Source organism: Kitasatospora sp. A2-31 (assembly GCF_022288725.1).
Classification (GTDB): Bacteria; Actinomycetota; Actinomycetes; order Streptomycetales; family Streptomycetaceae; genus Kitasatospora.
This window is the reverse complement of the sequence record NZ_JAKNTA010000022.1, coordinates 1-57,671: the sequence shown is the minus strand read 5'-3', so window position 1 is coordinate 57,671 and position 57,671 is coordinate 1. Positions and strand designations below refer to the sequence as shown.

The window sequence follows — 57,671 nt, the reverse complement described above, 5'->3', positions numbered from 1 at the left end:
GCCACGTCCACCGGTTCGCCGGCCGCGACCGGCTCGGCGGCCCCGTCCGTCAGCCCGGAGGTCAAGGCCCAGGCCCAGGCGCTCTCCGACCTGCTGGGCACCGCCAACGACAGCCGCCAGGCGGTGATCGGCGCGGTGGGCGCGGTGCAGAGGTGCGACAAGCTGCCGGAGTCCCAGCAGGCGTTGACCGACGCCGCGGGCAAGCGCCGGGAGCTGCAGACCAAGCTGGCCGCCCTGAAGACGGACAAGCTGCCGAGCGGCCCGCAGCTGGTCGAGCAGCTCAATGCGGCCTGGCAGGCCTCGGCGACCGCCGACGACGAGTACGCGGCCTGGGCCGGCGACATGCAGGGCGGCTGCGACCCCAAGAAGACCGACAACCAGCACTACAAGAACGCGGTGCAGGCCAGCGGCTCGGCCACCACCGCGAAGAAGCAGGCCTCCGGCCTCTGGAACACGATCGCCGGCCAGACCGGCCTGCCGAACCGCGGCGACGGCGACCTCTGAGCCGCCGCCCGGAAGGCCGGGAACGCCGGGGCGGGACGCCCGGGGCGCAACGCCGAGGCCGGCCGCCCGGCCGGGGAACGCCGGGGGGCCGGACCGGTGACCCGGGCCGACCCCTCCGGCGACGGCGTCAGGCCGGCGGCCTGGCGCCGGTGAGCACCCAGCGCACGTCGACGAAGCCTGGCTGCTGGAGGGCGAGCCGACCGCCCTTGACCACCTGGTACGTGACCCAGGTGTTCACCAGCCGGGGCGACTCGGTGCTCGGCAGCATGTTGGTGGTGCCCCAGTTCAGCGGCGGGGTCAGGCCCACGTCCACCTGCTCGCCGCCGTCCAGCAGCGCGGTGATCGTCTTGGCGGTGACCGGCCGCCCGGCCGCGCTCAGCCGGTCGGAGATCTGCCGGAACACCTCGTACCCGACCCAGGTGGTCTGCACCCCGGGGTCGGCCACGTCGATGGCCTTGCCGCCGGCGGCGTCGCTGCGGACCACCGCGCGGAGCGAGTCCCAGATCCTGGCGGACTCCGGCGGGAACCAGCCGGTCACGTAGGCGCCGGCGAGGGGACCGCCGTCGCCCCCCGTCGAGTCGACCACCGACTGCTGCACGCTGCCGATCACCGAGGCGATCCTGGTGTTCTTCGGCCCCACCCGGCGGAAGGAGTCCAACAGGTTGCCGGTCGGCTCGGCGGCCAGGGCGGAGGTCATGCAGGTGCCCGCCTCGTCCTTGCCGACCGCCTTGCGGATCACCGCCGAGTAGTCGGAGGACTGCTCCGGTGCCTTCACGTCGAGCAGCTTGATCCCGGCCGGCTTGAGCGCGTTGGCCAGGTAGCCGAGCAGGTTGTCCCCGGCCGGGGTGTCCGGCCGGACCAGCGAGACGCTCTTGCAGCCGGCCTCCACCAGCTGGCGGCCGCTGCCCCCGATCAGCGCCGGCATGCCGCCGGCCACCGGGTACGAGAGCGGGCTGCTGAACTCGGGCTGGGAGATCCCGTAGCCGCCGATCAGCGGGATGCCGGCCCGCTCGAGGAGCGGCATGAACCGGTCGCCGTACTGGCTGTACGACCCGATCACGGCGACCACCTTGGCGTCCACCGCCTGCTGGGCGCAGGCCGTGGCCCCGGCCGCGGTGTTGTGCTCGTTGCAGGTGAGCACCCGGATGGTGCGGCCGTTGAGGCCGCCCTTGGTGTTGATGTCCTTGCCGATCGCCTCGGCGAGAGCGGTCATGCCGGGCCGGTCGGCGCTGCCCGTGCCGGACGGTGCCCAGGTCATGACGGTGAGGTCACCGCTCTTGGTGGCGGCATCGGCCGGTCCGCCGCACGCGGAGGCCGAGAAGAGGGTCGGGAACAGGGCCGCGGCGGCGGCGACTGCGGCGATCGGGCGGCGACGCTGCCGCTCGGTGATCGTGCTGTGATCCTGGGACGGGCCCCTTCGGCTGCTCATCGGTCTTCCCTCCTGAGGCTGCTGCGGCGCACCGGGAACAGCCAAGCCCCGGTGCCGCAAGCCGAGAGGACCGCTCGGCGAACGGTTCACCAACGGAAGTCGAAATCCAGGGTCGGACGCGTGTAGATGCGGAGTGGAGCACGAACGGTGGGGGAACGTACGATCGTCAGCCATGTCCGCCAGCACAGATTCTTCGTATCGGTCTGCCCGAAACCCTTCTCGTCCGGGCCACCGCTCCAGCACGATGGGCGGCATGCCGCTCAACGACCTGCCCTGGTGGCGCTGGCGAGCCCGTCTCCGCTCGGCGCTCCACATGCTGTCCGACCCCGGGTTCCAGCAGGAGACCTGGTTGTCCGGCCGTGCGGGCTTCGGCGACGTGACCGACGCCGTCTACCGCCTGGTGGAGGACACCTGGCTGGACCGCTGGTCGGCCGAGAAGTACGTCGGGACGATCTTCCGCGACTCGGCCGAGGCCGCGGTGGTGGACGTCGCGGTGCTCCGGGTGGTCCGGATCCTGCACGAGGTCGGTGCCGACGCCCCGGCCTCCGCCTACCTCGGACACCACGGCTGGCCGGAGGCGGTCCGGGCCGCCCGCGAGGCGCACGTCAAGCTCGCGACCAACGACGGTGAGGACCCGGACGCCCCGCCGCGCTCGCTGGACGTGCTGCGGATCCTGACCTCGTCCTGACGTCCCGCGGTGAGCCGGGCCGTCCCGCAGTACGGGCAGCGGGGCGGCTGCCGTCCAGGATGTGACACGCTGGACCACTCACCGACGGCACGACCTCAGGACGGGATACCCCCCACGTGGAACAGCAGACGGCCAGCGCCCAGTACGTCCTCACGCTGTCCTGCCCCGACAAGCAGGGCATCGTCCACGCGGTCTCCAGCTACCTCTTCATGACCGGCTGCAACATCATCGACAGCCAGCAGTTCGGTGACCGGGACAGCGGGCTGTTCTTCATGCGGGTGCACTTCTCCGCCGTCGAGGAGATCACCGCCGACAAGCTGCGGGCCAGCTTCGCCGCGATCGGGGCCTCGTTCGGGATGGACTGGCAGATCCACCCGACCGCGGAGCGGATGCGGATCGTCCTGATGGTCAGCAAGTTCGGGCACTGCCTGAACGACCTGCTGTTCCGCACCCGGATCGGTGCGCTGCCGGTGGAGATCGCCGCGGTGGTCTCCAACCACACCGACTTCCGGGACCTCACCGAGGGCTACGGGATCCCGTTCCACCACATCCCGGTCACCCGGGACACCAAGGCCGAGGCCGAGCAGCAGCTGCTGGACCTGGTCGCCAAGGAGAACGTCGAGCTGGTCGTGCTGGCCCGCTACATGCAGGTGCTCTCGGACGAGCTCTGCACGGCGCTGTCCGGCCGGGTGATCAACATCCACCACTCCTTCCTGCCGAGCTTCAAGGGCGCCAAGCCGTACCACCAGGCGCACGCCCGCGGCGTGAAGCTGATCGGCGCCACGGCGCACTACGTCACCGCCGACCTGGACGAGGGCCCGATCATCGAGCAGGAGGTGGCCCGGGTGACCCACGACGTCACCCCGGACCAGCTGGTCGCGCTCGGCCGGGACGTCGAGTGCCAGGCGCTGGCCCGCGCGGTGAAGTGGCACAGCGAGCACCGCGTGCTGCTCAACGGCAGCCGCACGGTCGTCTTCGCCTGACGCCTGACGGCCGGTGGTGGGGCCTGGGCTTGAGGCCCCGGCCCCGGCCGCGGGCGCCGCGCTACGGGCGCGACAGCAGCGGCATGGCGTGGAGCACCTCGCGGATCGCGGCCCGGTCACCGTGCTCGCCCACCGGCAGCCGGTCCGGATCGCGGTGCGCGGCGGCCAGCTGGCAGAACTCCAGCCCGTCCAGCACCATCGAGGCCACCGGCTCGCCGCCCGGCGGCCCGCCGTCCGGGCCGTCCAGCGGTACCAGCCACTCGCCGGCCGCCGGCCCGTCGATCACCAGCCGGAGCTGCCGCCCGGTCCGGCGGCCGCCGTCCGGCGCGCCCGCGGGCGCCCCGGCGTGCTCGGGGCGGGCGGCGCGCAGCCCCGCCAGCGCGAGCGGCAGCATCCGGACCGCCAGGTCGACCATCTGCCGCAGGTGCTGCGGGGCCGGCGGGTCGTACGGGTACGCCACGGCGCGGGCCACGTCCTCGCCGTGGACGAAGGTCTCGAAGGCCCGGTCGACGAAGGCGTCGCGCAGCGGGACGGTCGCGAAGCCGTAGTCGACCGGCGTGCTGCCGTGCGGGGCCAGCGCGGCGGTGCGGACCAGCTCGTGGCAGTGCCGGCGCCACCGGGCGCGGACCCGCTGCGGCGGCTGCCCGGCCTGTTCGGCGGCGAGCCGGGCGGTCCGCCGGGTGATGGCGTCCCACGGCCGGCCGTCGTCCCCCGGCCCGCCCTGGGCGGGCACCCGCGGCGGGTCGGGGCGATGCTCCTGCGGCGGCACCCGGCGCCCGCCGACCGGCGCGGGGCCGCCCGGGACGGGGTCGGGCATGCCGAGGGCGACCGCCAGGAAGCCGTCCACGGCGGCGAGGTGGCAGAGCACCTCGGCCGGGCGCAGGTACTCGGTGCCGCCGTGCCAGGGGAGTTCGGCCACCTCCTGCCACTCCTCCGGGCCCAGGTCGCGCAGCAGCGCGTCCAGCTTCGCCGTCTCCGCCGCGTACGGCGCGCCCCAGGCCGGGACGGGCAGTTCGGCGGGGCGCCGGGCCAGGCACCAGTCGAGCACCTGCTGGCGGAGCGGGCCGGGCTGGTCGAGCGGTTCGTCGACGGCGAGCCAGCCGGCCGCCTCGCGCAGCCGCGCGGCCTCGTCGGCGCACTCGGGACAGGCCCGCAGGTGGCGCTCCAGTTCGGCGGCCTCGTGCGGCGGGCAGGCGCCGAGGGCCCAGGCGCCGAGCAGCGAGCGCAGGGCCTCGTGCTGCTCCTCGGTGGTCGTCACGTGCCCCCGTCCCCGTCCCCGTTCCCGTGCCGGTGTCCGCAGCCGCCCTGCCGCCGGTCGTCGCCGCCCGGGCGGGCCCGTCGCTGGCGGGCGCGCTCCGCGGCGAGTTCGGTGGCCAGCAGCTCCAGGCCGAGCCGCATCCGCTGCTTGGCGGTCTGTTCGCTGATGCCGAGCCGGCGGGCCGTCTCCTGGTAGGTGCGGCCGTCGTAGTACGTCACCGTGATGGTCTCACGCAGGGTCTGCGGCAGGGAGTCGACGGCGACCTGGATCCGGGCGGCGGTGGCGACGGTGCGGATCTCCTCCTCGACCCGGTCGTGGGTGCCGGGCTGGCCGGCCGGGCGGGCGTCGTCCCCGGCGTCGGTGCCGTGGCCGTGGCCGTTCCGACCGCCGCCGCGGTCGTCGTAGTCGCCGTGGCCGCCGTGGCCGCCGTGGCCGCCGTGGCCGTCGTAGCCGTCGTAGCCGTCGTGACCGGAGTGACCGCCGTGGCCGGGCAACGCCTCGGCCGCACGCCGGACCCGGAGCCGCTCCACGGCGCGGCGGTGGGTCAGGGCGCCGATCCAGGAGCGGAGCGAACCCTCGGCGGGGTCGAAGTCCTCGGGGTGCTCCCAGACGTGGGCGAATATCTCCCGGGTGAGCTGGGCGGCGGCGGCCTGGTCGGCCAGTATCCGCCCGGCCAGCCCGTGCACCATCGGCGCGAGCTGGTCGTAGAGCTCGCCCAGGGCCGTCTCCTCACCGCGGGCGAGGCGGCGCTGGAGCTGCTCGTCCCACCGCGGGGCGCCGCCGGGGGTGGCCACCGTCAACCACCCTCCCGCCCTGGGGTTCCGCCGCGTACCGCCGCTGTTCCGCGGCCTCGTCCCACGGTATCCTCCGCCCTTCGGCGGGCGGGCGGGATTCCGCGAAAGAAGCAGAACACCGGGGTTTCGGATCGTCACATCGTGGGATCTGCCGAGGCTCCGGCTGTTCGACGGGGCGTGGACATATGTCGCACGGGTGGTTCACGAGTGGCGGGCCCGGTCCATGGGGCGTCCGACGGTAGGTTCGCCCTGCGTGTCCGGCCGGTCGGCCCGGTCGGACGAGCGCCGGTGCGAGGCTCGCGATAGTGAACGGGACAGTATGCCCTGCCCTGTCCCCCGATCGCTGGAATATGCCCGAAGCGCTTGCTGCGGTCCTCCCGCCGACTCATCCTGAGGCGTATTCGTGTCGCGGCCGGTGAGCGACGGACGAGTTGGCGCGGGCCGGACGTGCCGGGTGCGACGTGCGCAGGCCCGGAGGCGGTGGCCCGGAGCGCGCCCGGGCCGGTCGGACGGCCGATCCCGATCGAGGCGGCGGCCGAACTGCGAGTGCGGGTGGTGGAGCGGTGCAGGTTCTACAGGTACAGCTGGCGGTGCAGGCGGACCCCGCCGAGGTCGGCCGGGCCCGTCGGTGGGTGCGCTCGCGACTGCTCAACCACGGTGTGGACCCGGACGCTCCGATCGCCGAGACGGTGGTGCTGGTGGTCTCCGAGCTGGTGACCAACGCCGTGGTGCACACCGGCAGTCCGGCCGTCCTGCGGCTCTGCTTCCCGATGGACGGCGCCGCCCGGGAGGCCGCTCACGCCCCGGTCGGGGACACCGGCGGGGTGCGCGAGTCGGCGACGGTCGGTCCGCTGCGGGTCGAGGTCGCCGACGCCAGCCAGGCGGCCCCCGCCCCCCGGCACGCCGGCCCGGACACCGACGCCACCAGCGGTCGAGGCCTGGAACTCGTCGAGCTGCTCTGCGACCGCTGGGGCTGGTACCCGGACGGCTCGGGCAAGCGGGTCTGGTGCGAGATCGGCGCGGACGCCCCGCCGGTGGACCCGCTGGCCGCCGTGGACTGGGCCGCGCTGGCGCAGTGACGGTCCGACAGGCGCGGCCCGTCCGCCGCCGACCCGTCGGCGATCATCGGGCCGAAACCTGACGCAACCATTCCGAATTTCGGACAACCCATTGACGTGATGTATCCGACTGATCACGCTTGGGAGCAGCTCTTCGTTGCGAGGGGACGCCGAGGGAACACCCGAACGCCGCTGCGGTGCTGCTGTCCAGGGGGACCATGTCAGCAGGGGGGCCGTGCGCTGCCGATCGCGTGGTGGCTCCTTGGCGAGTGCGGAGGGCGGTCGTGCGGGTTCAGGGCCCGTGCGCTGCGATTGGATGGCGGCCGGCCGTGCCGTGCTCGGGGTGCGTGCGGCCCGCCGCCATCCGATCCGTCCGGTCCGCCCGTTCCGTAGGGCCTGGTCCGGTCGACGGGGGACTCACTTTCGCGCCATTTCCGGAGGGATCGCGTCCGTGCGTCGGCCGCCGTCGGGTTCGGTGCGCGTCCGTGCGCCGGCCGCCGTCGGGACGGCAGGTGCGCGAGCAGCCGCCGTCAGGTCCGCCCGCCGGGGCGTCAGCCGACCCGTTCGGCCGTCCGGAACGTCCGCCGGTACGCGCTCGGCGCTACGTCCAGCCGGCCGCGCAGCTGTAGCCGGAGCGAGGCGGCGGTGCCGAAGCCGGACTCCCGGGCCACCTGGTCGACCGTCAGATCGGTGCTTTCCAGCAGCTGACGGGCCCGCTCGGTGCGCTGCACCGTGAGCCACTGGCCGGGGCTGGCGCCCGTCTCGTCCCGGAAACGTCGGGTGAAGGTGCGCACGCTCATGCCGGCCCGGTCGGCGAGCTGCCGCAGCGACAGCGGCTCCGCGAGGTGCTCCAGCGCCCAGGCGCGGACGGCGGCCGTGCCGCTGCCGGGCTCGGCACTCGGGCGGGGGAGCTCGACGTACTGCTTCTGGCCGCCCTCGCGCCACGGCGGCACCAGGCAGTGGCGGGCCACCGTGTTGGCCACCGCGCTGCCGTGGTCGCGGCGGACGATGTGCAGGCAGAGGTCGACACCGGCCGCCACCCCGCCGGAGGTGAGCACGTCGCCGTCGTCCGTGAACAGCACGTCCGGGTCGAGCCGGACGGCCGGGAAGAGCGCCGCGAAGCGCTCGGTGTAGCGCCAGTGGGTGGTGGCCGGACGGCCGTCCAGCAGGCCGGCGGCGGCCAGCACGAAGGAGCCGGTGCAGATCGACACCAGCCGGGTGCCGGGCCGGATCCTGGCCAGTGCGGCGCCGAGCTCGGGGGTGAGCCGGGCGTCCGCCTGCATCGGCCCCGGGTCCTTGGAGGCCGGGACGACCACGGTGTCGGCCCACTCCAGGAGTTCGGGCCCGTGGTCGACGGCGATCCGGAAGTCGGTGCTGGTGTCGACCGGCCGGCCGTCCAGCGTGCAGGTGGCCACCTGGTAGAGCGGGACGCCCGCGGAGTCCCTGGCCGACTCGAAGATCCTTGCCGGGATGCCCAGTTCGAAGGCGATCACCCCGTTGAGCGCCAGCACCGCGACCTTGTGGGCCACCTCGCTCCCCCTTCGCCCGCCGTCGTCGTGTCGGCCCCCAGCGTACGCCGGACCGGTGGCCCGATTCTTACGAAAGCTGGCAGTCAGGCCACTCGCCCCGGGTTCCGGCCCTTCGGGAGACTCGGCCGCGTGAACGAACGGAACGCCCCCACCCTCGACGACGCCCCCACCCTCGACGGCGCCACCGCTCCCGCCACCGCCGGCCCGCGCCGGCCCAGGGTCCACTACGCCTGGGTGGTGGCGGCCGTGTCCCTGCTGGTGCTGCTCGGCTCGGCCGGCTTCCGCTCCACGCCCGGCCTGATGATGGACGCGCTGCACAACGAGTTCGGCTGGTCGATGGCGACGATCTCCAGCGCCACCTCGGTCAACCTCGCCCTCTACGGCCTCACCGCCCCCTTCGCCGCCGCCCTGATGGACCGCTTCGGCGTGCGGCTGGTGGTGGTCTGCGCGCTGCTCACCATCTCCGTCGGCGCCGGCCTGACCATGTTGATGCGCGAACCCTGGCAACTGGTCCTCTGCTGGGGCGTGCTGGTGGGCCTCGGCAGCGGCTCGATGGCCGGCGCCTTCGCCACCACCGTCACCGGCCGCTGGTTCCGGGCCCGGCAGGGCCTGGTCACCGGCGTGCTCACCGCGGCCGGTGCCGCCGGCAACCTGGTCTTCCTGCCGGTCGGCGCCTGGCTGGTGGAGCAGCACGGCTGGCGCTCCGCGGTCGTGGTGGTCTCGCTGGCCGCCTCCGCGGTCGCCGTCCCGGTGCTGCTGCTGATGCGCGAGCGCCCCGCCGACCTCGGCCTGCTCCCGTACGGCGCCACCGAGGCTCCGCCCGCCCCGGCGCCCACCGGCGGCGCGCTGGCCCGCTCGCTGCGGGTGCTCCGCGACTCGGCCCGCAGCAGGGCGTTCTGGCTGCTGGCCGGTTCCTTCGCGATCTGCGGCGCGACCACGGCCGGCCTGGTCGGCACCCACTTCATCCCGGCCGCCCACGACCACGGCCTGCCGGTCACCACCGCGGCGAGCCTGCTCGCGCTGATCGGCGTCTTCGACGTGGTGGGCACGATCGCCAGTGGCTGGTTCACCGACCGCTTCGACTCCCGGCTGCTGCTGGTCGTCTACTACGCGCTGCGCGGCCTCTCGCTGCTCCTGCTCCCGCAGCTCTTCGCGGGCTCGCTGGAGCCGCCGATCCTGGCCTTCGTGATCTTCTACGGCCTGGACTGGGTGGCCACCGTGCCGCCGACCGTCGCCCTCTGCCGCCGCCACTTCGGCGAGGACGCGCCGATCGTCTTCGGCTGGGTGCTGGCCTGCCACCAGGTCGGCGCCGCGGTGGTGGCCGGACTGGCCGGGCTGGTCCGGGACGCGTTCGGCGACTACGACCTCGCCTGGTACGCGGCCGGCGCCCTCTGCGCGGTGGCCGTCCTGCTCTGCCTGGCCCTGGGCGCGAACCGCGAGGACCGGCCCGACCGCACCGTTGCGGCCCTGTCCTAGAGATCGTCCTCCAGCGCCGTCGAACCGCGTCGTGGAAGGCCGGCCGTCGTCGCGGGGTGTGAGGGGGCGCGGATAGGCTCGGCGGCCATGGCACTCACCTTCACGCTCGATCCCGACCTCGACGCCGAACTGCGACAGGACCTCGTCCGGCTGTGGACCGACGCCACCAACGCGGGCGGCGCCGTCGGCTTCGTGGCCCCGGTGACGGAGGACGAGGTCTGGGTCACCGCGGAGAAGCAGTTCGCGGCCGTCGCGCCGTCCGGGCCGGACCGGTTGCTGGTCGCGCACGAGGCGGAGACCGGGAGGCCGGCCGGGATGCTCTTCTTCGAGTCGATGCGGTTCGCGCCGATGGACCACTGGCGGCTGATCAGCCGGGTGATGGTCCACCCCGAGCTGCAGGGGCGGGGCTACGGGGCGGAGCTGATGGCCGAGGCGGAACGGCTCGCCCGGGGCTGGGGGCTGGCCGGCCTGCGGCTCTACGTCCGCGGCGGCCTCGGCCTGGAGCAGTTCTACGGGCGCTGCGGCTACGTCGAGGTCGGACGGGCGCCGGGCACCATCCGGGTCGCCCCCGGGGACGACCGCGACGACGTCACCATGTGGCTCGACCTGCGCTGACCGGGCGGCCGGTGCCGGCGCCCCCGGCCGGATGCGCCGGCGGGCCCCCGGGCGCGGCCGGCGGCGGCGCCCGGGACGCGGGGGCGCGGGGGACGGGCCACCCGTTCCCCGCGCGGGGCGTCGGGCATGCTTCACTGGGAGACCGGCCCAGCCCCCGCGCAGAGAAGGACGTGTCCCCGGTGAGCAGCAATGTGAGCAACAAGTCGCACGCCACGCTCCGTTACACCTCCCTGCGGGTCAGCATCTTCCTGGGCTGCCTGCTGGTCGCCCTGCTGCTCGGCCACTTCCAGCTGATCCCGGTCCGGGGCGAGCTCGGCGTGGTCTTCCTCTTCCTGCTGGCCGCGGTGGTCTCGGCACCGCTCAGCTACGTCCTGCTGAGCAAGCAGCGCGACGAGATGTCGGCCCAGATCTCCGGCAAGGTCGACCGCCTGCGCAACCGCACGGCGGACCGGATCGCGGCGCAGAACGCCGAGGAGGACGCCGCCGACGACGCCGCCCGCGCAGCCGCCGCGAAGAGCTGAGCCGCGCCGCCGCCGTGCCCGCACCCGAACCCGCCGCCGACACCCCGGGCTCCGACACGCCGGGCTCCGGCACGCCGCGTTCCGGGGCTCCGCGTTCCGGGGCTCCGCACGCCGACACCTCGAACGCCGGGGGCGCGGGCGCGGGGACTCCCGCCGGTGCCACCCCGCGCGCGTCGCGTGCCTCCGCCCCGCCCGGGGAGCCGGGCGAACCGGCGAGCGGCACCTGGCCGGCGCCCGTCCGCCGCCCCACCGGGCGCGACGTCGCCCGGCTCGCCGGGGTCTCGCAGGCCACCGTCTCCCTGGTGTTCTCCGGCTCCGAGGCCGGCCGCAGGGTCTCCGACGCCACCCGGGAACGCGTACGGGAGGCCGCCCGCAGCCTCGGCTACCGGCCGCAGGCGGCCGGCCGGCAGCTGCGCCTGGGCCGCAGCGGCATGATCCTGCTGGCGGTGCCGAACATCCTCGGGCCGTTCTTCGGCCGGGTGCTGGAGGGCGTCCACGAGGAGGCCGGCAAGCACGGCCTCGCGGTGGTGGTCAGCTCGGGCTGGGGGAGCGCCACGCTGGCCGAGGCCGCCACCACCAGCCGGTTCGACGGTCTGCTGATCTGCTCACCGGACGACAGCCAGCTCGGCGAGCTGCCCGCCGACACCCCTGCGGTCTTCCTGGACGCCGATCCGGGCACCGACCGGGCCCGCCCGACCATCGAGCTGGACGTGGCCGGCGGCATGCGGGCCGCCGTCGAACACCTGGCCGCGCTCGGCCACCGCCGGATCGGCCGGCTGCGCTCCACCCACTCCGCGTACACCTTCCGGGTCCGGCAGGCGGCGTTCGAGCAGGCGGCCGAGGCACTCGGCCTGGACGTGGTCGAGTTCGGGGTCAGCCTCAACGAGGGACAGCCGGCCGCCCACGGCGTCGCCCACCGGCTGCTGGAGCACCCCGACCGTCCGCGCGCGGTGATCTGCGACGACGACGTGGTCGCCTCCGGGGTCTACCAGGCGGCCGTCGAACTCGGGCTGCGCGTTCCCGCCGACCTCTCGGTGGTCGGCATCGACAACGTCCCGGTCGCCGCGCTGCTCGCCCCGCCGCTCACCACCGTCGACCTCCCCGGCGAGGAGCTGGGCCGGGCCGGCGTCGCGGCCCTCGCCGACCTGCTCCGGGGCGAGCCGGTCGCGCCGGTGCCGCCGCTGGCCACCTCGCTGGTCGTGCGCTCCTCGACCGCGGCGGCCTGAGCCCGGGATCACCGGGAGCACCGCCGGCCCGGGAGCACCCGCCGGCCCGGGAGCACCGCTGGCCCGGGGAGCCCGGGAGCACGGCCGGTGGCGGGTGAACGACTGCCGGCGGGCAAGTGACTGCCGCCTGCGGGCAAGCGACTGCGCCCGTCGGCCAGACCACCCGGTCCGACGGGCGCAGTCACGTCTGCGGGGAGCTGCCCCGGTCTCAGCCTGCCGGCACCGGCGCGGCTGGCGCGGCCGCGGCGGCCGAGACGTGGGCCGGGGCGGGCCGGAACCAGCGGCGCGCGCCGAACAGCAGCAGCCCGCCCAGCCCGATGCCGCCGGCCGCGCAGAGCGCCACCGCGGTCAGCGAGCCCTCGGCGAGGTTGCCGGAGACGGCGTAGCCGAGCGAGTTGCCGGTCGCGAACAGCGTCACCAGCCAGGCGAACGCCTCCGTCACGGTGCCGACCGGCGCCAGCTCGGCGACCAGGACGAACGCGGCCGCCAGCAGCGGCGCCAGCACGATCCCGGAGAGGAACGCCAGCCCCGCCATCGCGAGCGGACCGGGCAGCAGCACCAGCGGGAGGTAGGAGACGGCCATCCCGAGCGCCATGACCCACGTCCGGGTCGCGGTACTGCTGCGCCACTTCACCACGCCGTAGGCCAGCGCGCCGAGCAGGCCGCCGAGCGCCGCCAGCGCCAGCAGCGACCCGGCCCCGCCGGGCAGGGCGCCCTCGTGGGCCTCGGCGTAGGCGATGAACAGCACGTTCTGGGCGCCGACCGCCCAGCCCGCGCCGGCCAGGCCGATCAGCAGCAGGACCAGGCCGGGGGAGCGGAGCGGTCCGAGCAGGCCCGAGGAGTGCGCGCGCGGGGGTGCCTGCCAGGCGCGGGCCGGCGCGGCGGTGGCCACGATCAGGGCCCCGGCCAGCCCCAGGGCGGCGGCCACCCAGAGCGCCGCGACCGGGCTGACGGCGCCCGCGATGCCGGCCACCGCGAGCGGGCCGGCCACGTAGAGGGTCTGCTGAGAGGCGGAGTCGAAGGCGTACGCGGTGTCGAGCTGCTCGTCCTCGACGACGTCCGGCCACAGCGAGCGGAGGCAGGGTTCGAGCGGCGGCATGGCCAGGCCGGCGACGGCGGCGCCGAGCGGTGCGGCGACGGCCGAGCCGGGCGCGAGCGCCAGCAGCGCGTAGCCGCCGCCGGCGACCACGGCGGAGGCGAGCAGCACCCGCGGCTGCCCCGTGCGGTCCACGATCCGCCCCAGCACCGGGCCGCCGACGGCGGCCGAGATCGCGTAGGCCGCGGTGGCCAGCCCGATCCGGCTGTACGGCGCACCGGCCTCGCGCAGGGCCAGCGCGATCACCAGGGCGGTCATGCCGGCCGGGAGGCGGCCGAGCAGGGTGCCGAAGAGGAGGCGGCTGACGTGCGGGGCTCGGAGCAGGGCGAGATAGCCCATGGACGGTTCTCCGTTGCGGGCAGGGACGGGCGGGGGGTGCTCTCCAAGTTATACGTATAACCAGCGACGGTCAATCGAGGCCCCTTCCCGATCTGATGGGGCGTCAGCCTCGTTCGTGTCCGGATTTGATCGGTGTGCACCCACATCTCAAACAACAACTTTGAACATCTCAAACCTTTACTGCTAACGTGTCGGCCATGACCACCTCAGGAGCACTCCGGATGCACGGCCTGGGCCCGACGCCCACCGCCGCCCGCCCGTGCTGCCTGCCCGGTGCTGTGGACAGCCCGCGCCGTTGTCGCGCCATGAGCTGTATGCGGGCGGCACGCCCCTGACCGGGGCCCGGCTCCTCCCTGCCCGGCCCGCGCGCCGTGCCGCCTTCCCCGCCCCACCCCACCGTCAGCAACGCCCTCCCCCGGAGCCGCACTGCCATGCCCACAGCGCCCGAGGCGACCCCGTCGCCGTCCGTGCTCGCCCGAATCCGCAAGACCCCGTTCTGGGTCCAGATCGTCGCCGGCCTCGTGCTCGGTGCCGGTCTCGGCTACCTGGCCCGGACCGCCGAGATCTCCTGGCTGGCCACCACCCTGGAGACCATCGGCAAGATCTTCGTCCAGCTGCTGAAGCTGGCCGTCCCGCCGCTGGTGTTCACCGCGATCGTGGTGTCCGTGGCCAACCTGCGGAACGTGACCAACGCGGCCCGGCTGGCCGTCCGCACCCTGCTCTGGTTCGCGATCACCTCGCTGATCGCGGTCGGGATCGGTCTGGGCCTCGGGCTGCTGACCAACCCGGGTGAGGGCACCGACCTCAAGACCGAGGGCCTCAAGGCGCCGAAGTCCACCGGCAGCTGGATCGACTTCCTGACCGGCATCTTCCCGACCAACATCGTCACGGCCTTCACCGAGGTCGAGGTGCTCCAGATCGTCTTCCTGGCGATCGTGACCGGCGCGGCGATCCTCAAGCTCGGCAGCAAGGCCGAGCCGGTCCTGAAGCTGAGCGAGTCCGTGCTGGAGCTGGTCCAGACCGCGCTGTGGTGGGTCATCCGCCTCTCGCCGCTCGGCACCCTCGGCCTGATCGGCAAGTCCGTCGCCAAGTACGGCTGGGACCTGCTGGCGCCCTTCGCGACCCTGACCGTCGACATCTACGTCGGCTGCGCGCTGGTGCTGTTCGGCGTCTACTCCCTGCTCCTGAGGTTCGCCGCGGGCCTCAACCCGCTGAACTTCTTCAAGGGCGCCTGGCCCGCCATCCAGCTGGCCTTCGTCTCCCGCTCCTCGGTCGGCACCCTGCCGGTCACCCGCCGCGTCACCGAGCGCCTCGGCGTTCCGAGCGAGTACGCCTCGTTCGCCGTGCCGTTCGGCGCGACGACCAAGATGGACGGCTGCGCCGCGATCTACCCCTCGCTCGCCGCGATCTTCGTCGCCCAGGTCTACGGCATCGACCTCGGTGTCAAGGACTACCTGCTGATCGCCTTCGTCTCGGTCATCGGCTCTGCGGCGACGGCCGGTCTGACCGGTGCGATCGTGATGCTGACGCTGACCCTGTCGACGCTCGGCCTGCCGCTGGAGGGCGTCGGCCTGCTGCTCGCCATCGACCCGATCCTCGACATGATGCGCACCGCGACCAACGTCGCCGGCCAGGCCGTCGTGCCGATCCTGGTCGCCGCCCGCGAGAAGACCCTCGACCTGGTCGCATACGGCAACCCGACGGGCGAGCTGCTCGACGGCTCGGCCCCGATCCCGGCGCAGGCGTCGGGCAAGGAGGCGGCTCCGGCCGCCGCCTGACCCGGGTTCACGGAGCCCGCCCCCGCGCCCGACCGGCGCCGGGGGCGGGCTTCTGCGTTGCCCCCCGCCGCGCCCGCGGCGGGGTGTGCGGCGGCATGGTGCGGCGGTGGAGGCCGGTGGAGGCGGAGGGCCGCGTGCGTGGTGCGGGAGTGCAGGGCGGGGACGGGTGGCGCGGGCGGTTCGGATGCGCAGTGCCGGTGGGCGGAACGCGTCGCGGACACGCCGCCGAAGTGGGCGGAGCACGGTTCGGGCAGGTGGCGGGCGGTTATATATGACATACCGTCAGATAGCCGGACCGCAAGGTCGCTATCTCGGCGTTCCCCCACGCGCCCCCCACGCCGATCGGTGCACCATGCGACGCATCTCCTCCTGTACGCGATTCCTCGTCGCCGGACTGGGCGGCTGCCTGCTGGCCGCCTGCGCGACACCCGCCCCTGCGTCCGCCGACTCCTCCGCCCCCACGGCCACCCCGACACCCGCCGCGACCTCCACCGGCGCGTCCACATCCCCGTCCATCACGTCCCCGTCCATCACGTCCCCGTCCCCGTCCGGCGCGGCCCCGTCGCCGTCCGCCCCGTCGTCGTCCGCTGCGGTGCCCGGTCCTGCGTCGGCATCGGCGGCGCCGCTGGAACAGCGGGTCGATTCGCTGCTGGGGCAGTTGACGACCAACGAGAAGGCCACTCTGCTGCAAGGGATCTGGGCCCCGCAGGACGTGCACTCGGTCGGCTACGTCCAGGGCGTGCCCCGGCTGGGCATCCCGCCCCTCCTGCTGACAGACGGGCCCGCTGGCGTCCGGGACGGGCAGCCGGCCACCGCGATGCCGGCCCCGGTCGCGCTGGCCGCCGCCTTCGACCCGGACCTCGCGACCGGCTACGGCTCGGTGCTGGGCCGGGAGGCCAAGGCCCGCGGCTACCACGTGCTCTACGCGCCGATGGTCAACATCGTCCGGGTGCCGCAGGGCGGACGGAACTTCGAGACGCTGGGCGAGGACCCGTTCCTCGCCGGGCGGCTCGCCGCCGCCGAGGTGCGCGGCATCCAGGCGCAGGGCGTCGCGGCGCAGGTCAAGCACTACGCGGCGAACAACCAGGAGGACAACCGCCAGTCGTACAGCTCCGAGGTGGACGAGCGGACGCTGCAGGAGATCGAGCTGCCGGCGTTCCGGGCGGCCGTCCAGGACGGCCGGGCCTGGTCGGCGATGTGCGGCTACAACCCGGTCGACGGGATCTGGGCCTGCGAGCACTTCCCGCTGCTGCGGGACGTGCTGAAGGGCCGGTGGGGCTTCGACGGCGCGGTCGGCTCCGACTACCCGGCGACCCATTCCGCCGTGAACGCCGCCGCGGCCGGGCTGGACCAGGAGTTCGGCGGCTCCACGTACTTCTCGGAGCTGGCGGGTGCGGTGGCCGACGGGCGGCTCGCACCGGCGGTCCTGGACGACCAGGTGCGCCGGGTACTGCGGCTCATGGTCCGAAGCGGCGCCCTGGACGGCGGCGGGACGGCCGAGGCCGACCCGGGAGCCGGCGCCCGGGCCGCCCGCGCGGCCGCCGTCGCCGGCACGGTGCTGCTGAAGAACGAGCGCGCCGCGCTGCCGCTGGACGCCGCCCGGCTGAAGTCGATCGCCGTGATCGGCCCCTGGGCCGACCGGGCCTACACCGGCGGCTACGGTTCCTCGCACGTCACCCCGTACCCCGAGTACACCGTCTCGCCGCTCGGCGGGATCACCGCGCGGGCCGGGTCGGGCGTCTCCGTCCGTCACCACACCGGTGCCGACGCCGAGGCCGCCGCCGCCGTGGCCGCCGCCGCGGACGTCGCGGTGGTCGTGGTCGGCGACGAGGAGCGCGAGGGCGAGGACCGTCCGTCGCTGGACCTGGCGCCGGCCGACGACGCGCTGATCCGAGCCGTCGCCCGGGCCAATCCGCGGACCGTCGTGGTGCTCGACACCGGCGGCCCCGTGGTGATGCCGTGGCTGGACTCCGTCCCGGCCGTGCTGGAGGCCTGGTACCCCGGCGAACAGAGCGGCACCGCGCTCGCCGACGTGCTGTTCGGTGACGCCGACCCCGGCGGCCGCCTCCCGGTGACCTTCCCGGTCTCGGCGGCGGCGACGCCGATCCGCGGCGCCGACCAGTACCCCGGCACCGACGGCGCCTACCACTACACCGAGCGGCTGGAGGTGGGCTACCGCTGGTACGACCGGGCCGGGGTGGCGCCGCTGTTCCCCTTCGGCCACGGCCTCTCGTACACCTCCTTCGACTACAGCGGGCTCACCGTGACCGGGCCGGACGCCGCCGGACTGGTCCAGGTCGGCTTCGACGTCGCGAACCGCGGAAGTCGGACCGGCACCGAGGTGCCCCAGCTGTACGTCGGCTTCCCGTCCGCGGCCGGCGAGCCCCCGCAGCAGCTCAAGGCGTTCGGCAAGCTCACCCTCGCCCCCGGCCGCTCCCAGCACGTGACGCTGCGGCTCGACCGCTCCTCCTTCGCCACCTGGGACGCGCAGGTCCACGGCTGGCAGGTGCCCGGCGGGCGGTACGGCATCACGGTCGGGTCGTCCTCCCGGACGCCACGGCTCGGCGGCGCCGTCGAGGTGGCGGGCTCGGCCGCCGTCTCCACCTGGTCGGGTCGGATCACCGGTTCCGACGGCTCCTGCCTGGACGCCGGCGCCGCCGCGGCCAACGCCGACGAGGCGGTGCGGACGTCCGGCTGCGAGGGCACGGCGGTCCAGGAGGCGACGGTCGGCTCGGACGGCTCGATCGGGATGGCGGGCGGCTGCCTGCAGCCGGTCGGAACGGCCGACGGCGCAGACGTCCGACTGCTGCCCTGCACCGGCGCCGCGGCCCAGGGCTGGACGGTCCGGCCGGACACCACGATCCTGCACCGGGCCTCGGGCCGCTGCCTGCAGCCGTCGGTCGGCCGGCTGCGCCTGCGGGACTGCGGCTCCGCCGCCGAGCAGCGCTGGCACACCCCCCGGCCGAGCGGCCCGGTCACCGGACTGGCCGGGAAGTGCGTGGACGTCAACCGGGCGGCGACGGTCGACGGCACCGCCGTCCAGCTGTACCACTGCAACTCCACCGGGGCCCAGGACTGGACCGTCCAGCAGGACGACACACTGCGGGCCTTCGGCAAGTGCCTGGACGTGACGAACGGTTGGACGGACGGCGGCACCCCGGTCCAGCTCTACGCCTGCAACGGCACCGGCGCCCAGCGCTGGCAGCCCCGAGCGGACGGCACGCTGGTCAACCCGGTCTCCGGCCGCTGCCTGGACGTCCAGTACGGGAGTACCGCCGACTTCAGCCGTCTGATCATCTGGGACTGCCACGCAGGTGCGAACCAGCGCTGGACGCTCCCGGCCTGACCCGGCTCCGGCGCGGGCCGGGCTGCGGCCCGGCCTGGCCGTGGCCCGGGCCGGGCGCGACGCGGCCTGATCCCGGCCGGTGGCCCGGCCCGGGCGCAGAAGCAAAAGGCAGGGGGCCCACCGAACGGCGGGCCCCCTTGGGTACTGCTCTTGTGCTCATGGTGACGGCCGCAGGGCCGCCGGCGGACCCGAGAGGGTCCCGAGCGATCAGGTCATCAGAGGATGATCAGATAGCGGTGACGTTCTCCGCCTGCGGGCCCTTCGGACCCTGGGTGACGTCGAAGGTGACCGCCTGGTTCTCCTCCAGCGAGCGGAAACCGTTCGCGTTGATGGCGGAGTAGTGGACGAAGACGTCGGGGCCGCCGCCCTCCTGGGCGATGAAGCCGAAGCCCTTCTCAGCGTTGAACCACTTGACGGTTCCCTGAGCCATGCCGTTCTCCTTGCGAGGGACGTGTTGGGGGCCACACCGTGTGGCGCCCGGTCCGCTGCGCTGATCGCCCTGCCTCCGGACGGGTCCGGAGTTTTTCGATATTGCTGAAAAACTACAAAAAGCCTGCGGTTACATGCTCCGCAGGCTTCAAGTACTGCAAGGGGAATCAAACTGCAACTGAGGGCAACGCTAGCATGCGGTCGCTGTGACGACCAGGGGTGACTTGCGGGGCGGACAGCGCGTGTCGTATGGCCCGTGGGCGTGTCGTACGGGCCGGTGAGGGGTGTCCGGATCAGCGGGCATACGCTGCGGGGGTGGTGCGCACGAACAGCGAGGGAGCGGCGCAGTGTCGGTACCGGATGCGGAAACGCAGGAGCCCGCGGGGAACACCCCGGTCAGGCCGCGGGTAGGGCATATTCAGTTCCTGAACTGCGTCCCCCTCTACTGGGGCCTGGCCAGGACCGGCAATCTGCTCGATCTCGATCTCACCAAGGACACTCCCGAGAAGCTGAGTGACCAACTGGTCGGCGGTTCTCTCGACATCGGTCCGATCACCTGTGTGGAGTACCTGCGGCACGCGGACGAACTGTTGGTCCTGCCGGACATCGCGGTCGGCAGCGACGGCCCGGTGATGTCCTGCGTGATCGTCAGCAAGCTTCCGCTGTCCGAGCTGGACGGCCGCCGGGTCGCCCTCGGCTCGACCAGCCGGACCTCCGTCCGGCTGGCGCGCCTGCTGCTGGAGGAGCGCGAGGGCGTCCGACCGGAGTACTTCAGCTGCCCGCCCGACCTGGACGCGATGCTCGCCGAGGCCGACGCCGCCGTGCTGATCGGCGACCCGGCGCTGCGCGCCTACCTCGGGCAGGCGGCCGCGCAGGGCCTCGCGGTGCACGACCTGGGCGCGATGTGGAAGGAGTGGACCGGGCTGCCGTTCGTCTTCGCCGTCTGGGCCGCCCGCCGCGACTTCGCCGAGCGCCGCCCGGCCCTGACCGCAGCGGTGCACCGGGCCTTCCTGGAGTCCCGTGACCTCTCGTTGGTGGAGGCCCGGGAGGTGGCTGCACAGGCCGCCCGCTGGGAGGCGTTCGACGCCGGGGTGCTGGAACGGTACTTCAGCGAGGCGCTGGACTTCTCGCTCGGCGAGCGGCAACTGGCGGGCATGACCGAGTTCGCCCGCCGGGTCGCGCACGACAGCGGCTTCGCGCCGGACGTCCGGATCCGGCTGCTGGAGCCGGTGGTGGCACCGGCGCTGGAGCCGGCGTCCGTCGTGGTCTGAGGCGGGGGAGTGGCCTGAGAAAGTGTTGGGTAACTGGGTGATCACTCGCTCGTGAGGTCGTCGGCGAGGCGGCGGGCTGCTTCGATCTCGATGGGGCCGTGGGGTTCGATCGTCTCGTCGGCGAGGCGGGCGGCCATGAGGCGGATCATCGCGACCTTGATCATCGCTTCGGCGTGCGCGGTCTTGCGCTCGTAGTCCCGTGCCAACCGTCTGCACCGTCCCAGCCAGGAGAATGTCCGCTCGACCACCCACCTGCGGGGCAGCACCTGGAAGCCTTTCACATCCGCATTCCGGGGCACCGCGACGATCTCCAGGTTCTCCCGCTCCGCCGCCCAGCCGACGAGCCCCGCATCGATCGCGTTGACGTAGCCCCCGTCCACCCACCTCAGTCCGACCTGCGGAAACGCATCGCGGACACCGGCGAGGACCAGCTTCGCCCCGGCGCGCTCCTGCACCGAGGCCGAGTGCACGACCGCCCGCAGCACGAGGCCGCAGGTGTCCACCAGAAGGTGCCGCTTGCGGCCCCGGACGCGCTTGCCCGCGTCGTAGCCGATGGCCTCGCCGCCCTGGTGACTGCGCACGGACTGTGAGTCCAGCACCGCCGCCGACGGCTGCGGATCTCGGCCGTCCGCCACCCGGAGCCGCTCGCGCAGCGCATCGTGGACCCGGTCCCAGGTCCCGTCCGCCGTCCAGGCGCGGAACCACCGGTAGGCCGCATCCCACGGCGCGAGATCGTGGGGCAGCAGCCGCCACGCACAGCCCGTGACCAGCACGTACAAGACGCTGTCCACGACGAGTCGACGAGGGAACTTCAACGGACGGCCACCCCGGCGCGGATCCCGCCCGGGCAGCAGCGGCTCGATCACCGCCCACTGAGCGTCCGTCAACGACGAGTCATAGGACGGCTTGCAGGAACAGGCACACATGGTGATGATCTTCGCGGACCCGTCACCCACGAAGATCACCGCCAGCGCATCACGCCATGCAGTTGATCAATTACCCAACACCTTCTGAGGCGGCGGACCGGTTCGGGCCGGGACCGGGCGGCGCGCGGACCGGTTCGGGCCGGTCCGGTCTGCCCGGTCCGGTCTGCCGGGTCCGTTCCGGCCGGGGGCTGCCCGGTCCGGTCCGTTCCGGCCGGTCCGTTCCGGCCGGTCCGTTCGGCCCGGGGCTGGGCCGGGTGGCCGACCCCGCCGGGGAAGTGCCGCAGGTTGTGACGCTCCGACGCCTCCCCGCCCGGTAGCGTCTGCTCGCGGTCCGCTCGTGGACCGTTCGGGCCGGCGGGTCGAGGGGAGCGTGCGGGAATGCAGGCACTGGGGGCGGACGACCCGCGCCAGGTGGGCGGCTACCGGTTGCTGCGGCGCCTCGGCGCCGGCGGGATGGGTCGGGTCTACCTCGGCCGGACGGCCGGCGGTCGAACGGTGGCCGTCAAGGTGGTCCGCGGCGAACTGGCCGAGGACGCCGAGTTCCGCGCCCGGTTCCGGCAGGAGGTCGCGGCGGCCCGCCGGGTCGGCGGTACCTGGACCGCGCCGGTGCTGGACGCGGACACCGAGGGCGAGCACCCCTGGGTCGCCACCGGCTACGTCGCCGGCCCCGCACTGGGCAACGCCGTCCGCGACTTCGGGCCGCTGCCCGAGCCCGCCGTCCGGACCCTCGGCGTCGGCCTGGCCGAGGCGCTCGGCCACGTGCACGGACTGGGACTGGTGCACCGCGACGTCAAGCCGTCCAACGTGCTGCTCACCCTCGACGGGCCGCGTCTGATCGACTTCGGCATCGCCCGCGCGCTCGACGCGACCAGCGGGCTCACCCAGTCCGGCTACGTCGTCGGCTCGCCCGGCTTCATGTCGCCGGAACAGGCGAACGGCCTGCCCGCCGGGCCGGCGAGCGACGTGTTCTCGCTCGGCGCGGTCCTCGCCTTCGCCGCCACCGGGGTGCACCCCTTCGGCGAGGGGGTGAGCGTCGCGGTGCTGCTCTACCGGGTGCTGCACGAGGAACCCGACCTCTCCGGACTGCCCGGGCCGCTCCACCCGGTGGTCCTGGCGTGCCTGGCCAAGGATCCTGCGGCCCGCCCCACTCCGCAGCAGCTCCGGGAGCGGTTGGACGCCGACGGCGCGGCTGCCCGTCGGCTCGGGCGCGGCGGGTGGCTGCCGCCCGAGCTGGCGGCGGCGGTCGGGCGCAGTGCCGTCGAACTGCTGGACCTGGAGGGGGAGCAGGGCGCGGGGCCCGGTGAGGCGGGTGCCGGCGGTGCCGGGAGTGCCGGCGGCGTCGGGGGTGGCGGCGTCGGTGGTGGCGGTGGCGTCGGTGGTGGCGCGGGGGTGGGATCGGGACCTGTGCCGGGGGCGGGGTCATGGCCAGTGCCGGGGTCGGGGTCGGGGTCGTGGCCGGGGGCAGGGCCGGCGTCGTCGCCGGGGCCCGGGTCGGGGCTCCGGTCGGGGCCGGCGGACGGCTGGGCGGTGCGGACGCCCACGTTCGGGGACGGCGTGCCGGCGGTCGGGGACGGGGGTCCCGGGGGCAGGTCGACCGAGGGCCGGATGGTCTCGACGCCTGAACAGGATCGGCGGGGCGGGCGGGGCGCGACCGTGGTCGCCGCGGCGGTGGTCGCCGTACTGCTCCTCGCCGGTGGGGGCTACGGCCTCTACCAGTGGCTGGGGAAGCCAGATCCGGGGAGCACGGATGCCGTCACGACCGCCTCCACGTCGGCCTCCCCGGCCGGCACCACCGAGCCCCCGCCGTCACCCCGCGCGGACGCGCCGACGCCGATCGCATCCGGCGCCACCGGCGTCGCGACGACGCCCGCCACCACCGCCCCGAGTGCCGTCCCGGCCGCGTTCCTCGGCACCTGGCGCGGCGACATGACCACCGCCAGGGGCCTGCCCGCCGGCGCGACCACCCTGACGATTCTCCCGGCCGGGATCGGGCAGGACGCCGTCACCAGCCGGAACGAGCTCACCGGCCTGATCGCGGTGAGCTGCGACGGCGTCTGGCGCCTCGACTCGGTGTCACCGGACAAGCTGGTCTTCACCTCCCGGCTCGTCCGCTCCTCCTTCCCCGGGGCCTGCAGCAGCGGGTCCAGCTCGGAGACGCTCACCCTGCAGAAGGACGGAACGATCCGCTTCACCTCCGTCGACCCCGCCGCCGGCAACCCCTCCGGAACCATGCGAAAGGTGCCGTGAGGCCTGGCGCGGGCCCCGCAGGAGGCTGGCGTAGGCTGGTTCGGCCGTACCAGGAACCACAAGACCGTCGTGCGAACGCGGTACCGAGAGAGAGTAGGCCGACAGGTGTCCGAGCTCGCAGCGACCACCCTCGATGCGCCCAGCAGCGACCTGCAGGCCGTGCTCGACCGGGCCGCGGCCGGCGGCCGGATCACCCCGGAGGAGGCGCTGGAGCTGTACCGCTCGGCGCCGCTGCACGCGCTCGGCTCGGCCGCCGACGCCGTGCGCCGCCGCCGCTACGCCGGTACCGAGCACATCGCGACGTACATCATCGAGCGCAACATCAACTACACCAACGTGTGTGTGACGGCGTGCAAGTTCTGCGCCTTCTACGTGCCGCCGAAGAGCGACAAGGGCTGGTCCCGCGACCTCGACGAGATCCTGCGCCGCTGCGCGGAGACGGTCGAGCTGGGCGGCACCCAGGTGATGTTCCAGGGCGGCCACCACCCGGACTACGGCGTCGAGTACTACGAGCGCGCCTTCTCGGCCATCAAGACGGAGTTCCCGCAGTTGGTGATCCACTCGCTGGGCGCGTCCGAGGTCGAGCACATGTCGCGGATCTCGGGCGTGTCGATCGAGGAGGCCATCACCCGGATCCACCGGGCCGGTCTGGACTCCTTCGCGGGCGCCGGCGCCGAGCTGCTGCCGGAGCGTCCGCGCAAGGCCATCGCGCCGCTCAAGGAGTCCGGTGAACGCTGGCTGGAGATCATGGAGGCGGCGCACGGCCTGGGCGTGGAGTCCACCTCCACCATGCTGATGGGCACGGGGGAGACCAACGCCGAGCGGATCGAGCACCTGCGGATGATCCGCGACGTGCAGGACCGCACCGGCGGCTTCCGGGCCTTCATCCCGTACACCTACCAGCCGCAGAACAACCACCTGAAGGGGTCGACGCAGGCGACCGTCTTCGAGTACCTGCGGATGATCGCGATCGCCCGCCTCTTCCTCGACAACGTCGCCCACATCCAGGGCTCCTGGCTGACCACCGGCAAGGAGGCCGGCCAGCTGTCGCTGCACTACGGCGCGGACGACCTCGGCTCGGTGATGCTGGAGGAGAACGTGGTCTCCGCGGCCGGCGCCAAGCACCGCTCCAACCTCACCGAGCTGATCCACCTGATCCGGGCCGCAGACCGCGTCCCGGCCCAGCGTTCGACCACCTACGAGCACCTGCGGGTGCTGGACGACCCGGCCAACGACCCGGTCGACCCGCGGATCGCCTCGCACATCGCCTCCACCGCGATCGAGGGCGGCACCGCGCACCCCGAGCTGAAGATCCTCGACAACCGCTGAGCGCCCCTTGGTCATGACCCTGCACCGGGCGGCCCTCGTGCTGCCCGATCCGGCCGACCCCACCGCCCCGTCCGTCGCCGACGGGGCGGTGCTGGTGCAGGACGGCCGGATCGCGGCCCTGGGCCCCCGCGAGGAACTCGTGGCCGCGCACCCCGGGGCCCGGCTGCGCGACTGGGGCGCGGCGGTCCTCGCACCCGGCCTGCGCAATCCGTACGGGCACCGGCTGCTGGAACACGCGTACCACCCGGACCCGCGTGAGGGGGTGGGGGACGCACCGGTGCCCGGGGCCCTCTCCGGCTCGACCGACGAGACGCGCTGCGGTGCGAGTGCCCGGCGCGGGCTGCAGCGCATGCTCGGGTGCGGCGTGACGGCGGTGACCGGGCCGTTCGAGCGCGCCTCGGTGCGCACGGCGGTGACCCGCTCGGGGCTGACCGCGCTGGCGGCGCCGCCCGGTGCGGCGGAGGCCGAGGGTCCGTTGGATCCGCTCGCCGTCCTTCCGCTCGCCGAGGCGGCGTACGGGCGGCTGGCGGTCGGCGGCCGGGCGGACTTCGCGGTGTTCGCTGACTTCACGGGCGTTGCGGGCGTCGCGGGCGTCGCGGGCGTTGCGGAGGACTCCGGGGGCGTTGCGGACTCCGCGCATGTTCGGGACTCCGTGGATGTTCCGGGTTCAGCGGGCTCCGCGGGCTCCGCGGACTTCCCGGCGCCCGGGGCTGGAGCCGCCGTGGTCGAGCCCGGCGCCGGTCGGGTCGGTGTCGGCGAGCCCCGCGCCGGTGAGCCCCGCGCCGGTGGGGCTGCCGTGGCCGGGACCGTGGTCGTGCGTCCCGGGAGTTGTCTGGCCACCGTGCTCGCCGGACGGTTGGTGTATCGGCGGCGCTGACGCCCCGGCTACCCGCGGGTAGCCGCATTCCCGTGCGGCGCTTGGGACTTCCTTCGTGTGCACCCACAAATCCCTTCGTGTGCAGCCGAACTCCCTTGTCCGCCGTCCCGTCTGATTCCCCCTTCGCCGTGACCTGAGGGCCCGCCAGCGGATACGATCCCGGACAGCTCACTCCGTACCCTCACCACACTCCGCCCGTCACCGCGGGCGACGGGGCCTCGTCCCAGGCTCCGAAGGCAAGCCAGGACAGGAACCATGCGATCCGCGACCGTCCCCCCGCCGCGCGCTCCGCGGTTGGGCCGTGGCTGGTACCTCACCGCCGTACTCAGCGCCGTGCTGGCCGTCGGCATGTGCCTGCTCGGTTGGCGTCAGGCCGATCAGGCCGACCGGATCGGCGCGCACCCGGTGAGAGTCGAGGGCATCGTCACCCAGCTGAACACCGGAGGCGGTTCGTACTCCACCGTCAGCTACCGGGTCTCCGGCCAGCCGCACACCGCCGCCGCGCTGCCGCTGGCGGACGGCACCAAGGTCGGGGACGCGGTCTGCCTGGAGCACGCCGCGGACGACGCCGGCGCGGTCCGGATCTGCGGTGACACCTACCCGCAGCCGGTCGGCGTCGGGCTGGCCCGGTTCAGCGTGCCGGTGGCGGTGATCCTCTTCCTGGCCTGCGTGCTGCGGATCCGCCGGCACCGCAGGGAGGTCGCCGTGCGGGCGGGCAGGGGCAGGTTCGCCAGCACCGTCGCGCTCGCGGCGGGTGCGCTGCCCGACGGGATGCCGGCGATAACCCAGGGCAAGCGCTCGCGCCGGAAGCGCCGGGCCGGTGGGCGGCGCGCGCTGCACTGAGCGCGCCTGTGGCAAGAGCGTGCCCGCACCGAGCGGGCGCCTGCGGGGGCGGGGCCCGCGGGTCGCGGCCGCCGGGCCGCGGGGGCAGGGCGGGGCGTCGGATCACAGCTGCGGAGGCGGCGCGCTGCGGACCGATCGGTCCCGACCGGTGTGCCCCCTTGCCCGGGCGGTGGGGGGCAGGGTGAACAATGGGGTGGTGACCCGAGCCTCTCTGGACAAGCAGCCGCACGAAGTCGCCGCCATGTTCGACGACGTCGCGGCCAAGTACGACCGCACCAACGACGTGATCTCCCTCGGCCAGGCCCGCGCCTGGCGCCGGGCGGTGGCCGACGCGGTGGCCGCCGGGCCGGGCGACCTGGTGCTCGACCTCGGAGCCGGCACCGGCACCTCCTCGCTGCCCTTCGTCGAGGCCGGCGCCAAGGTCGTCCCGTGCGATTTCTCGGTCGGCATGCTGGCCGAGGGCAAGAGCCGCCACCCCGAGCTGGCGCTCACCGCCGGGGACGCCACCAGGCTGCCGTTCGCCGACGGCACCTTCGACTCGGTGACGATCTCCTTCGCGCTGCGCAACGTCCACGAGACAGACACGGCGCTGCGCGAGATGTACCGGGTGACCAAGCCCGGCGGCAAGCTGGTGATCTGCGAGTTCTCGACGCCGACCTGGACGCCGTTCCGGACCGTCTACACCGAGTACCTGATGCGGGCGCTGCCGCCGGTCGCCACCGCGGTCAGCAGCAACCCGGAGGCCTACGTCTACCTCGCCGAGTCGATCCGGGCCTGGCCCGACCAGCCCGCGCTGGCCGCGAAGCTCCAGGAGGCCGGCTGGTCGAAGGTCGCCTGGCGCAACCTCACCGGCGGGATCGTCGCCATGCACCGGGCGTACAAGGTCGGTTGAGGCCTGCCGCTCGGATCCCGTCCGAGCGGGTGGCGCGCGGGGACGAGTCCTTTGCGGAAACCGTCGCGGGGCCTTTGCGGGACCCTTCGCAGGGCCTTGGCGGGGACCCGTGTCGGGTTCTGCGCCGGCTCCTCCGGCCGGGCCGTGCGTCGAGCCCTTCGCCGGGCCCCGCTTCGGGCTGCCGGCGGTCCTGCGGACGGCGGAACGTGCTGCCGCCCTCGGGTCCGGTTCCGGGGGCGGCAACTAGACTGCCGAGGTCAACGCCTCCGTCCCCCAGACGCAGCTCCAGGAGAGTGCCCACCGTGTCCGAGACCGCAGCCGATCTGACGAAGCCGGGCAGCCCCGTGGAGAGCACCGCCGATGTCATCGTGGTCGGCGCGGGCCCGGCCGGCTCCACTACCGCGTACTACCTGGCCCAGGCGGGTCTGGACGTCCTGCTGTTGGAGAAGACCTCGTTCCCGCGGGAGAAGGTGTGCGGTGACGGTCTGACGCCGCGCGCCACCAAGCAGCTGGTCGACATGGGCATCGACGTGTCGACCGAGAACGGCTGGCTCCACAACAAGGGCCTGCGGATCATCGGCGGTGGCGTCCGCCTGGAGCTGGACTGGCCGGAGCTGTCCGCCTTCCCCGACTACGGCCTGGTGCGCAAGCGCGCCGACTTCGACGAGCTGCTCGCCCGTCAGGCCGAGAAGGCCGGCGCCCGGCTCTACGAGCGGTGCAACGTCAGCGGCCCGGTGCTGGACGACCGGACCGGCCGGATCATCGGCGTCACCGCCCGACTCGGCGAGGAGAAGCGGGAGGTGACGTTCCGCGCCCCGCTGGTGGTCGCCGCCGACGGCAACTCCACCCGGCTCTCGCTCGCCATGGGCCTGCACCGGCGCGAGGACCGCCCGATGGGCGTCGCCTACCGGACGTACTTCACCTCGCCGCGCCACGACGACGACTACCTGGAGTCCTGGCTGGAGCTGTGGGACACCCGCGGCGGCCAGCGCAAGCTCCTGCCGGGCTACGGCTGGGTCTTCGGCATGGGCGACGGCACGTCCAACGTCGGCCTCGGCATCCTCAACTCCTCGCCGGCGTTCGGTGAGCTGGACTGGCGCGAGGTCCTCAAGGCCTGGTGCGCCAGCATGCCGGAGGAGTGGGGGTACACCCCCGAGAACATGACCGACCCGATCCGCGGCGCTGCTCTGCCGATGGCCTTCAACCGACAGCCGCACTACACCCGCGGTCTCCTGCTGGTCGGTGACGCGGGCGGCATGGTCAACCCGTTCAACGGCGAGGGCATCGCCTATGCGATGGAATCCGGCCAGATCGCGGCCGGGGTCATCGTGCAGGCCAACGCCCGGGTGACGGAGGCCGGTCGCGAGCGCGCCCTCCAGGCCTACCCGCGCATCCTCAAGGACGTCTACGGCGGCTACTACACGCTCGGCCGCGCCTTCGTGAAGCTCATCGGCAACCCGAAGGTCATGCAGCTCGCCACCCAGCGCGGTCTGACCCACCCGATCCTGATGAAGTTCGTCCTCAAGATGCTCGCCAACCTGACGGACCCGCAGGGTGGCGACGCCATGGACCGCATCATCAACGGCCTCGCCAAGGTCGCGCCGAACGCCTGACGGAGCTGGAGCGGGCGGGTGGGTGGGCGGGCAGTGCCCGGGCGGTTCCGGCTCGGGTGGTGCCGGGACCGTCAGGTGCCGGCCGGGCCCGGCTGGTCCTTCCGGTTCTCCTGGTCCGCCTGGCCCGCCTGGTTCTCCTGGCCCGCCTGGTCCGTCCGGCTGGGCTGGTCGGGCGGGGTGGTACGGCTGGCGGCGGAGCGCTGCTCCACGTAGGCGAGGCGGTCGGCGAAGACCCGGGCGGCGTCCGGGGTGAGCGTGCGGAGAGCGACCAGTGCCGAGAAGACCACGTCGCAGAGCTCGTGCTGGACGTCCTCCCAGGTGTGGGTGACGCCCTTGCGGGGGTTCTGCCCCGTGGCCCCGATCACCGCGGCGCCGACCTCGCCGACCTCCTCGGAGAGCTTCAGGATGCGGAGCATGCGCTCCTCCCCGGGCGGGAGCCGGCTCTCGTCGTCCAGCCAGGCGACCACGTGGTCGACGCTCTCCCAGATCCTGCTGTCCATGTGTGCGGCTCCCGTACGGCTTCGCTGACGCAGACCACCGTACGGGAGTCGGCGTGCGGGCTCAGCGGGAGCTGATCTTCACGTTGCGGATGTTCACCGGGAGCGTGGGGAATCCGTCGCCGGGGTTGTTCTGGTCGTCCTCGCCACCGGCGGCGATCTTCTGCAGGACGTCCAGACCCGCGGTGACCCGCCCGAACGGCGTGTAGGCGGGGGAGAGCTTGGTGTCCTTCCAGACGAAGAAGAACTGGCTGCCGTTGGTGTTCGGCCCCGCGTTGGCCATGGCCACGGTGCCGGCGGGATAGGTGGCGCCGGTCAGGTTCTCGTCCGGGAAGGAGTAGCCGGGGCCGCCGCTGCCGGTCCCGGTGGGGTCGCCGCACTGCAGGACGAAGATCCGCTGGGTGGTGAGGCGGTGGCAGTGGCTGCGGTCGAAGTAGTCGTGCTCGGCCAGGAACCGGAACGAGAACGTGGTGCAGGGTGCTTCGGCGGTCAGCGCCTGGAAGGTGATCGCACCCTGGCTGGTCTTCAGGGTCGCGCTGTACGGCTTGGCCGCCTTCTTCGCGTCGAAGACGGGGATGCCCTTGAAGTTGTCGGCCGGCACCGCGGGCGTGTAGGTGCAGGTGGCGGAGGCGGCCGCGCCGGAGACGGCGGACGGCGGTGTATCCGCAACGGCCGTACCAGTGCTCGCGACGAGCGGCAGGGTGGTGGCAGCGGCGAGCAATGCCCAGTGCTTGCGCTTCACGTGACTGGCCTTCCGGGGGGTGGTGGTCGGCTTGCTTGTCATGGCGACATCATCCATGTCCTCGCGTGGATGCGGTAGACGTCCGGGGCGTGCGTTGCGCGGCGGGCGCCGTGGGGCGGCGCACTGCCGCGGCGGTGGGTGCTGGGCGCAGGACGGTGGGTGCTGGACGGGGGTGGCGGGTGTGCCGGCCGGCCGCTGGGGGGTGGCCGGTGGGTGTGGTGGGTGGATCAGCCGGCCTCGGGGGTGAAGAGTCCGGCGCGGGCGGCGAGGGCCGCGGCGTCCGCGGCCCGCTCCGCGGTGCGGGCGTCGAGCGGCTCGCCACTGACGAACAGGCGGTAGTAGAGCGGCGCGGTCGCGGCTCGGACCACCTCCGCGCCGTCGGTGCCCGCAGGCAGCTCGCCGCGTTCGATCGCGCGCTCGGCGACGGCGGCGGCCTGTCGGTGGCGGGCGGTGAAGAAGGCGCGAAGGGCGGCCGCCCCGGCGTCGGAGCGCTGGGCGGCGGCGATGAGTGCGGTCGGTGTCGGGCCCAGCTCCGGATCGGTGAACACGTCGAAGACCTCGCGGGTGATCAGGCGGAGGTCGCCGGTCAGGTCGCCGGTGTCGGGGAGCGGCCACGGCTGGTCGGCGGAGGCGGTCAGCGCCTCCGCGACCAGGCCGTCGACCCCGCCCCAGCGGCGGTACAGAGTGGCCTTGTGCACGCCGGAGCGGGTGGCGACGGCGTCGACCGTCAGTCCGTCGTACCCCTTCTCGGTGACTTCGGCGAGCGTCGCGGTGACGACCTCCGCGCGCACGCGGGCGCTGCGCCCGCCGGGGCGGGGGGAGGGGGTGCGGGACTCCTTGCTCAAAGTCGACTCCAGTCGCGTTAAGGCTTGCCGTGTGGGCCCTGCCGTGTCACTCTCATCTTAATGCGACTTGGGTCGCGTTTCGTCTCTTGCGCTGGCCTCTCAAGGAGTTCCATGACCGCCGCCACCGTCCCCGACCCCACCGTCCTGCACCCCCTCGCAGGGCATGACCGCGTCGTCCTGTTGCGTCCGCTGGTCACCGATCCGCGCATCCAGGTCGGCGAGTACACCTACTTCGACGACCCGGACGGTGCCACCCGCTTCGAGGAGCGCAACGTCCTCTACGCCTACGGGCCCGAGCGGTTGATGATCGGCAAGTACTGCGCCCTCGCCACCGGGACCCGCTTCCTCATGGCCGGCGCCGCCCACCCGACCGTCGGGGTGTCCACCTTTCCTTTCACCATGTTCGGCGGTACATGGACCGACCGGACCCTCGACATCGTCACCGGGCTCCCGACCAGGGGCGACACCGTCGTCGGCAACGACGTCTGGTTCGGGTACGGCGCCACGGTGCTGCCCGGAGTGCGGATCGGGGACGGGGCGATCGTTGCGGCCGGTGCCGTGGTCACCGCCGACGTCGAGCCCTACACCGTCGTCGGGGGCAACCCGGCCCGCCCGATCCGCCGCCGCTTCGACGACGCCGACATCGACCGGCTGCTGCGCGCGGCCTGGTGGGACTGGCCGGTCGATCTGGTCACCGAGCACGTCCGCGCCATCATGTCCGGCACCCCTGCCGACATCGAGGCCATCGCCGCGGCCAACGGGCTACTGGCCCCGTGACCGTGCCGAACCCCGGCCCCCGGCGCTCCGGCTCCTTGCTCCGCCGACCGAAAGCCGTTGATCCCGGCCGGGCCGGTGCGCAATGATGACGGGCCCCTTGGAAGGCCGTTGTGGTGCCCTGAGCCGGCCGGCCTGTGGTGGCCCGAGATCCGTCCGACGTCGTACGGGAGTCTCCTCGTCGGTTCCGTTCGCTCCGGAGGGGTCCTGTTCATGCGCGGTTCGTCGTCCTTCCTTCGTGATCTGCCCGTCTTGCTGGTGGCCGTGGTCTGGGGGTCGAGCTTCCTGGCCGTACAGCAGGTGGCCGAGCCGGGGACGGTGGTGGCGATGCTGGGGCTGCGGTTCGGGCTGGTGCTGCCACTGTTGGGCGTCGTCGCCTGGCCGGTGCTGCGCAGGATGGGCCGGGCCGAGTGGCTGGGCGGCGGGCTCCTGGGGTTGATCCTCGGCGGGGTCTTCCTGCTGGAGACGTACGGTGCGGTGCACACCTCCGCCACCAACGCGGGCCTGATCATCAGCCTCACCATGGTGTTCACTCCTCTCGCGGAGAGCGCCCTCGCGCGGACGCCGTTGCCGCGGGCGTTCCTCGCCGCGGCGGGACTGGCGGTGGTCGGCGTGGCCCTGCTCACCGGGGACGGCGGGCTGAAGGCCCCGACGGCGGGGGATCTGCTGGTACTCGGTGCCGCGGTCGTGCGGACCGTGAACGTGCTGGCGATGTCCCGGATGAGGGTGATCAAGGAGACCGATCCACTGGCCCTCACCTGGGTCCAATTGTCCTCTTCCACGGCCGTGTTCGCCGTGGTCGCGCCGTTCGTCGGGCCGCTGCCGTGGACGGTGGCCGCCTCGTACGGGCCGGCCCAGTGGGCCTGGCTGCTGCATCTCGCCCTGCTCTGCACGTTGTTCGCCTTCTTCGTGCAGATGTGGGCCGTCCGCAGCACCTCACCCTCCCGAGTGAGCCTGCTGCTCGGCACCGAACCGCTCTGGGCCGCTGTCTTCGGCATCACCCTCGCCGGTAACCGTCTCGGCCCGGTCGGGCTGCTCGGCGGTGCGCTGGTGCTCGTCGCCACCGAGTGGGGTCGTCGTACCGCCGCCGTGCCGGGCCGGGGCGGGGCGCAAACGGTGGACGGCGAGCGGGCGGTGGACACGGAGCCCGCAGCGACCGGGTGAGGTGCAGCGGGAGCCCGAGAGGTCGTCATCGGCGTCCCAGCGCCCGGCGGGCGTAGGAGAACGTCACCGCGCCGACCAGGGGGCCCCAGGCGACCAGCGGGAGGTAGGAGAGGGTCATGACGACGCCGCCGAAGCCGTGGGGGGCGTCCGGGCTGCTCATGTTGGCCGCCCAGCCGCCGAAGAGAGCGGTCGCACCGAGCCAGGTCAGGACGGCCGAGCCGAGGGCGGCCGGGACGACCGCGGCGAGTGGGCGGACCTTTCGGCCGCCCAACAGCGGGATCCAGCGCGGCACCACCTCGCCCCAGGGCCGGACCAGACCGAGGGTGAGGAAGGCCAGGAACTCGGCCAGACCGCTCAGCACCAGGACGTAGACGGTGCCCCAGCCCGGGGTGTGGCGCTCGAAGGCCGCGGCCGTCTCGCCGCTGAAGCCGACCGGGATGCCCAGCCCCAGGGCGATCCGCCACAGCCCGGACGGCACGGTCGTCCAGACGGTGGCCTTGGCGGCGAGCTCGGCCCAGCGCGGTGCGGGGGCGGAGGTGCGGGCAGGTGCTCCGGCCACCGGGCCGGTGCCGGCGGTGCGGGCCCCGGCCCCGGTCGGGGCGCGGCGGGCGGTCGTGGTCATGGCGGTCTGCTCCCTTCCGGACGGCCCCGGTGGCCGGTCCGACGGGATGAGCCTGCCGCTGGGGCGGCGGCCCCCGGCAGTGCCGATCGGCAGGTTCTTCGGGGCTCGGAACAGGACGCAGGAATGTGCCGATCGGCAGAGGCGTGGGCCAGCGAGACCTTCGTATGGTTGCGACACGAAGGGAGGCGACGATGAGTCAGATGCTCGCGCTGGCGGTTCCGCTGGTGCTGCTGGTCGGGTGGTCGATGCGCGCCCGGTACGGGGTGGTGGCCGTCGCCGGGGCCGCGGGGCAGGTGTCGGTGGCTGTCACCGCCGGCGTCTGGGCGGCCGGCCGCTGGCCGGAGGAGGACCGCTGGACGGGCGCGGTCGGGCTGGCCGAGATCGCCTGCCTGCTCCTGCTGCTGGTGCTCACGCTCCGCACCGAGAGCGGCCGGCGCTCGGCCGTCGTGGCCTACACGATCGGCGGTGCGGTGGCGCTCTGGCCCTCCCGGTTCGAGGCGATCTCGGGGCCCACGTCCTGGCTGACGCTCTTCGGGTTCGGCTCGGCCCTGGCGCTGCCGACGGTGCTGGTCGGGCTCTACCTGCGGGGGATGGACGACGACCGGCGGCGCTCGGTGGCGGCGGGCCGTCGCGCCCAGCGGCTCGAACTCGCCCACGACCTGCATGACTTCGTGGCGCACGACGTCAGCGCAATGGTGGCTCAGGCACAGGCGGGGATGGTCCTCGCGGCCTCCGATCCAGTGCGGGCGGCGGCACTCTTCGAGCGGATAGAGCGGGCCGGGCAGCAGGCGCTGACCTCGCTCGACCGGACCGTCCGCCTGCTGCGCAGCGACGAGGCGGACCTGCCCGAGCGGGGCCCGCGGCCCGGCCTGGCCGAACTCTCCTCGCTGACGGAGAGGTTCGCGGAGTCCGGTGGAGCCGTCGTGCGGCTGGACGCCCCGGCGGACCAGGACATCCCTCGCGAGGTCGCGGCGACGGCGTACCGGATCGTGGTCGAGGCGCTGACCAACGTCCGTCGGCATGCACCCACGGCGCGCGAGGTCGATGTCCGGGTGCGACGCGAGGGACGGTGGCTGGAGGTGCTGGTGCGGGACGACGGAGGCGGGCCCCTGCCCTCCGCCCCACGCACGGGCGATCCGCGGCGGGGCGGCAGCGGGCTGGCCGGGCTGGGGGCCAGGGTCGAGGCGCTGGGCGGGACGCTCCGGTCAGGACGGGCGCAGGCCGGCGGATGGCAGGTGAAGGCGACGATGCCCTTGGAAGGGCGATGAGCACGGGAGGGACGGCGATGAGCATCCGGGTCCTGCTCGCCGACGACGACGAGGCGATCCGCAGCGCGTACGGGATCATCCTGGACGCCGAGCCGGACATCGAGGTGGTGGGTGAGGCCGCGGACGGTGCCGCCGCTGTGGAGGCGGCCCATCGGCTCCGGCCGGACGTGATCCTCGCCGACATCCGCATGCCCAGAATGGACGGACTGGAGCTGACCCGGCAGCTGAGTGGGGAGTTCCGGGTGGTCGTGGTGACCACCTTCGACCTGGACGAGTACGTCCACACGGCGATCCGGTCCGGTGCGGCCGGCTTCCTGCTGAAGCGCTCGGGGCCGACGCTCCTGGCGGAGGCGGTTCGGGCGGCGGTCGCAGGTGACGCGCTGGTCAGCCCGCAGATCACCGTCAGGCTGTTGCGGGAGCTCTCCGGGCGGGACCGGAGCGAAGAACGGAGTCGGGAACAGCATCAGTCGTTGCCGAACGATCGGAGGCAGGACGGCGACGGCAAGGGGCACGCCGGACGGAGCCGGCGTAGCGAGCAGGGCCGGATCGGATGGCCGCGACCGTTGTTCGTCGAGGAGCTCACCGCCCGCGAGACGGAGGTCGCTCAGCTGGTTGCCGATGGTGCGACCAATGCAGAGATCGGTGCGCAGCTCTTCATCACCGCCGGGACGGTGAAGAACCACCTCGCCGCGATCCAGCGCAAGATCGGCGCCCGGAACCGGGTCGGCATCGCGGCCTGGGTCTGGGAGACCGGAGCCTGAGCGCCGCGGGGCTTGTGAACGAAGGGTCAAGCGAGCGTTCGCCGGCCCGCCACCCCTGCGAGTGAGCCGCTATAACACGTCAACATGACGCCCGGAAATTTGCGCGGAGCAAGGCATAGTTGATATAGGAGCGCGGCCCTGACCAGCCGGTTCGCAGATGAATGCGACTGGTTGCGACCATTTGACTCCTTTGCGTTGACAAATCTGGGCATGTTCACCTTCGTCACCATTCAAGAGGTGGCGTAGATCACAAAGTTCCCCTTGAACTGCGTGTCGCAGATCACAAGCCGACAGGCATAGGATGCGCTCGTTCCAGGCTTTGTGAACTGCCTCACATGAGGTGGATCTCGGGAACTGGAACACGGGTTCACCGCAGCGTGACCCGTCGGTTCCGATCTGCAGTCAAGGACGACTGGACGGAGGGAGCGGGGGCTATGAATGCCTACGCGCCGATCCTCGTACTCGGTGCCATCGCGGCGGCGTTCGCGGTCGGCTCCGTCGTGATGGCCTCACTGACCGGCCCCAAGCGCTACAACCGGGCCAAGCTGGAGGCGTACGAGTGCGGCATCGAGCCGACCCCGCAGCCCGTGGGCGGCGGTCGGTTCCCGATCAAGTACTACCTGACGGCGATGCTCTTCATCGTCTTCGACATCGAGATCGTCTTCCTCTACCCGTGGGCGGTGAGCTTCGACGCCCTGGGGATCTTCGGGCTGATCGAGATGCTCCTGTTCATCGCCACCGTCTTCGTCGCGTACGCCTACGTGTGGCGCCGCGGCGGCCTGGAGTGGGACTGAGTGCCGCGCGGCCACCGACCCGCCGCCGACCTGCCGCCGACCTTGTGAACGGGTGGACAAGCCCGAACGGCCGTAGCAAAAACAGGACTTGAGGGCATTGAGAGGGATCTGATGGGAATCGAGGAGAAGCTGCCGAGCGGCTTTCTGCTCACCAGCGTGGAGACGGCCGCCGGCTGGGTGCGCAAGGCGTCCGTCTTCCCGGCCACCTTCGGGCTGGCCTGCTGCGCGATCGAGATGATGACCACCGGGGCCGGCCGCTACGACCTGGCCCGGTTCGGCATGGAGGTCTTCCGGGGGTCCCCCCGGCAGGCCGATCTGATGATCGTGGCGGGCCGGGTCAGCCAGAAGATGGCCCCGGTGCTGCGCCAGGTGTACGACCAGATGCCCAACCCGAAGTGGGTCATCTCGATGGGCGTCTGCGCCTCGTCGGGCGGGATGTTCAACAACTACGCAATCGTCCAGGGCGTGGACCACATCGTCCCGGTGGACATCTACCTGCCCGGTTGTCCGCCCCGGCCGGAGATGCTGATGGACGCCATCCTGAAGCTGCACGACAAGATCCAGCACGAGCCCCTCGGCGTGAACCGCCGCCGGGCCGAGGAGTTGGGCGAGGCGCTGGCGCTGAAGGCCACCCCGGTGAGCGAGATGCGGGGGCAACTGCGATGAACGACCAGGTACCCGAGACCCGCCGTGAGCAGCCGCACCGCGAGATCCCCGTCGAGGTGGTCGGCCGGCGCCAGGGCATGTTCGGTGCCCAGGGCAGCGGTGACACCTCCGGCTTCGGTGGTCTCGCCGCCCCGATCGTCCTGCCGCCGGCCAGCCCGCGGCCCTACGGCGGCTGGTTCGACGAGGTCGCCGACGAGCTGGAGGGCGCCCTTGAGGAGCAGGGACTCGACCCGGCGGACGTGATCGAGAAGACCGTCGTCGACCGCTCCGAGCTCACCTTCCACATCGCTCGCGAGCACCTGCTGAAGACCGTCCGCACCCTGCGCGACGACCCGGCGCTCCGCTTCGAGCTCTGCCTCGGCGTGAGCGGCGTGCACTACCCGGGCGACCAGGGGCGCGAGCTGCACGCGGTCTACCACCTGCGCTCGATCACCCACGGCCGGCTGATCCGGCTGGAGGTGACGGCGCCGGACGCCGACCCGAGGATCCCCTCCGTCGTCAGCGTCTATCCGACGAACGACTGGCACGAGCGCGAGGCCTACGACTTCTTCGGCCTGGTCTTCGAGGACCACCCGGCGCTCACCCGCATCATGATGCCGGACGACTGGGTGGGCCACCCGCAGCGCAAGGACTACCCGCTCGGCGGCATCCCCGTCGAGTACAAGGGCGCCCAGATCCCGGCGCCCGACCAGCGGAGGTCGTACAGCTGATGAGTACTCAGCACTTCGAAGAGGCAGCGGCGGAACAGGCGGAGGCCCGCGAAACCACCGAAGGCCGGGTCTTCACGGTCACCGGCGGCGACTGGGGCGAGGTGGTCGAGGCCATCGGCCGGGCCGACGACGAACGCATCATCGTCAACATGGGCCCCCAGCACCCGTCCACCCACGGCGTGCTGCGGCTGATCCTGGAGATCGACGGCGAGACGGTGAAGGGGGCCCGCTGCGGCATCGGCTACCTCCACACCGGCATCGAGAAGAACATGGAGTTCCGCAACTGGGTCCAGGGCACCACCTTCGTGACCCGCATGGACTACGTCGCTCCGCTGTTCAACGAGGCCGCCTACTGCCTGGCGGTCGAGAAGCTGCTCGGCATCACGGACGACATCCCGGAGCGGGCCAGCGTCATCCGGGTGCTGATGATGGAGCTCAACCGGATCTCCTCGCACCTGGTCTGCATGGCCACCGGCGGGATGGAGATCGGCTCCACCACCCTGATGGTCTACGGCTTCCGCGACCGCGAGCTCATCCTGGACATCTTCGAGCTGGTCACCGGCCTGCGGATGAACCACGCGTACATCCGCCCCGGCGGTCTCGCCCAGGACCTCCCGCCCGGCGCGGTCGACCGGATCCGCGAGACGGTCAGGACGCTCCGCTCCCGGATGCACGAGTACGACAAGCTGGCCGCAAGCAACCCGCTGTTCAAGGCCCGCCTGGTAGACGTCGGCTTCCTCGACCTGCCCGGCTGCGTGGCGTTGGGCGCCACCGGCCCGGTCCTGCGGGCCACCGGCCTGCCGCACGACCTGCGCAAGTCCGACCCGTACTGCGGGTACGAGGACTACGACTTCGAGGTGGCGATCGCGGACAGTGCCGACTCCTACGGCCGCTTCCTGATCCGCCTGGAGGAGATGCGCCAGTCGCTGCGGATCGTCGAGCAGTGCCTGGACCGGCTCCGGCCCGGCCCGGTCATGGTGGCCGACAAGAAGATCGCCTGGCCCGCTCAACTGGCCGTCGGCCCCGACGGCATGGGCAACTCGCTCGACCACATCCGCAAGATCATGGGCACCTCGATGGAGGCCCTGATCCACCACTTCAAGCTGGTCACCGAGGGCTTCCGGGTCCCGGTCGGTCAGGCCTACGCGGCGGTGGAGTCGTCCAAGGGCGAGCTGGGCGTCCACGTGGTCAGCGACGGCGGCACGCGCCCCTACCGGGTCCACTTCCGGGATCCGTCGTTCACCAATCTGCAGACGATGTCGGCGATGTGCGAGGGCGGCCAGGTCGCCGACGTGATCGTCGCGGTGGCCGGGATCGACCCGGTGATGGGAGGCGTGGACCGGTGACAGACGTCCAGTTGGGGATGCCGGCGCTGCCGGCCAAGCCGTACCCCGAGGAGGTGCGCGCCCGGCTCGCCGCGGACGCCGCCGAGCTGATCGGCCGCTACCCGCAGGCCCGGTCCGCGCTGCTGCCGCTGCTGCACCTGGTGCAGGCCGAGGAGGGCTTCGTCAGCCCGTCCGGCATCCGGTTCTGCGCCGAGCAGCTGGACCTCACCACCGCCGAGGTCACCGCGGTCGCGACCTTCTACACCATGTACCGCCGCCGGCCCGCCGGGAAGTACCACGTGGGGGTCTGCACCAACACCCTGTGCGCGGTGCTCGGCGGCGACCAGATCTTCGACGAGCTCCAGCAGCACCTCGGGATCCGCAACAACGAGACCACCGAGGACGGCGAGATCTCGATCGAGCACATCGAGTGCAACGCGGCCTGCGACTACGCCCCCGTCGTGATGGTCAACTGGGAGTTCTTCGACGACCAGACCCCGGAGAGCGCCAAACGGCTGGTCGACGACCTGCGGGCGGGCCGGGAGGTCCACCCCACCCGGGGCGCCCGGCTCTGCAGCTTCAAGGAGTCCGCGCGCATCCTGGCCGGCTTCCCCGACGAGCGCCCGGGCGCCGTCGACGAGTCCGGTGCCGGCGGCGCGCCCTCGCTGGCCGGTCTGCGCCTGGCCCGGGGCGAGGCGCTGCCCGGAACAGGCGGCACCAGGGTCGTCTCCCCCCGCCACGAGGGACTCCGCCCCGACGGCACCGGAACCGGCCACGAAGGGACCGAAGCGTGATGACCTCCGCCGAGCCGGCCGAGAAGCTGCTCACCCCCGTGCTCTCCGCCCCGTGGGACGACACCCGTCCCTGGACGCTCGACACCTACCGCCGCCACGCCGGTTACGAGGGCCTCCGAGCGGCCCTCGCCATGCCCCCGGACGACGTGATCGCGCTGGTCAAGGACGCCGGCCTGCGCGGCCGCGGCGGCGCCGGCTTCCCGACGGGCATGAAGTGGCAGTTCATCCCGCAGAACGACGGCAAGCCGCACTACCTGGTGGTCAACGCGGACGAGTCCGAGCCCGGTACCTGCAAGGACATCCCGCTGCTGTTCGCCAACCCGCACGCGCTGATCGAGGGCATGATCATCGCGTCCTACGCGATCCGCTGCGACCACGCCTTCATCTACCTGCGCGGCGAGGTCGTCCCGGTGCTGCGCCGCCTGCACGCGGCCGTCGCCGAGGCGTACCGGGCCGGGCTGCTGGGCCGCGACATCCTCGGCTCGGGCGTCGACCTCGACATCACCGTGCACGCCGGCGCCGGCGCCTACATCTGCGGCGAGGAGACGGCCCTGCTGGACTCGCTGGAGGGGCGCCGCGGCCAGCCCCGGCTGCGCCCGCCGTTCCCGGCCATCGCCGGCCTCTACGCCTGCCCGACCGTGGTCAACAACGTCGAGTCGATCGCCTCGGTGCCGGCGATCCTGGCCCGCGGCAAGGAGTGGTTCAAGAGCCTGGGCACCGAGAAGTCCCCCGGCTTCACGCTCTACTCGCTCTCCGGCCACGTCACCAATCCGGGCCAGTACGAGGCCCCGCTGGGCATCACACTGCGCCAGCTGCTGGACATCAGCGGCGGAATCCGGTCCGGCCACCGGCTCAAGTTCTGGACCCCGGGCGGGTCTTCCACCCCGATGTTCACCGACGAGCACCTCGACGTCCCGCTCGACTACGAGGGCGTCGGCGCGGCCGGCTCGATGCTCGGCACCAAGGCCCTGCAGATCTTCGACGAGACCACCTGCGTGGTCCGGGCCGTCACCCGCTGGACCGAGTTCTACGCCCACGAGTCCTGTGGCAAGTGCACGCCCTGCCGCGAGGGCACCTACTGGCTGGTCCAGCTGCTCAAGCGGATCGAGGCCGGCGAAGGCGTCGACGGCGACCTGGAGAAGCTGCTCGACATCGCCGACAACATCAACGGCAAGTCCTTCTGCGCCCTCGGCGACGGCGCGGCCAGCCCGATCGTCTCCTCGCTCCAGCACTTCCGGGCCGAGTACGAGCAGCACATCGCCGAGCGCCGCTGCCCGTTCGACCCGGCAGCCTCCACCGTCTGGGCCGACGGCCCCCGCCCCGGCCACCAGTCCGCCACCGAAAGGGAGGTGCACGCGTGACGATCACAGAGCCATCCACCTCCAAGGCGGCGGTCGAACTGGTCACGCTCACCATCGACGGCGTAGAAGTACAGGTCCCCAAGGGGACGCTGGTGATCCGGGCGGCCGAGCAGATCGGCACCCAGATCCCGCGCTTCTGCGACCACCCGCTGCTGGACCCGGCCGGCGCCTGCCGGCAGTGCATCGTCGAGATCGAGGGTCAGCGCAAGCCGGTCGCCTCCTGCACCATCCCGGTCGCCGAGGGCATGGTCGTGCGCACCCAGCTGAGCTCGCCGGTGGCCGAGAAGGCCCAGCGCGGCGTGATGGAGCTGCTGCTGATCAACCACCCGCTGGACTGCCCGGTGTGCGACAAGGGCGGCGAGTGCCCGCTGCAGAACCAGGCGATGTCCACCGGCGACGCCGACTCCCGCTTCGAGGGGATGAAGCGCACCTACGAGAAGCCGGTCCCGATCAGCAGCCAGGTGCTGCTGGACCGCGAGCGCTGCGTGCTCTGCGCCCGCTGCACCCGTTTCTCCCAGCAGATCGCCGGGGACCCGTTCATCGACCTGGTCGAGCGCGGCGCCCTCCAGCAGGTCGGCACCGGGCAGGGCGACGACTTCGAGTCCTACTTCTCCGGCAACACCATCCAGATCTGCCCGGTGGGCGCGCTCACCTCTGCGGCTTATCGTTTCCGCTCCCGGCCGTTCGACCTGGTCTCCTCGCCGAGCGTCTGCGAGCACTGCTCCTCCGGCTGCGCCCAGCGCACCGACCACCGGCGCGGCAAGGTGCTGCGCCGGCTGGCGGGGGAGGACCCGGCGGTGAACGAGGAGTGGAACTGCGACAAGGGCCGGTTCGCCTTCCGTTACGCCCAGCAGCGCGACCGGCTCACCACCCCCCTGGTCCGCGACCCCGGCACCGGTGAGCTCGTCACGGCCTCCTGGCCGGAGGCGCTCGCCCGGGCGGCCGGGGGCCTGCGCGGCTCCCGCACCGGCGTGCTCACCGGCGGCCGGGTCACCGTCGAGGACGCCTACGCCTACGGCAAGTTCGCCCGGGTGGTGCTCGGCACCAACGACGTGGACTTCCGGTCCCGCCCGCACAGCGGAGAGGAGGCCGACTTCCTGGCCGCCGCCGTCGCCGGCCGCGGGGTCGACCTGGACGGGGCCGGCGTCGCCTACCAGGACCTCGAGGCCGCGCCGGTCGTCCTGCTCGCAGGCCTGGAGCCCGAGGAGGAGTCGCCGATCGTCTTCCTGCGGCTGCGCAAGGCCGCCCGCGCCCGCGGCCTCAAGGTCTTCTCGATCGCCGCGTTCGGCTCCCGGGGCCTGGCCAAGCTGCGCGGCGCGCTGCTGCCCGCCGCCCCGGGCACCGAGCCCGAGTGGCTGGCCGCCCTGGCCGCCGACGAACCGCTGAACGACGACGCCGGCCGCGCCGCCGAGTTGCTGCGCACCCCCGGCGCCGTGATCCTGGCCGGCGAGCGGCTGGCCGCGGTCCCCGGCGCGCTCACCACGGCGCTGCGCCTGGCGCACGCGACCGGAGCCCGGCTCGCCTGGATCCCGCGCCGGGCCGGCGAGCGCGGCGCCGTCGAGGCCGGAGCGCTCCCGGGGCTGCTGCCGGGCGGCCGTCCGGTCGCGGCTCCGGCCGCCCGGGCCGAGGCCGCCGCCTCCTGGGGCGTGGCCGAGCTCCCGGCGCGGCTGGGCCGCGACACTGACCAGATCCTGGCCGCGGCCGCCTCCGGGGACCTCGACGCGCTGCTGGTCGGCGGTGTCGACCCGGACGACCTGCCGGACCCGGCGCTCGCCGAGGAGGCCCTGGCCGCCGTGCCGTTCGTGGTCTCGCTGGAGCTGCGCCCGTCCGCGGTCACGGCGCACGCCGACGTGGTGCTGCCGGTCGCCGCGGTGGCCGAGAAGTCCGGCACCTTCCTGGACTGGGAGGGCCGGGTGCGGATGTTCGAGGCCGCGCTCAAGCCGGACCAGCTGATGGGCCGCCACCTCCACCCGGACGTCAGGGTGCTGAACATGCTGGCCGACGCGATGGGCCACCGGCTCGGCCTGCCCGACGTCCGGTCGGCCCGCCTGGAGCTGGACCGCTTCGCCCCGTGGACCGGCGACCGGGCCACCGACCCGGCCGCGCACCCCGGACTCCTGCCCCGGCCGGCCACCGGCCAGGCGGTGCTCGCCGGCTGGCGCCAGCTGCTGGACAACGGCACGCTCCAGCAGGGCGACCCGCACCTGGCGGGTACCCGGCACCGGGCCGTCGCCCGCATCTCGCCGGCCACGGCCGAGGAGATCGGCGCGGCCGAGGGGCCCACGGCGGGGCTCCGGGTGACCGGTCCGGCCGGCTCGCTGACCCTCCCGGTGGAGATCACCAAGGACATCCCGGACCGCACGGTCTGGCTCCCGCTCAACTCCACTCCCGGCGGCGCCCACCGCACCCTCGGAACCACGGTCGGCCACCTGGTCACCGTGGCACCTGAAGCCGTCGCCGCGCCCGTCACCGCCGCGCCCGTCACCGCCGCGCCCGTCACCGCCGCGCCCGTCACCGCCGCGCCCGTCACCGCCGCGCCCGTCACCGCCGCGCCCGTCACCGCCGCGCCCGAGACCGCCGAGCCCGAGACCGCCGTGCCCGAGACCGCAGGGACCGCACGGCCCGCACCCGACGCCCCACCCGGCCGCCCCGCCGCCGCGGCCACCGCCCCCGCCGCCGACACCGCGTCCACCGCCGAGGCGGCCGGCGCCACCGACCCGTCTGCCACCGACCCGTCCGCCACCACCCCGGAGGAGGAGCAGTGAACCTCGCCGCGTACGAGACCCTGGGCTTCTTCGGCCGCGACCCCTGGTGGCTGGTGCTGCTCAAGGCGGTCTTCTGCTTCGCCTTCCTGGTCGGCACGGTCCTGGTGGCGATCGTCTGGGAGCGCAAGGTCGTCGCCTGGATGCAGCTGCGCATCGGCCCCAACCGGCACGGGCCGTGGGGCCTGCTGCAGTCCCTCGCGGACGGCGTGAAGCTGGCGCTCAAGGAAGACCTGGTGGTCAAGGGCGCCGACAAGGCGGTCTACATCCTGGCCCCGATCGTCTGCGCGATCCCCGCGTTCATGGCCATCGCGGTGATCCCGTTCGGCCCGGCCGACAACGAGGTGTCGATCTTCGGCACCCGGACGCCGCTCCAGCTGACCGACTTCCCGGTGGCGCTGCTCTACATCCTGGCCACCGCCTCCGTCGGCATCTACGGCATCGTGCTGGCCGGCTGGTCCTCCGGTTCGACCTACCCGCTGCTCGGCGGGCTGCGCTCGTCCGCCCAGATGATCAGCTACGAGATCGCGATGGGCCTGTCCTTCGCGGCGGTGTTCATCTACTCCGGCTCGATGTCCACCTCGGAGATCGTCGCCTCGCAACAGCCGACCTGGTTCGCGGTGCTGCTGCCGGTGTCGTTCATCGTCTACGTCGTCTCGATGGTCGGGGAGACCAACCGGGCCCCGTTCGACCTGCCGGAGGCCGAGGGCGAGCTGGTCGGCGGCTTCAACACCGAGTACTCCTCGCTGAAGTTCGCGATGTTCATGCTGGCCGAGTACGTCAACATGGTCACCGTCTCCGCGGTCGTCTCGACGCTCTTCCTGGGCGGTTGGCGGGCGCCCTGGCCGATCTCCGCCTTCTGGGAGGGGGCGAACCACGGCTGGTGGCCGATGCTCTGGATCATCCTCAAGATCCAGGTGGTGCTCTTCTTCTTCATCTGGCTGCGCGGCACGCTGCCCCGGCTCCGCTACGACCAGTTCATGAAGCTGGGCTGGAAGGTGCTGATCCCGGTCTCGCTGGTCTGGCTGGTCATGGTGGCCACCGTCCGGGCGCTGCGCAACGAGGGCTACGACTTCGGCCAGGTGGTGCTGTACGTCGGCGCCCCGGTCGGCGCGATCCTGCTGCTCGCCCTGCTGCGCGACCTCCTCAGGCGCAAGCCCGAGGAGCCGACCGAGCCGCCCGCCGCCGAGTTCGACCCGATGGCCGGCGGGTACCCGGTGCCCCCGCTGCCCGGCCAGGAGCTCCCGCCGGTCCCGCGCCGGCGCAGCCGGGCTCCGAAGCAACTCCAGGACGCCCTCAACGGGGCCGACCATTCCGAAGGGAGCTGAGCGCGATGTCGTCCGACCAGAACGGCAGTGGCGACCGGCCGGAGCGGACCGACAGGCCCTCCATCCTCGGGCCCGCCGCGGGTTTCGGCGTGACCTTCAAGGCCATGTTCAAGAAGCGGTTGACCGAGCAGTACCCGGAGGAGAAGAAGCCGACCGCGCCGCGCTTCCACGGCCGCCACCAGCTGAACCGGCACCCCGACGGCCTGGAGAAGTGCGTCGGGTGCGAGCTCTGCGCCTGGGCCTGCCCGGCCGATGCGATCTACGTGGAGGGCGCGGACAACCGGGACGAGGAGCGCTACTCGCCCGGCGAGCGCTACGGCGCCGTCTACCAGATCAACTACGCGCGCTGCATCCTCTGCGGCCTCTGCATCGAGGCCTGCCCGACCCGCGCGCTCACCATGACCAACGAGTACGAGCTGGCCGACTCCTCGCGCCGGGACCTCATCTTCACCAAGGAGCAACTGCTGGTCGGCCTCTCCGAAGGGATGGTCGACAGCCCGCACGCGATCTTCCCGGGCGCCGACGAGGGCGCGTACTACCGGGGCGAGATCACCGCGGCCGCGCCCGGCACGGTCCAGCAGGAGCGCACCCTGCGGGAGAAGGAGGCGCAGCAGTGACCCCGCTGAACCTGGCCGCAGCCCAGGCGGCCGTCACCGGTGCGACCTCCACCGGAGAGGCCGTGCAGTTCTGGGTGCTCGCGGTGATCGCCGTCGGCGGCGCGCTCGGCATGCTGCTGATGCGCAAGGCCGTGCACAGCGCACTCTGCCTGGCGGCCACCATGCTCGCCCTGGCGGTCTGTTACATGGCCCAGGGCGCGGTCTTCCTGGGTGTGGTGCAGATCGTCGTCTACACCGGCGCGATCATGATGCTCTTCCTCTTCGTGGTGATGCTGGTCGGCGTTACCAGCGCCGACTCGCTGAAGGAGCAGCTGAAGGGCCAGCGGTTCGCCGCGGTGCTCTGCGGCCTCGGCTTCGGCGTGCTGCTGATCGCCGGTATCGCCAACGCCAAGCTGAACACCTTCACCGGCCTGGCCGAGGCCAACGCCGAGGGCAACGTCCAGGGCCTGGCACGGCTGATCTTCACCAAGTACGTCTGGGCCTTCGAGGTCACCGGCGCCCTGCTGATCACGGCCGCGATCGGCGCCATGGTGCTGACCCATCGCGAGCACGTGAAGGCCCCGAAGACCCAGCGCGAGCTGGCCGCCCAGCGGGTCAAGGACAACATCCAGCTCTCGCCGCTGCCCGCGCCCGGCGTCTACGCCCGGCACAACGCGGTGGACATCCCCGCCCTGCTGCCGGACGGCACCGTCGCCGACAGCTCGGTGATGGAGACCCTGCGGGAGCGCGGCCAGGTCCGCGACGTCAGCCAGGAGATGCTGCGGCGGATGGCCGAGCTGGAGGAGACCACCGCCGACTGGCTGGGCCGCCCGCACTCCGAGCGCCCGCCGGTGGCCGGCCCGCGCAAGCAGTTGGAGGGCGGCGCGGCGCCCGGGCCCAGGGAGCTGGAGCCGGTGGCCCCGAACAACCACACCGTGCCGAACGGCCAGGACGAGGAGGATGCGGAGTGAATCCCGTCAACTACCTCTATCTCTCAGCCCTGTTGTTCACCATCGGTGCCTCGGGCGTGCTGATCCGGCGCAACGCGATCGTCCTGTTCATGTGCGTGGAGCTGATGCTCAACGCCGCGAACCTGGCGCTGGTCACCTTCTCCCGGCTGCACGGCAACCTGGACGGGCAGATCATCGCGTTCTTCACCATGGTGGTCGCGGCGGCCGAGGTCGTGGTGGGCCTCGCCATCATCGTCTCCATCTTCAGGACCAGGCACTCCGCTTCGGTCGACGACAGCAACCTGATGAAGCTGTAGGCGGAGGGCCTTCGGTGAACTCTCTCATTCCGCTGCTGGTGGCGGCTCCGCTGGCCGGCGCTGCCCTGCTCCTGCTCGGTGGGCGCGCCTTCGACCGGTTCGGCCACTGGCTGGCCACCGGGCTGGCCGCGCTCTCCTTCGGCTTCGGCCTCGCGCTCTTCTCCGACATGCTGGGCCGGCCCGGCGACGAACGCGCCGTCACCGAGCGGCTGTTCACCTGGATCCCGGTGAACGGCTTCCAGGCCGACATCGCGTTCCAGCTCGACCAGCTCTCGATCACCTTCGTCCTGCTGATCACCGGCGTCGGCACGCTGATCCACCTCTACTCGGTGGGCTACATGGCGCACGACGAGCGCCGGCGCCGCTTCTTCGCCTACCTGAACCTCTTCCTGGCGGCCATGCTGCTGCTGGTGCTCGCGAACAACTACCTGCTGCTGTACTTCGGTTGGGAGGGCGTCGGCCTCGCCTCGTACCTGCTGATCGGCTTCTGGCAGCACAAGCCGAGCGCCGCGACGGCCGCCAAGAAGGCGTTCATCGTCAACCGGGTCGGCGACATGGGCCTCTCCATCGCGATCATGTTGATGTTCGCCGAGTTCGGCACCTTCGGCTTCGGGCCGCTGCTCGGCTCGGAGGGTTCGACCGGCATGGCGGGCGGGGCGACCGAGGGCAAGCTGACCGCGATCGCGCTGATGCTGCTGCTGGCGGCCTGCGGCAAGTCCGCCCAGGTGCCGCTGCAGTCCTGGCTCGGGGACGCGATGGAGGGCCCGACCCCGGTCTCGGCCCTGATCCACGCGGCCACCATGGTGACCGCCGGCGTCTACCTGATCGTCCGCTCCGGCCCCATCTTCAACCTGGCGCCCGACGCCCAGACCGCCGTGGTGGTGGTCGGCGCGGTCACGCTGCTCTTCGGTGCGATCGTCGGTTGCGCCAAGGACGACATCAAGAAGGCGCTGGCCGGCTCGACCATGTCGCAGATCGGCTACATGGTCCTGGCGGCCGGCCTCGGTCCGATCGGCTACGCCTTCGCGATCATGCACCTGGTGACGCACGGCTTCTTCAAGGCCGGGCTGTTCCTCGGCGCCGGGTCGGTCATGCACGGCATGAACGACGAGGTGAACATGCGGCACTACGGCGGCCTGCGCAAGTACATGCCGATCACCTTCATCACCTTCGGCCTCGGCTACCTGGCCATCATCGGCTTCCCCGGCCTGTCCGGCTTCTTCTCCAAGGACAAGATCATCGACGCGGCCTTCGCCAAGGGCGGGACCGAGGGCTGGATCCTCGGGCTCTGCACCTTGCTCGGCGCCGCCATCACCGCGTTCTACATGACCCGGGTGATGATCCTGACGTTCTTCGGTGAGAAGCGCTGGCAGCCGGACGCCGACGGCCACGACCCGCACCCGCACGAGTCGCCGAAGACCATGACCACCCCGATGATCCTGCTGGCCTTCGGCTCGGTCTTCGCGGGCGGCCTGTTCGTCCTGAACAACTCCTTCGTCAACTGGCTGGAGCCGGTCACCGGGCACCAGGAGGGCAACTCCCCGCTGACCCCGTTGACGGTCTCGGTGCTGGCCACGGTCTGCATGCTGATCGGCGTCGCGATCTCGTACCTGATGTACGGGCGCTCGGCCGTCCCCGTGGTGCCGCCGGTCGGCTCGCCGTTCACCCGGGCCGCCCGTCGTGACCTGCTCCAGGACGACTTCAACCACGCCGTCCTGGTCCGCCCCGGTTCGGCGCTGGCCGCGGCACTGGTCTACTTCGACAGCCGCGGCCTGGACGGCATCGTCAACGGCCTGGCCGCAGCCATCGGCGGAATCTCCAGCCGGCTGCGCCGGATCCAGAACGGCTACGTCCGTTCGTACGCGCTCTCCATGTTCGGCGGCACGCTGGTGCTGGTCGCCACGACTCTCCTGATGAGGTCCGTCTGATGAATAGGCCCAGTTCATCTCCGGGGGTGCGGCGATGAGTCACCTGTTGACCGTGACCTGCGCCGTCCCGGCCGCGGGCGCGGTGCTCACCGCGGCGCTGCCCGCCGGGTCCACCGCGGCCCGGCGGCGGACCACCAAGGCCGTCGCGCTCGCGACCTCGGCCGTCACCCTGGCCCTGGCGGCCACGGTGGCGGGCCGGTTCGACCCGGCCGGCGCGCGCTACCAGCTGACGGAGTCCTACAGCTGGATCCGCTCGTTCGGCATCAGCTTCTCGCTCGGCGTGGACGGCATCGGCACCGTGCTGGCGCTGCTCACCGCCGTCCTGGTCCCGATCGTGATGCTGGCCTCCTGGCACGACGCCGACCCGCCCGGCCAGGAGTCGCCCGACGGGTCGTTCGAGAACCGGCGGCGGACCCAGGGCTTCTTCGCACTGATCCTGGCAGTGGAGGCGATGGTGATCGTCTCCTTCTACGCCACCGACCTCTTCGTCTTCTACGTGTTCTTCGAAGCCATGCTGATCCCGATGTACTTCCTGATCGGCGGCTTCGGGGACCGGGCCGGGGGCCCGGAGTCGGCGCGCCAGCGCTCCTACGCGGCCGTGAAGTTCCTCCTCTACAACCTGCTCGGCGGTCTGGTCATGCTGGCCGCCGTGGTCGGCTTCTACGTGATCGCGCAGGACCAGGGCTTCGGCACCTTCGACCTGCCGACGCTCACCTCGGCGATCGCCGACGGGAAGCTGGTGCTCAGCGGCACCGCGGAGAAGGCCCTGTTCCTCGGCTTCTTCTTCGCCTTCGCGGTGAAGGCCCCGCTCTGGCCGCTGCACACCTGGCTGCCGAACGCGATGGGCGAGGCCACCGCCGGGACGGCCGTCCTGATCACCGCGGTGGTGGACAAGGTCGGCACCTTCGCGATGCTCCGCTTCTGCCTCGGTCTCTTCCCGGACGCCTCGAAGACCTTCGCCCCGGCGATCCTGGTCCTCTCACTGATCGGGATCGTCTACGGCGCACTGCTGGCGGTCGGGCAGAAGGACATCAAGCGGCTGGTGGCGTACGCCTCCATCTCGCACTTCGGCTTCATCATCATGGGCATCTTCGCGATGACCAGCCAGGGCCAGAGCGGCGCCACCCTCTACATGGTCAACCACGGCATCTCCACCGCCGCGTGGATGCTGGTCGCGGGCTTCCTGATCTCCCGCCGCGGCTCGCGCCTGATCGCCGACTACGGCGGCGTGCAGAAGGTCGCCCCGGTGCTCGCCGGGACGTTCCTGATCGGCGGCCTGGCCACCCTCTCGCTGCCCGGCCTCGCCCCGTTCGTCAGCGAGTTCCTGGTGCTGGTGGGCACCTTCACCCGGTACCCGGCGATCGGCATCGTCGCCACCTTCGGCATCGTGCTCGCCGCGCTCTACGCGCTGCTGCTCTACCAGCGCACGATGACCGGTCCGGTCAAGGCCGAGGTGAGCGCCATGCCCGACCTCAAGGCACGCGAACTCGCCGTCGTCGCCCCGTTGGTGGCCCTGACCATCCTGCTCGGTGTCTACCCGAAGCCGCTGACCGACATCGTCAACCCGGCGGTGGACGCGACGCTGACGCAGGTCCACCAGACCGACCCGGCCCCGGCCCACCCGGTCGCCGGCCACCCCGGAGCAGCCCCCTCAGGAGGTGAGCACAAGTGAGCACCACCGGATGGCTCGCCGCCGCGGGCGGCAACAGCCCGAGCATCCCGGCGCCGCATGTCGAGTACGGCCAGCTCTCCCCGATGCTGGTGGTGTTCGGCGCCGCCGTCGCCGGCATCCTGCTGGAGGCCTTCCTGCCCCGCCGGCACCGGCACTGGGCGCAGGTCTGGCTGGCGCTGATCGGCCTGGTCGGTGCCTTCACCGCCGTGGTGGTGCTCGCGGCCCAGGGCTACGGGTCGACCAAGGTGGACCTGTTGGCGATGGGCGCGGTCGCGCTGGACGGCCCCGCGCTCTTCCTCCAGGGCGTGATCCTGCTGGTCGCCGTGGTCGCCGTGCTGACCTACGCAGAGCGGCGACTGGAGCCGAAGGCCGGCGGCGAACCGGCCGACGCCTTCGCCGCGCAGGCCGCCGCCACCCCCGGCGGCGAGCAGGAGCGCGCGGCGGTCCGGGCCGGCCGCACCACCAGCGAGGTCTTCCCGCTCACCATGTTCGCGGTCGGCGGCATGCTGCTCTTCCCCGCCGCCAACGACCTGCTGACCATGTTCGTGGCGCTGGAGGTCCTCTCCCTCCCGCTCTACCTGCTCTGCGCGCTGGCCCGGCGCCGCCGGCTGCTCTCCCAGGAGGCGGCGGTCAAGTACTTCCTGCTGGGCGCCTTCGCCTCGGCGTTCTTCCTGTTCGGCACCGCCATGCTCTACGGGTACGCGGGAAGCGTGCGGCTCGGCGACATCTCCGACGTGATCTCCGGCAAGGCGCTCGCCACCCCCGCGCTGCTCTCCACCACCCAGAACGACGCACTGCTGCTGATCGGCCTGGCGATGCTCGCGGTCGGACTGCTCTTCAAGGTCGGCGCGGTGCCGTTCCACTCCTGGACCCCGGACGTCTACCAGGGAGCGCCGACGCCGGTCACCGGCTTCATGGCGGCCGCGACCAAGGTGGCCGCCTTCGGCGCCCTGCTGCGGTTGTTCTACGTCGCCTTCCCCGGCCTCCGGCTGGACTGGCGGCCGGTGATGTGGGGCGTGGCGATCCTGACCATGGTGGTCGGCGCGATCCTCGCCGTCACCCAGCAGGACGTGAAGCGGCTGCTCGCCTACTCCTCGATCGCGCACGCCGGGTTCATCCTGACCGGCGTGATCGCCACCAACAAGCAGGGCCTCGGCTCGGTGCTGTTCTACCTGCTGGCGTACTCCTTCGTGACGCTGGGCGCCTTCGCCGTGGTCACCCTGGTCCGGGACTCCAAGGGCGAGGCCACCCACCTGTCCAGCTGGGCCGGGCTGGGCCGGCGCTCCCCGCTCGTCGCCGGGGTCTTCGCGCTGTTCCTGCTGGCCTTCGCGGGCATCCCGCTGACCTCGGGCTTCACCGGGAAGTTCGCGGTCTTCCAGGCCGCGGCGGCAGGCGGCGCGACCCCGCTGGTGATCGTGGGCGTGCTCAGCTCGGCGGTGGCGGCGTTCTTCTACATCCGGGTCATCGTGCTGATGTTCTTCTCCGACCCGCAGCCCGGCGGGCCGACGGTGGTCATCCCGAGCGCCTTCACCGCCACCGCGATCGGCATGGGCGTCCTGGTCACCCTCGGACTCGGACTGCTGCCGCAGTACTTCCTGGACCTCGCGTCGAAGGCGTCGCTCTTCGTCCGCTGAGGCCTCGTCCGGAGTCGGTCGCAGACCCGTCAGGGGTCTGTCCGGGTCCCGTTCGGAGCGTGTCCGCGGGTCCGTCAGGTCCCCCGCCGGAAGGCTCGGAGGGGGCCCGCCGGGAGGCCCCTTCCGTCCGGGCCGCGCTTTATCCGCGCGGCCCGGACGAGTCGCCCCGGCATCGCGCCTGACCAGCCGATACAGCCCGACCATGACAGGACCCGCACGCCCGTGCAGTGATCCACTCGCGACCGGATACCCTGCCTGTATGGCCAGCGGCGGCACTCAGGGACCAGGCCGCTAGATCGACCAGGGACAGAGGAGTGGTCTTCGTGACCGTCGTGGGACCCTTTGGGCTCAGCGTGCAGGACCGCGATCTGACCCGCGACGTCCAGTACGGGATGGACGCGGTGGAGAACGCGCTCACCGAGGCCGTGAAGAGCGACGTCCCGTTCATCACCCTCACCGCCAGCCACCTGATGGAGGCCGGCGGCAAGCGCTTCCGCCCGCTGCTGGTGCTGCTCTCCGCCCAGTTCGGCGACGCCAACGCCCCGGGCGTGGTCCCGGCCGCCGTGGTGGTCGAGCTGACCCACCTGGCGACCCTCTACCACGACGACGTCATGGACGAGGCCCCGGTGCGCCGCGGCGCCCCCAGCGCCAACTCGCGCTGGGACAACTCGGTCGCCATCCTCACCGGCGACTTCCTCTTCTCCCGTGCCTCCCAGGTGCTCGCCGACCTCGGCCCCGACGCCGTCCGGCTCCAGGCCGACGCCTTCGAGCGGCTGGTCACCGGCCAGATCCTGGAGACCGCCGGCCCCGGGCCGGACGACGACCCGCTGCGCCACTACCTCGACGTGCTGGCCGGCAAGACCGGCTCCCTGATCGCCGTCTCCTGCCGGATAGGAGCACTCCTGGCCGGTGCCGAGCCGTGGGTGGTCGACATCCTCAGCGCCTACGGCGAGCGGATCGGCATCGCCTTCCAGCTGGCCGACGACGTGCTCGACATCGCCAGCGACGGCCACGAGTCCGGCAAGACTCCCGGCACCGACCTGCGCGAGGGCATCCCGACCCTGCCCACCCTGCTGCTCCAGCAGCTGCCGGTGGACGAGTCGGACCCGGCCGACGTGCGGCTGCGCGAGCTGGTCGCCGGCTCCCTCGACGACGACGAGCTGCACGCGGAGGCGCTGCGGCTGCTGCGCCGCCACCCCGCGCTGGAGCTCGCCCGCCGGGAGACCCTGCGGCACGCCGAGGAGGCCCGCGCGCTCCTCGACCCGCTGCCCGAGGGCCCGGCCAAGGAGGCGCTCCAGGGCCTCTGCGACGCGGTGGCCATCCGCACGATGTGACCGCCCGGGGGGAGCGGCCCGACGAAGTGGCCCGCCCGGCCCGCACGCCGGCCCCGGCCCGGCACGCCGGCCCCGGCCCGCACGCCGGCCCCGGTCCCACCCCGGCCCCGGTCCCACCCCGGCCCCCGGCCCCCGGTGCCCGGTGCCGCGCCCGGTGCGGTTGCGGGCCGTCCGGACCCCGGGCCGCCGATGGGATTCGCCGCCCGGCGCTGTCGCGAGTAGGGAAGACTGGCTCCGTCAGTCCAGCCCGCAGCCGCGCCAACCCGGAAGGCCACCATGCTTCGCGTCGTCATCGCCGAGGACTCCGTACTGCTCCGGGAGGGCCTCACCCGGCTGCTCACCGACCGGGGCCTGGAGGTCGTGGCGGGCGTCGGCGACGGCGAGGCCCTGCTCAAGGCCGTCCACGACCTGGCCACGGCCGGCACGCTGCCGGACGTCGTGGTCGCCGACGTCCGGATGCCCCCGACCCACACCGACGAGGGCGTGCGCGCCTGCGTCACGCTGCGCGGCCTCTACCCGGAGCTGGGCGTGCTGGTGCTGTCGCAGTACGTGGAGGAGAGGTACGCCTCCGAGCTGCTGGCCGGCTCCACCCGGGGCGTCGGCTACCTGCTGAAGGACCGCGTCGCCGAGGTCCGCGAGTTCGTGGACGCGGTGGTCCGGGTCGCCGAGGGCGGCACCGCGCTGGACCCGGAGGTGGTCCAGCAGCTGCTCAGCCGCAGCCGCAAGAGCGACGTACTGGCCGGGCTGACCCCGCGCGAGCGCGAGGTGCTGGGGCTGATGGCCGAGGGCCGGACGAACACCGCGGTGGCCAAGCAGCTGGTGGTGTCGGACGGCGCCGTGGAGAAGCACGTCAGCAACATCTTCCTCAAGCTGGGCCTGGCCCAGAGCCCGGAGGACCACCGCCGGGTGCTGGCCGTGCTCACCTACCTGAACTCCTGACCGCCCCGCGGTCACCCGTCCGCCGGCCCGGGCGGCCGCCCCTCCAGGAGCCCGGGCGGCCGTCGGCACTTACCCGCGACCCGCCCAGGCGACCGCCCGCACACCCGTCCGCGACCCGTCCGCGACCCGCCCGGGCGGCCGCCGGCAGCCCCGTCACCCGGGCGGCCGCCGAATTCGGTGCGCACCCGAACAAGCGTTCGCGGGCCCGGTATGGGAGCGCATGCCGCAGGCGTTGTACCTGGATACAGCGGCAGCGACATCGGCAGCTTCCTGCCGCATCGGTTAGTTCCGTCCCAGGCAATCCTCACCCGCATAGGATGCGAGAGGTGCACCAGGCGGACGGGGCACACGGCTCACGCCCGCGGCTGGTGCCCACGAGGAGGTCCGCGGCAGTGACCAGTCAGGTCGATCAGTCAGAAGCAGTGGACGGCCCGGGCGCCGAGGGCCGCCCCGGGCCCGGTGGCGGCCGATCCGGCCCCGCCGTGCCGGGCAGTCCGCAGCCTAGGCGCGCCAAGCCGATCCGCAGACTCGACCGGGTGATCATCCGGTTCGCCGGGGACTCCGGCGACGGCATGCAGCTCACCGGCGATCGCTTCACCTCGGAGACGGCGTCCTTCGGCAACGACCTCTCCACCCTGCCCAACTTCCCGGCCGAGATCCGGGCCCCCGCCGGCACGCTGCCTGGTGTCTCGTCCTTCCAGCTGCACTTCGCGGACCACGACATCCTGACCCCGGGGGACGCGCCCAACGTCCTGGTGGCGATGAACCCTGCCGCCCTCAAGGCCAACCTGCCGGACCTGCCACGCGGCGCAGAGATCATCGTCAACACCGACGAGTTCACCAAGCGCGCGCTGTCCAAGGTCGGCTACCCTGCGGACCCGCTGGCCGACGGCTCGCTGGAGGCGTACCACCTGCACAAGGTGCCCCTGACCACGCTGACGCTGGAGGCGCTCAAGGACAGCGGGCTCACACGCAAGGACGCCGAACGGGCGAAGAACATGTTCGCGCTGGGCCTGCTCTCCTGGATGTACCACCGGCCCACCCACGGCACCGAGTCCTTCCTGCGCAGCAAGTTCGCCAAGAAGCCGCAGATCGCCGAGGCCAACATCAGCGCCTTCCGGGCGGGCTGGAACTTCGGCGAGACCACCGAGTCGTTCGCGGTCTCCTACGAGGTGCCGCCGGCCAAGCTCCCGGCCGGACGCTACCGCAACATCTCCGGCAACCTGGCCCTCTCATACGGTCTGATCGCCGCCGCGCAGCGCGCCGGGCTGCCGCTCTACCTGGGCTCCTACCCGATCACTCCGGCCTCGGACATCCTGCACGAGCTCAGCAAGCACAAGAACTTCGGCGTCCGCACCTTCCAGGCCGAGGACGAGATCGCCGGCATCGGGGCGGCCCTCGGCGCCGCCTTCGGCGGCGCGCTCGGCGTCACCACCACCTCCGGCCCGGGCGTGGCGCTCAAGAGCGAGACCATCGGTCTGGCCGTGTCGCTCGAACTGCCGCTGCTGGTGGTCGACATCCAGCGCGGCGGCCCGTCCACCGGACTGCCGACCAAGACCGAGCAGGCGGACCTGCTGCAGGCGATGTTCGGCCGCAACGGCGAGGCGCCGGTGCCGATCGTCGCCCCGGCCACCCCGGCCGAGTGCTTCGACGCGGCGCTGGAGGCGGCCCGGATCGCGGTGACCTACCGCACCCCGGTCTTCCTGCTCTCCGATGGCTACCTGGCCAACGGCTCCGAGCCCTGGCGGATCCCGGAGGTCGAGGAACTTCCCGAGATCACCCCGGGCTTCGCGACCGGCCCGAACCGCGAGGACGGCTCGTTCTGGCCCTACCTGCGCGATCCGCAGACCCTGGCCCGCCCGTGGGCGGTGCCCGGCACGCCCGGTCTGGAGCACCGGATCGGTGGCATCGAGAAGCAGGACGGCACCGGCAACATCTCCTACGACCCCGCCAACCACGACTTCATGGTCCGCACCCGGCAGGCCAAGGTCGACGGAATCGCCGTCCGGCCGGTGGAGGTCGACGACCCGGACGGCGAGGCGCGGGTGCTGGTCCTCGGCTGGGGTTCGACCTACGGCCCGATCACCGCGGCCGTGCGGCGGGTCCGGGCGGACGGCGGCCGCATCGCCCAGGCCCACCTGCGGAACATCAACCCGTTCCCGGCCAACCTCGGTACGGTGCTGAGGAGTTACGAGAAGGTCATCGTTCCCGAGATGAACCTCGGGCAGCTGGCGCTGCTGCTGCGGGCCAGGTACCTGGTGGATGCGCAGTCCTACAACCAGGTGCGCGGACTTCCCTTCAAGGCAGCGCAGTTGGCCGACGTGCTGTGGGCGGCGATCGGTTCGGAGGGCGGTTCGCCCGCCGGTCCGCCCGCCGGTCCGCCGGCCGCTCCGCCTGCCGCGCAGGCTGGACCGCCGGCCGGTGCGAGCGTCGACACGACCGCCGGTTCGGCGAGCGAGGAGGACAACCGATGAGCGAGCAGCAGTTCCCCTCGCTGAAGCTGGTACCGAAGGCAGAAGCGCCGCAGAGCGCCAAGGACTTCAAGACCGACCAGGAAGTGCGCTGGTGCCCGGGCTGCGGTGACTACGCGATCCTGGCGGCGGTGCAGGCGTTCATGCCGGAGCTGGGGATCAAGCGGGAGAACACCGTCTTCGTCTCCGGGATCGGCTGCTCGTCCCGGTTCCCCTACTACATGAACACCTACGGGGTGCACTCGATCCACGGGCGCGCGCCGGCCATCGCCACCGGTCTGGCCTCCTCGCGGCAGGACCTCAGTGTCTGGGTGGTGACGGGCGACGGCGACGCACTGTCCATCGGCGGG

Annotated in this window: 48 protein-coding genes and 2 pseudogenes (1 of these 50 running past the window's edge); 39 read left to right on the top strand and 11 right to left on the bottom strand. The window is 72.7% G+C overall.

What is annotated here, in order from left to right; genetic code table 11:
- Positions 1-504: the 3' portion of a hypothetical protein gene (locus tag MCM47_RS36100; RefSeq protein WP_238951244.1), read on the top strand. Its footprint begins 660 nt before the window's first position; 504 of the gene's 1,164 nt are visible here — the last part of the coding sequence; its start codon lies beyond the left edge, outside the window; the stop codon is at positions 502-504.
- Positions 505-631: 127 nt separating this feature from the next.
- On the opposite strand, the gene MCM47_RS36095 is transcribed toward MCM47_RS36100, so the two are convergent.
- Positions 632-1,933, bottom strand: a complete 1,302-nt coding sequence (locus tag MCM47_RS36095; protein ID WP_238951243.1) for an ABC transporter substrate-binding protein — start codon at positions 1,931-1,933, stop codon at positions 632-634.
- A gap of 172 nt (positions 1,934-2,105) precedes the next feature.
- On the opposite strand from MCM47_RS36095, the gene MCM47_RS36090 reads away from it, so the two are divergent.
- Together MCM47_RS36090 and purU are read left to right on the top strand one after the other, a co-directional pair.
- On the top strand, positions 2,106-2,621 hold the full coding sequence (locus MCM47_RS36090; protein ID WP_238951242.1) for a hypothetical protein: 516 nt from the start codon (positions 2,106-2,108) through the stop codon (positions 2,619-2,621).
- A 116-nt stretch (positions 2,622-2,737) separates the two neighbouring features.
- Positions 2,738-3,604, top strand: a complete 867-nt coding sequence (purU, locus tag MCM47_RS36085) for a formyltetrahydrofolate deformylase (RefSeq protein ID WP_238951241.1) — start codon at positions 2,738-2,740, stop codon at positions 3,602-3,604.
- A 61-nt stretch (positions 3,605-3,665) separates the two neighbouring features.
- Here purU and MCM47_RS36080 read toward each other — a convergent pair whose 3' ends face one another.
- Together MCM47_RS36080 and MCM47_RS36075 are read right to left on the bottom strand one after the other, a co-directional pair.
- Positions 3,666-4,862, bottom strand: a complete 1,197-nt coding sequence (locus MCM47_RS36080; protein ID WP_238951240.1) for a zf-HC2 domain-containing protein — start codon at positions 4,860-4,862, stop codon at positions 3,666-3,668.
- The gene (locus tag MCM47_RS36075; protein WP_238951255.1) at positions 4,859-5,656 is read right to left on the bottom strand and encodes a sigma-70 family RNA polymerase sigma factor; all 798 of its coding nucleotides are present in this window, start codon (positions 5,654-5,656) and stop codon (positions 4,859-4,861) included. The genes MCM47_RS36080 and MCM47_RS36075 overlap by 4 nt, the downstream gene beginning before the upstream one ends.
- A 563-nt stretch (positions 5,657-6,219) precedes the next feature.
- Between MCM47_RS36075 and MCM47_RS36070 the strand changes: the two genes are divergently transcribed.
- The gene (locus MCM47_RS36070) at positions 6,220-6,735 is read left to right on the top strand and encodes an ATP-binding protein (RefSeq protein WP_238951239.1); all 516 of its coding nucleotides are present in this window, start codon (positions 6,220-6,222) and stop codon (positions 6,733-6,735) included.
- 530 nt (positions 6,736-7,265) lie between these two features.
- On the opposite strand, the gene MCM47_RS36065 is transcribed toward MCM47_RS36070, so the two are convergent.
- A complete protein-coding gene (locus MCM47_RS36065) occupies positions 7,266-8,243 on the bottom strand; it encodes a GlxA family transcriptional regulator (protein WP_238951238.1) in 978 nt (325 codons plus the stop codon).
- Between the two features lie 129 nt (positions 8,244-8,372).
- Between MCM47_RS36065 and MCM47_RS36060 the strand changes: the two genes are divergently transcribed.
- The 4 genes from MCM47_RS36060 to MCM47_RS36045 all read left to right on the top strand — a co-directional run bounded on the left by MCM47_RS36060 (position 8,373) and on the right by MCM47_RS36045 (position 12,081).
- On the top strand, positions 8,373-9,719 hold the full coding sequence (locus tag MCM47_RS36060; protein ID WP_374209268.1) for an MFS transporter: 1,347 nt from the start codon (positions 8,373-8,375) through the stop codon (positions 9,717-9,719).
- Positions 9,720-9,806: 87 nt separating this feature from the next.
- Complete coding sequence (locus MCM47_RS36055; RefSeq protein ID WP_238951237.1) at positions 9,807-10,334, top strand: GNAT family N-acetyltransferase; 528 nt, start codon at positions 9,807-9,809, stop codon at positions 10,332-10,334.
- A 179-nt stretch (positions 10,335-10,513) separates the two neighbouring features.
- Positions 10,514-10,855 (top strand): DUF4229 domain-containing protein, encoded by a 342-nt coding sequence (locus MCM47_RS36050; RefSeq protein WP_238951236.1) that lies wholly within the window; start codon positions 10,514-10,516, stop codon positions 10,853-10,855.
- Between the two features lie 14 nt (positions 10,856-10,869).
- Entirely contained in the window at positions 10,870-12,081 is a 1,212-nt protein-coding gene (locus MCM47_RS36045) for a LacI family DNA-binding transcriptional regulator (protein ID WP_238951235.1), read from the top strand.
- 208 nt (positions 12,082-12,289) lie between these two features.
- On the opposite strand, the gene MCM47_RS36040 is transcribed toward MCM47_RS36045, so the two are convergent.
- Positions 12,290-13,516 carry an MFS transporter gene (locus tag MCM47_RS36040; RefSeq protein WP_238951234.1) on the bottom strand — a complete coding sequence of 409 codons (1,227 nt, stop codon included), beginning with the start codon at positions 13,514-13,516 and terminating at the stop codon, positions 12,290-12,292.
- A 431-nt stretch (positions 13,517-13,947) separates the two neighbouring features.
- Between MCM47_RS36040 and MCM47_RS36035 the strand changes: the two genes are divergently transcribed.
- Positions 13,948-15,294 carry a dicarboxylate/amino acid:cation symporter gene (locus MCM47_RS36035; RefSeq protein WP_238951233.1) on the top strand — a complete coding sequence of 449 codons (1,347 nt, stop codon included), beginning with the start codon at positions 13,948-13,950 and terminating at the stop codon, positions 15,292-15,294.
- A gap of 352 nt (positions 15,295-15,646) precedes the next feature.
- The gene (locus MCM47_RS36030; protein ID WP_238951232.1) at positions 15,647-18,640 is read left to right on the top strand and encodes a glycoside hydrolase family 3 C-terminal domain-containing protein; all 2,994 of its coding nucleotides are present in this window, start codon (positions 15,647-15,649) and stop codon (positions 18,638-18,640) included.
- A 226-nt stretch (positions 18,641-18,866) separates the two neighbouring features.
- Here the strand turns inward: MCM47_RS36030 and MCM47_RS36025 are convergent, their stop codons facing one another.
- A complete protein-coding gene (locus MCM47_RS36025; protein WP_238951231.1) occupies positions 18,867-19,070 on the bottom strand; it encodes a cold-shock protein in 204 nt (67 codons plus the stop codon).
- 346 nt (positions 19,071-19,416) lie between these two features.
- Here MCM47_RS36025 and MCM47_RS36020 point away from each other — a divergent pair, with 346 nt between their 5' ends.
- A complete protein-coding gene (locus MCM47_RS36020) occupies positions 19,417-20,340 on the top strand; it encodes a menaquinone biosynthetic enzyme MqnA/MqnD family protein (RefSeq protein ID WP_238951230.1) in 924 nt (307 codons plus the stop codon).
- 41 nt (positions 20,341-20,381) lie between these two features.
- Here the strand turns inward: MCM47_RS36020 and MCM47_RS36015 are convergent, their stop codons facing one another.
- Positions 20,382-21,266 (bottom strand): IS5 family transposase, encoded by an 885-nt coding sequence (locus MCM47_RS36015; RefSeq protein WP_238951253.1) that lies wholly within the window; start codon positions 21,264-21,266, stop codon positions 20,382-20,384.
- Between the two features lie 378 nt (positions 21,267-21,644).
- Between MCM47_RS36015 and MCM47_RS36010 the strand changes: the two genes are divergently transcribed.
- The 6 genes from MCM47_RS36010 (at position 21,645) to MCM47_RS35985 (ending at position 29,067) form a co-directional block, all read left to right on the top strand.
- Positions 21,645-23,513 (top strand): serine/threonine protein kinase, encoded by a 1,869-nt coding sequence (locus MCM47_RS36010; protein WP_238951229.1) that lies wholly within the window; start codon positions 21,645-21,647, stop codon positions 23,511-23,513.
- A gap of 105 nt (positions 23,514-23,618) precedes the next feature.
- Positions 23,619-24,842 (top strand): cyclic dehypoxanthinyl futalosine synthase, encoded by a 1,224-nt coding sequence (gene mqnC, locus MCM47_RS36005; RefSeq protein ID WP_238951228.1) that lies wholly within the window; start codon positions 23,619-23,621, stop codon positions 24,840-24,842.
- A gap of 13 nt (positions 24,843-24,855) precedes the next feature.
- Entirely contained in the window at positions 24,856-25,719 is an 864-nt protein-coding gene (locus MCM47_RS36000; RefSeq protein ID WP_238951227.1) for a hypothetical protein, read from the top strand.
- A 255-nt stretch (positions 25,720-25,974) separates the two neighbouring features.
- Complete coding sequence (locus tag MCM47_RS35995; protein WP_238951226.1) at positions 25,975-26,562, top strand: hypothetical protein; 588 nt, start codon at positions 25,975-25,977, stop codon at positions 26,560-26,562.
- A gap of 196 nt (positions 26,563-26,758) precedes the next feature.
- Positions 26,759-27,454, top strand: coding sequence for a demethylmenaquinone methyltransferase (locus tag MCM47_RS35990; RefSeq protein WP_238951225.1), 696 nt, complete (start codon positions 26,759-26,761; stop codon positions 27,452-27,454).
- Between the two features lie 302 nt (positions 27,455-27,756).
- Positions 27,757-29,067 (top strand): geranylgeranyl reductase family protein, encoded by a 1,311-nt coding sequence (locus MCM47_RS35985; protein ID WP_374209267.1) that lies wholly within the window; start codon positions 27,757-27,759, stop codon positions 29,065-29,067.
- A 71-nt stretch (positions 29,068-29,138) separates the two neighbouring features.
- Here the strand turns inward: MCM47_RS35985 and MCM47_RS35980 are convergent, their stop codons facing one another.
- The 3 genes from MCM47_RS35980 to MCM47_RS35970 form a co-directional block, all read right to left on the bottom strand.
- On the bottom strand, positions 29,139-29,567 hold the full coding sequence (locus MCM47_RS35980; protein ID WP_238951224.1) for a MazG-like family protein: 429 nt from the start codon (positions 29,565-29,567) through the stop codon (positions 29,139-29,141).
- A gap of 61 nt (positions 29,568-29,628) precedes the next feature.
- On the bottom strand, positions 29,629-30,348 hold the full coding sequence (locus MCM47_RS35975; RefSeq protein WP_238951223.1) for a peptidylprolyl isomerase: 720 nt from the start codon (positions 30,346-30,348) through the stop codon (positions 29,629-29,631).
- Between the two features lie 185 nt (positions 30,349-30,533).
- Entirely contained in the window at positions 30,534-31,151 is a 618-nt protein-coding gene (locus MCM47_RS35970; RefSeq protein WP_238951222.1) for a TetR/AcrR family transcriptional regulator, read from the bottom strand.
- Between the two features lie 111 nt (positions 31,152-31,262).
- On the opposite strand from MCM47_RS35970, the gene MCM47_RS35965 reads away from it, so the two are divergent.
- Entirely contained in the window at positions 31,263-31,928 is a 666-nt protein-coding gene (locus tag MCM47_RS35965; RefSeq protein WP_238951221.1) for a CatB-related O-acetyltransferase, read from the top strand.
- Between the two features lie 210 nt (positions 31,929-32,138).
- Positions 32,139-33,089, top strand: a complete 951-nt coding sequence (locus MCM47_RS35960) for a DMT family transporter (protein WP_238951220.1) — start codon at positions 32,139-32,141, stop codon at positions 33,087-33,089.
- Between the two features lie 25 nt (positions 33,090-33,114).
- On the opposite strand, the gene MCM47_RS35955 is transcribed toward MCM47_RS35960, so the two are convergent.
- Complete coding sequence (locus tag MCM47_RS35955; RefSeq protein WP_238951219.1) at positions 33,115-33,711, bottom strand: hypothetical protein; 597 nt, start codon at positions 33,709-33,711, stop codon at positions 33,115-33,117.
- Between the two features lie 191 nt (positions 33,712-33,902).
- Between MCM47_RS35955 and MCM47_RS35950 the strand changes: the two genes are divergently transcribed.
- The 20 genes and pseudogenes from MCM47_RS35950 to MCM47_RS35855 form a co-directional block, all read left to right on the top strand.
- Complete coding sequence (locus tag MCM47_RS35950) at positions 33,903-34,979, top strand: sensor histidine kinase (RefSeq protein WP_238951218.1); 1,077 nt, start codon at positions 33,903-33,905, stop codon at positions 34,977-34,979.
- A 17-nt stretch (positions 34,980-34,996) separates the two neighbouring features.
- Positions 34,997-35,740, top strand: coding sequence for a response regulator transcription factor (locus tag MCM47_RS35945; RefSeq protein ID WP_238951217.1), 744 nt, complete (start codon positions 34,997-34,999; stop codon positions 35,738-35,740).
- 434 nt (positions 35,741-36,174) lie between these two features.
- Complete coding sequence (locus MCM47_RS35940; RefSeq protein ID WP_238951216.1) at positions 36,175-36,534, top strand: NADH-quinone oxidoreductase subunit A; 360 nt, start codon at positions 36,175-36,177, stop codon at positions 36,532-36,534.
- 111 nt (positions 36,535-36,645) lie between these two features.
- Entirely contained in the window at positions 36,646-37,200 is a 555-nt protein-coding gene (locus MCM47_RS35935) for an NADH-quinone oxidoreductase subunit B family protein (RefSeq protein ID WP_238951215.1), read from the top strand.
- Positions 37,197-37,910: an NADH-quinone oxidoreductase subunit C gene (locus MCM47_RS35930; protein ID WP_238951214.1), complete on the top strand. Its 714-nt coding sequence runs from the start codon at positions 37,197-37,199 to the stop codon at positions 37,908-37,910. The genes MCM47_RS35935 and MCM47_RS35930 overlap by 4 nt, the downstream gene beginning before the upstream one ends.
- Positions 37,910-39,256: an NADH-quinone oxidoreductase subunit D gene (locus MCM47_RS35925; RefSeq protein ID WP_238951213.1), complete on the top strand. Its 1,347-nt coding sequence runs from the start codon at positions 37,910-37,912 to the stop codon at positions 39,254-39,256. Before MCM47_RS35930 ends, MCM47_RS35925 begins: the two co-directional genes overlap by 1 nt.
- A 17-nt stretch (positions 39,257-39,273) precedes the next feature.
- Positions 39,274-40,029, top strand: coding sequence for an NADH-quinone oxidoreductase subunit NuoE (gene nuoE, locus MCM47_RS35920; RefSeq protein WP_238951251.1), 756 nt, complete (start codon positions 39,274-39,276; stop codon positions 40,027-40,029).
- A complete protein-coding gene (nuoF, locus tag MCM47_RS35915; protein ID WP_238951212.1) occupies positions 40,029-41,390 on the top strand; it encodes an NADH-quinone oxidoreductase subunit NuoF in 1,362 nt (453 codons plus the stop codon). The genes nuoE and nuoF overlap by 1 nt, the downstream gene beginning before the upstream one ends.
- A pseudogene (locus tag MCM47_RS35910) lies at positions 41,387-43,852 on the top strand (NADH-quinone oxidoreductase subunit G); the annotation flags it as partial. The gene nuoF and the pseudogene MCM47_RS35910, both read left to right, overlap by 4 nt.
- Positions 43,853-44,151: 299 nt before the next feature.
- Positions 44,152-45,480 carry an NADH-quinone oxidoreductase subunit NuoH gene (gene nuoH / locus MCM47_RS35905; RefSeq protein ID WP_238951211.1) on the top strand — a complete coding sequence of 443 codons (1,329 nt, stop codon included), beginning with the start codon at positions 44,152-44,154 and terminating at the stop codon, positions 45,478-45,480.
- 5 nt (positions 45,481-45,485) lie between these two features.
- The gene (gene nuoI / locus MCM47_RS35900) at positions 45,486-46,097 is read left to right on the top strand and encodes an NADH-quinone oxidoreductase subunit NuoI (protein ID WP_238951210.1); all 612 of its coding nucleotides are present in this window, start codon (positions 45,486-45,488) and stop codon (positions 46,095-46,097) included.
- On the top strand, positions 46,094-47,047 hold the full coding sequence (locus MCM47_RS35895; RefSeq protein WP_374209266.1) for an NADH-quinone oxidoreductase subunit J: 954 nt from the start codon (positions 46,094-46,096) through the stop codon (positions 47,045-47,047). The genes nuoI and MCM47_RS35895 overlap by 4 nt, the downstream gene beginning before the upstream one ends.
- Entirely contained in the window at positions 47,044-47,343 is a 300-nt protein-coding gene (gene nuoK / locus MCM47_RS35890; RefSeq protein WP_238951209.1) for an NADH-quinone oxidoreductase subunit NuoK, read from the top strand. Before MCM47_RS35895 ends, nuoK begins: the two co-directional genes overlap by 4 nt.
- A gap of 14 nt (positions 47,344-47,357) precedes the next feature.
- Entirely contained in the window at positions 47,358-49,271 is a 1,914-nt protein-coding gene (gene nuoL, locus MCM47_RS35885; protein WP_238951208.1) for an NADH-quinone oxidoreductase subunit L, read from the top strand.
- A gap of 34 nt (positions 49,272-49,305) precedes the next feature.
- A complete protein-coding gene (locus MCM47_RS35880) occupies positions 49,306-50,943 on the top strand; it encodes an NADH-quinone oxidoreductase subunit M (RefSeq protein WP_238949839.1) in 1,638 nt (545 codons plus the stop codon).
- Positions 50,940-52,577, top strand: a complete 1,638-nt coding sequence (nuoN, locus tag MCM47_RS35875; RefSeq protein ID WP_238949837.1) for an NADH-quinone oxidoreductase subunit NuoN — start codon at positions 50,940-50,942, stop codon at positions 52,575-52,577. Before MCM47_RS35880 ends, nuoN begins: the two co-directional genes overlap by 4 nt.
- 323 nt (positions 52,578-52,900) lie before the next feature.
- Positions 52,901-53,911 carry a polyprenyl synthetase family protein gene (locus tag MCM47_RS35870; protein WP_238949836.1) on the top strand — a complete coding sequence of 337 codons (1,011 nt, stop codon included), beginning with the start codon at positions 52,901-52,903 and terminating at the stop codon, positions 53,909-53,911.
- 276 nt (positions 53,912-54,187) lie between these two features.
- On the top strand, positions 54,188-54,850 hold the full coding sequence (locus MCM47_RS35865; protein ID WP_238949835.1) for a response regulator transcription factor: 663 nt from the start codon (positions 54,188-54,190) through the stop codon (positions 54,848-54,850).
- Positions 54,851-55,218: 368 nt separating this feature from the next.
- A pseudogene (locus tag MCM47_RS35860) lies at positions 55,219-57,189 on the top strand (2-oxoacid:acceptor oxidoreductase subunit alpha); the annotation flags it as partial.
- A 131-nt stretch (positions 57,190-57,320) separates the two neighbouring features.
- On the top strand, positions 57,321-57,671 hold a 351-nt coding region (locus tag MCM47_RS35855), incomplete at its 3' end, for a thiamine pyrophosphate-dependent enzyme (protein WP_238951207.1).

Bases quoted from the DNA above. Each gene is read 5' to 3' on its own strand.
- MCM47_RS36095 (WP_238951243.1), bottom strand. From the start codon at position 1,933: ATGAGCAGCCGAAGGGGCCCGTCCCAGGATCACAGCACGATCACCGAG.
- MCM47_RS36090 (WP_238951242.1), top strand. From the start codon at position 2,106: ATGTCCGCCAGCACAGATTCTTCGTATCGGTCTGCCCGAAACCCTTCT.
- MCM47_RS36055 (WP_238951237.1), top strand. From the start codon at position 9,807: ATGGCACTCACCTTCACGCTCGATCCCGACCTCGACGCCGAACTGCGA.
- MCM47_RS36040 (WP_238951234.1), bottom strand. From the start codon at position 13,516: ATGGGCTATCTCGCCCTGCTCCGAGCCCCGCACGTCAGCCGCCTCCTC.
- MCM47_RS36035 (WP_238951233.1), top strand. From the start codon at position 13,948: ATGCCCACAGCGCCCGAGGCGACCCCGTCGCCGTCCGTGCTCGCCCGA.
- MCM47_RS36030 (WP_238951232.1), top strand. From the start codon at position 15,647: ATGCGACGCATCTCCTCCTGTACGCGATTCCTCGTCGCCGGACTGGGC.
- MCM47_RS36025 (WP_238951231.1), bottom strand. From the start codon at position 19,070: ATGGCTCAGGGAACCGTCAAGTGGTTCAACGCTGAGAAGGGCTTCGGC.
- MCM47_RS36015 (WP_238951253.1), bottom strand. From the start codon at position 21,266: ATGTGTGCCTGTTCCTGCAAGCCGTCCTATGACTCGTCGTTGACGGAC.
- MCM47_RS36010 (WP_238951229.1), top strand. From the start codon at position 21,645: ATGCAGGCACTGGGGGCGGACGACCCGCGCCAGGTGGGCGGCTACCGG.
- MCM47_RS36000 (WP_238951227.1), top strand. From the start codon at position 24,856: ATGACCCTGCACCGGGCGGCCCTCGTGCTGCCCGATCCGGCCGACCCC.
- MCM47_RS35995 (WP_238951226.1), top strand. From the start codon at position 25,975: ATGCGATCCGCGACCGTCCCCCCGCCGCGCGCTCCGCGGTTGGGCCGT.
- MCM47_RS35980 (WP_238951224.1), bottom strand. From the start codon at position 29,567: ATGGACAGCAGGATCTGGGAGAGCGTCGACCACGTGGTCGCCTGGCTG.
- MCM47_RS35975 (WP_238951223.1), bottom strand. From the start codon at position 30,348: ATGACAAGCAAGCCGACCACCACCCCCCGGAAGGCCAGTCACGTGAAG.
- MCM47_RS35965 (WP_238951221.1), top strand. From the start codon at position 31,263: ATGACCGCCGCCACCGTCCCCGACCCCACCGTCCTGCACCCCCTCGCA.
- MCM47_RS35960 (WP_238951220.1), top strand. From the start codon at position 32,139: ATGCGCGGTTCGTCGTCCTTCCTTCGTGATCTGCCCGTCTTGCTGGTG.
- MCM47_RS35955 (WP_238951219.1), bottom strand. From the start codon at position 33,711: ATGACCACGACCGCCCGCCGCGCCCCGACCGGGGCCGGGGCCCGCACC.
- MCM47_RS35950 (WP_238951218.1), top strand. From the start codon at position 33,903: ATGAGTCAGATGCTCGCGCTGGCGGTTCCGCTGGTGCTGCTGGTCGGG.
- MCM47_RS35945 (WP_238951217.1), top strand. From the start codon at position 34,997: ATGAGCATCCGGGTCCTGCTCGCCGACGACGACGAGGCGATCCGCAGC.
- MCM47_RS35940 (WP_238951216.1), top strand. From the start codon at position 36,175: ATGAATGCCTACGCGCCGATCCTCGTACTCGGTGCCATCGCGGCGGCG.
- MCM47_RS35935 (WP_238951215.1), top strand. From the start codon at position 36,646: ATGGGAATCGAGGAGAAGCTGCCGAGCGGCTTTCTGCTCACCAGCGTG.
- MCM47_RS35930 (WP_238951214.1), top strand. From the start codon at position 37,197: ATGAACGACCAGGTACCCGAGACCCGCCGTGAGCAGCCGCACCGCGAG.
- MCM47_RS35925 (WP_238951213.1), top strand. From the start codon at position 37,910: ATGAGTACTCAGCACTTCGAAGAGGCAGCGGCGGAACAGGCGGAGGCC.
- nuoE (WP_238951251.1), top strand. From the start codon at position 39,274: ATGCCGGCGCTGCCGGCCAAGCCGTACCCCGAGGAGGTGCGCGCCCGG.
- nuoF (WP_238951212.1), top strand. From the start codon at position 40,029: ATGACCTCCGCCGAGCCGGCCGAGAAGCTGCTCACCCCCGTGCTCTCC.
- nuoI (WP_238951210.1), top strand. From the start codon at position 45,486: ATGTCGTCCGACCAGAACGGCAGTGGCGACCGGCCGGAGCGGACCGAC.
- MCM47_RS35880 (WP_238949839.1), top strand. From the start codon at position 49,306: ATGAGTCACCTGTTGACCGTGACCTGCGCCGTCCCGGCCGCGGGCGCG.
- MCM47_RS35865 (WP_238949835.1), top strand. From the start codon at position 54,188: ATGCTTCGCGTCGTCATCGCCGAGGACTCCGTACTGCTCCGGGAGGGC.